The sequence below is a fragment of the Paracoccus sp. SCSIO 75233 genome (genome assembly GCF_027912675.1).
Taxonomy (GTDB): Bacteria; Pseudomonadota; Alphaproteobacteria; order Rhodobacterales; family Rhodobacteraceae; genus Paracoccus.
The window spans coordinates 2,862,221-2,919,891 of the sequence record NZ_CP115757.1 but is presented as its reverse complement, the minus strand read 5'-3'; the positions used below and the strand labels follow the sequence as shown (position 1 = coordinate 2,919,891).

General features: G+C 61.6%; 50 protein-coding genes (2 of these 50 running past the window's edge). 25 read left to right on the top strand and 25 right to left on the bottom strand.

Annotated elements, in window-relative coordinates; genetic code table 11:
* Both wecB and wecC read left to right on the top strand, forming a co-directional pair.
* Positions 1 to 554 carry the 3' end of a non-hydrolyzing UDP-N-acetylglucosamine 2-epimerase gene (wecB, locus tag PAF12_RS14180; protein WP_271107654.1) on the top strand. 583 nt of this gene lie to the left of the window's left edge, so 554 of the gene's 1,137 nt are visible here — the last part of the coding sequence; its start codon lies off the left edge, out of view; it ends in the stop codon at positions 552 to 554.
* Positions 551 to 1,801: a UDP-N-acetyl-D-mannosamine dehydrogenase gene (gene wecC / locus PAF12_RS14175; protein ID WP_271107653.1), complete on the top strand. Its 1,251-nt coding sequence runs from the start codon at positions 551 to 553 to the stop codon at positions 1,799 to 1,801. Before wecB ends, wecC begins: the two co-directional genes overlap by 4 nt.
* A gap of 231 nt (positions 1,802 to 2,032) precedes the next feature.
* On the opposite strand, the gene PAF12_RS14170 is transcribed toward wecC, so the two are convergent.
* From PAF12_RS14170 to PAF12_RS14145, 6 genes are all read right to left on the bottom strand, one after another.
* Positions 2,033 to 3,103 (bottom strand): flagellar basal body P-ring protein FlgI, encoded by a 1,071-nt coding sequence (locus PAF12_RS14170; protein WP_271107651.1) that lies wholly within the window; start codon positions 3,101 to 3,103, stop codon positions 2,033 to 2,035.
* 29 nt (positions 3,104 to 3,132) lie between these two features.
* Complete coding sequence (locus PAF12_RS14165) at positions 3,133 to 4,110, bottom strand: flagellin (protein WP_271107650.1); 978 nt, start codon at positions 4,108 to 4,110, stop codon at positions 3,133 to 3,135.
* A 38-nt stretch (positions 4,111 to 4,148) separates the two neighbouring features.
* Positions 4,149 to 5,609 carry a flagellar hook-associated protein FlgK gene (gene flgK / locus PAF12_RS14160; RefSeq protein WP_271107648.1) on the bottom strand — a complete coding sequence of 487 codons (1,461 nt, stop codon included), beginning with the start codon at positions 5,607 to 5,609 and terminating at the stop codon, positions 4,149 to 4,151.
* Between the two features lie 12 nt (positions 5,610 to 5,621).
* A complete protein-coding gene (locus PAF12_RS14155; protein WP_271107645.1) occupies positions 5,622 to 6,983 on the bottom strand; it encodes a flagellar hook protein FlgE in 1,362 nt (453 codons plus the stop codon).
* Positions 6,984 to 7,068: 85 nt separating this feature from the next.
* Positions 7,069 to 7,815 carry a flagellar motor protein MotB gene (locus tag PAF12_RS14150; RefSeq protein WP_271107643.1) on the bottom strand — a complete coding sequence of 249 codons (747 nt, stop codon included), beginning with the start codon at positions 7,813 to 7,815 and terminating at the stop codon, positions 7,069 to 7,071.
* Positions 7,769 to 8,029, bottom strand: coding sequence for a hypothetical protein (locus PAF12_RS14145; protein ID WP_271107642.1), 261 nt, complete (start codon positions 8,027 to 8,029; stop codon positions 7,769 to 7,771). Before PAF12_RS14145 ends, PAF12_RS14150 begins: the two co-directional genes overlap by 47 nt.
* A gap of 60 nt (positions 8,030 to 8,089) precedes the next feature.
* On the opposite strand from PAF12_RS14145, the gene PAF12_RS14140 reads away from it, so the two are divergent.
* From PAF12_RS14140 to PAF12_RS14125, 4 genes are read left to right on the top strand one after another with little or no spacing between them, the layout of a single operon-like run.
* Positions 8,090 to 8,764 (top strand): paraquat-inducible protein A, encoded by a 675-nt coding sequence (locus PAF12_RS14140; protein WP_271107641.1) that lies wholly within the window; start codon positions 8,090 to 8,092, stop codon positions 8,762 to 8,764.
* On the top strand, positions 8,761 to 9,450 hold the full coding sequence (locus tag PAF12_RS14135) for a paraquat-inducible protein A (protein ID WP_271107640.1): 690 nt from the start codon (positions 8,761 to 8,763) through the stop codon (positions 9,448 to 9,450). The genes PAF12_RS14140 and PAF12_RS14135 overlap by 4 nt, the downstream gene beginning before the upstream one ends.
* Positions 9,447 to 11,492: an MlaD family protein gene (locus PAF12_RS14130; RefSeq protein ID WP_271107639.1), complete on the top strand. Its 2,046-nt coding sequence runs from the start codon at positions 9,447 to 9,449 to the stop codon at positions 11,490 to 11,492. Before PAF12_RS14135 ends, PAF12_RS14130 begins: the two co-directional genes overlap by 4 nt.
* 5 nt (positions 11,493 to 11,497) lie before the next feature.
* Complete coding sequence (locus tag PAF12_RS14125; protein ID WP_271107637.1) at positions 11,498 to 12,139, top strand: membrane integrity-associated transporter subunit PqiC; 642 nt, start codon at positions 11,498 to 11,500, stop codon at positions 12,137 to 12,139.
* On the opposite strand, the gene PAF12_RS14120 is transcribed toward PAF12_RS14125, so the two are convergent.
* From PAF12_RS14120 to PAF12_RS14090, 7 genes are all read right to left on the bottom strand, one after another.
* A complete protein-coding gene (locus tag PAF12_RS14120; protein ID WP_271107636.1) occupies positions 12,140 to 12,931 on the bottom strand; it encodes a 3'(2'),5'-bisphosphate nucleotidase CysQ in 792 nt (263 codons plus the stop codon).
* Positions 12,918 to 14,231, bottom strand: a complete 1,314-nt coding sequence (locus PAF12_RS14115) for a TldD/PmbA family protein (protein ID WP_271107635.1) — start codon at positions 14,229 to 14,231, stop codon at positions 12,918 to 12,920. The genes PAF12_RS14120 and PAF12_RS14115 overlap by 14 nt, the downstream gene beginning before the upstream one ends.
* Before the next feature lie 151 nt (positions 14,232 to 14,382).
* A complete protein-coding gene (locus tag PAF12_RS14110; protein ID WP_271107634.1) occupies positions 14,383 to 16,029 on the bottom strand; it encodes a DUF2125 domain-containing protein in 1,647 nt (548 codons plus the stop codon).
* A 238-nt stretch (positions 16,030 to 16,267) separates the two neighbouring features.
* Entirely contained in the window at positions 16,268 to 16,609 is a 342-nt protein-coding gene (locus PAF12_RS14105) for a DUF2853 family protein (RefSeq protein WP_271107633.1), read from the bottom strand.
* A 103-nt stretch (positions 16,610 to 16,712) separates the two neighbouring features.
* Entirely contained in the window at positions 16,713 to 22,721 is a 6,009-nt protein-coding gene (locus PAF12_RS14100) for a translocation/assembly module TamB domain-containing protein (RefSeq protein ID WP_271107632.1), read from the bottom strand.
* Positions 22,721 to 24,640 carry an autotransporter assembly complex family protein gene (locus tag PAF12_RS14095; protein WP_271107630.1) on the bottom strand — a complete coding sequence of 640 codons (1,920 nt, stop codon included), beginning with the start codon at positions 24,638 to 24,640 and terminating at the stop codon, positions 22,721 to 22,723. The genes PAF12_RS14100 and PAF12_RS14095 overlap by 1 nt, the downstream gene beginning before the upstream one ends.
* Positions 24,641 to 24,725: 85 nt before the next feature.
* Positions 24,726 to 25,652, bottom strand: coding sequence for a glucokinase (locus tag PAF12_RS14090; RefSeq protein WP_271107628.1), 927 nt, complete (start codon positions 25,650 to 25,652; stop codon positions 24,726 to 24,728).
* 186 nt (positions 25,653 to 25,838) lie between these two features.
* Here PAF12_RS14090 and ahcY point away from each other — a divergent pair, with 186 nt between their 5' ends.
* Entirely contained in the window at positions 25,839 to 27,230 is a 1,392-nt protein-coding gene (ahcY, locus tag PAF12_RS14085; protein ID WP_271107627.1) for an adenosylhomocysteinase, read from the top strand.
* Positions 27,231 to 27,234: 4 nt separating this feature from the next.
* Positions 27,235 to 28,422: a methionine adenosyltransferase gene (gene metK, locus PAF12_RS14080; protein ID WP_271107626.1), complete on the top strand. Its 1,188-nt coding sequence runs from the start codon at positions 27,235 to 27,237 to the stop codon at positions 28,420 to 28,422.
* A gap of 137 nt (positions 28,423 to 28,559) precedes the next feature.
* Here metK and PAF12_RS14075 read toward each other — a convergent pair whose 3' ends face one another.
* The 3 genes from PAF12_RS14075 to hrcA are packed head-to-tail and all read right to left on the bottom strand — an operon-like array spanning position 28,560 to position 30,828.
* On the bottom strand, positions 28,560 to 29,183 hold the full coding sequence (locus PAF12_RS14075) for an ATP-dependent Clp protease proteolytic subunit (protein ID WP_271107624.1): 624 nt from the start codon (positions 29,181 to 29,183) through the stop codon (positions 28,560 to 28,562).
* Between the two features lie 30 nt (positions 29,184 to 29,213).
* On the bottom strand, positions 29,214 to 29,768 hold the full coding sequence (locus PAF12_RS14070; protein ID WP_271107623.1) for a nucleotide exchange factor GrpE: 555 nt from the start codon (positions 29,766 to 29,768) through the stop codon (positions 29,214 to 29,216).
* A 4-nt stretch (positions 29,769 to 29,772) separates the two neighbouring features.
* The gene (hrcA, locus tag PAF12_RS14065; RefSeq protein ID WP_271107622.1) at positions 29,773 to 30,828 is read right to left on the bottom strand and encodes a heat-inducible transcriptional repressor HrcA; all 1,056 of its coding nucleotides are present in this window, start codon (positions 30,826 to 30,828) and stop codon (positions 29,773 to 29,775) included.
* A 61-nt stretch (positions 30,829 to 30,889) separates the two neighbouring features.
* On the opposite strand from hrcA, the gene rph reads away from it, so the two are divergent.
* From rph to PAF12_RS14040, 5 genes are read left to right on the top strand one after another with little or no spacing between them, the layout of a single operon-like run.
* A complete protein-coding gene (gene rph / locus PAF12_RS14060; protein WP_271107621.1) occupies positions 30,890 to 31,600 on the top strand; it encodes a ribonuclease PH in 711 nt (236 codons plus the stop codon).
* A complete protein-coding gene (rdgB, locus tag PAF12_RS14055; protein ID WP_271107620.1) occupies positions 31,600 to 32,208 on the top strand; it encodes an RdgB/HAM1 family non-canonical purine NTP pyrophosphatase in 609 nt (202 codons plus the stop codon). The genes rph and rdgB overlap by 1 nt, the downstream gene beginning before the upstream one ends.
* Positions 32,201 to 32,575, top strand: coding sequence for a RidA family protein (locus tag PAF12_RS14050; protein ID WP_271107619.1), 375 nt, complete (start codon positions 32,201 to 32,203; stop codon positions 32,573 to 32,575). Before rdgB ends, PAF12_RS14050 begins: the two co-directional genes overlap by 8 nt.
* Positions 32,572 to 33,726, top strand: a complete 1,155-nt coding sequence (gene hemW / locus PAF12_RS14045) for a radical SAM family heme chaperone HemW (protein WP_271107618.1) — start codon at positions 32,572 to 32,574, stop codon at positions 33,724 to 33,726. The genes PAF12_RS14050 and hemW overlap by 4 nt, the downstream gene beginning before the upstream one ends.
* The gene (locus tag PAF12_RS14040) at positions 33,723 to 34,079 is read left to right on the top strand and encodes a YbaN family protein (protein WP_271107617.1); all 357 of its coding nucleotides are present in this window, start codon (positions 33,723 to 33,725) and stop codon (positions 34,077 to 34,079) included. The genes hemW and PAF12_RS14040 overlap by 4 nt, the downstream gene beginning before the upstream one ends.
* Here PAF12_RS14040 and PAF12_RS14035 read toward each other — a convergent pair.
* From PAF12_RS14035 to PAF12_RS14005, 7 genes are all read right to left on the bottom strand, one after another.
* Entirely contained in the window at positions 34,076 to 34,960 is an 885-nt protein-coding gene (locus PAF12_RS14035; protein ID WP_271107616.1) for a ParB/RepB/Spo0J family partition protein, read from the bottom strand. The genes PAF12_RS14040 and PAF12_RS14035 overlap by 4 nt on opposite strands.
* Positions 34,957 to 35,736, bottom strand: coding sequence for a ParA family protein (locus PAF12_RS14030; protein ID WP_271107615.1), 780 nt, complete (start codon positions 35,734 to 35,736; stop codon positions 34,957 to 34,959). The genes PAF12_RS14035 and PAF12_RS14030 overlap by 4 nt, the downstream gene beginning before the upstream one ends.
* Positions 35,729 to 36,322 carry a 16S rRNA (guanine(527)-N(7))-methyltransferase RsmG gene (rsmG, locus tag PAF12_RS14025; protein WP_271107614.1) on the bottom strand — a complete coding sequence of 198 codons (594 nt, stop codon included), beginning with the start codon at positions 36,320 to 36,322 and terminating at the stop codon, positions 35,729 to 35,731. Before rsmG ends, PAF12_RS14030 begins: the two co-directional genes overlap by 8 nt.
* Entirely contained in the window at positions 36,319 to 38,160 is a 1,842-nt protein-coding gene (mnmG, locus tag PAF12_RS14020; protein ID WP_271107613.1) for a tRNA uridine-5-carboxymethylaminomethyl(34) synthesis enzyme MnmG, read from the bottom strand. Before mnmG ends, rsmG begins: the two co-directional genes overlap by 4 nt.
* Before the next feature lie 11 nt (positions 38,161 to 38,171).
* On the bottom strand, positions 38,172 to 39,431 hold the full coding sequence (gene mnmE / locus PAF12_RS14015; protein WP_271107612.1) for a tRNA uridine-5-carboxymethylaminomethyl(34) synthesis GTPase MnmE: 1,260 nt from the start codon (positions 39,429 to 39,431) through the stop codon (positions 38,172 to 38,174).
* A gap of 6 nt (positions 39,432 to 39,437) precedes the next feature.
* Complete coding sequence (gene rho, locus PAF12_RS14010) at positions 39,438 to 40,709, bottom strand: transcription termination factor Rho (protein ID WP_271107611.1); 1,272 nt, start codon at positions 40,707 to 40,709, stop codon at positions 39,438 to 39,440.
* Between the two features lie 134 nt (positions 40,710 to 40,843).
* On the bottom strand, positions 40,844 to 41,290 hold the full coding sequence (locus tag PAF12_RS14005; protein ID WP_271107610.1) for a CopD family protein: 447 nt from the start codon (positions 41,288 to 41,290) through the stop codon (positions 40,844 to 40,846).
* A 368-nt stretch (positions 41,291 to 41,658) separates the two neighbouring features.
* Between PAF12_RS14005 and PAF12_RS14000 the strand changes: the two genes are divergently transcribed.
* The 4 genes from PAF12_RS14000 to PAF12_RS13985 are packed head-to-tail and all read left to right on the top strand — an operon-like array spanning position 41,659 to position 44,761.
* Complete coding sequence (locus tag PAF12_RS14000; protein ID WP_271107609.1) at positions 41,659 to 42,501, top strand: shikimate dehydrogenase; 843 nt, start codon at positions 41,659 to 41,661, stop codon at positions 42,499 to 42,501.
* Complete coding sequence (gene coaE, locus PAF12_RS13995) at positions 42,498 to 43,097, top strand: dephospho-CoA kinase (protein WP_271107608.1); 600 nt, start codon at positions 42,498 to 42,500, stop codon at positions 43,095 to 43,097. Before PAF12_RS14000 ends, coaE begins: the two co-directional genes overlap by 4 nt.
* Positions 43,090 to 43,806 (top strand): DNA polymerase III subunit epsilon, encoded by a 717-nt coding sequence (gene dnaQ, locus PAF12_RS13990; protein WP_271107607.1) that lies wholly within the window; start codon positions 43,090 to 43,092, stop codon positions 43,804 to 43,806. The genes coaE and dnaQ overlap by 8 nt, the downstream gene beginning before the upstream one ends.
* A 55-nt stretch (positions 43,807 to 43,861) precedes the next feature.
* Entirely contained in the window at positions 43,862 to 44,761 is a 900-nt protein-coding gene (locus tag PAF12_RS13985; RefSeq protein WP_271107606.1) for a YihY/virulence factor BrkB family protein, read from the top strand.
* Here PAF12_RS13985 and PAF12_RS13980 read toward each other — a convergent pair.
* Both PAF12_RS13980 and PAF12_RS13975 read right to left on the bottom strand, forming a co-directional pair.
* Positions 44,743 to 45,846, bottom strand: coding sequence for a class I SAM-dependent RNA methyltransferase (locus PAF12_RS13980; protein WP_271109716.1), 1,104 nt, complete (start codon positions 45,844 to 45,846; stop codon positions 44,743 to 44,745). The genes PAF12_RS13985 and PAF12_RS13980 overlap by 19 nt on opposite strands.
* Positions 45,843 to 46,646, bottom strand: a complete 804-nt coding sequence (locus PAF12_RS13975) for a response regulator (RefSeq protein ID WP_271107605.1) — start codon at positions 46,644 to 46,646, stop codon at positions 45,843 to 45,845. Before PAF12_RS13975 ends, PAF12_RS13980 begins: the two co-directional genes overlap by 4 nt.
* Between PAF12_RS13975 and PAF12_RS13970 the strand changes: the two genes are divergently transcribed.
* From PAF12_RS13970 to addA, 8 genes are all read left to right on the top strand, one after another.
* Positions 46,618 to 46,887 (top strand): NepR family anti-sigma factor, encoded by a 270-nt coding sequence (locus PAF12_RS13970; protein WP_271107604.1) that lies wholly within the window; start codon positions 46,618 to 46,620, stop codon positions 46,885 to 46,887. The genes PAF12_RS13975 and PAF12_RS13970 overlap by 29 nt on opposite strands.
* A gap of 4 nt (positions 46,888 to 46,891) precedes the next feature.
* On the top strand, positions 46,892 to 47,482 hold the full coding sequence (locus PAF12_RS13965; protein ID WP_271107603.1) for an RNA polymerase sigma factor: 591 nt from the start codon (positions 46,892 to 46,894) through the stop codon (positions 47,480 to 47,482).
* 6 nt (positions 47,483 to 47,488) lie between these two features.
* Positions 47,489 to 49,270, top strand: a complete 1,782-nt coding sequence (locus tag PAF12_RS13960; protein WP_271107602.1) for a histidine kinase dimerization/phosphoacceptor domain -containing protein — start codon at positions 47,489 to 47,491, stop codon at positions 49,268 to 49,270.
* Positions 49,271 to 49,335: 65 nt separating this feature from the next.
* On the top strand, positions 49,336 to 50,394 hold the full coding sequence (locus tag PAF12_RS13955; RefSeq protein ID WP_271107601.1) for an aldo/keto reductase: 1,059 nt from the start codon (positions 49,336 to 49,338) through the stop codon (positions 50,392 to 50,394).
* Positions 50,376 to 51,803, top strand: coding sequence for a tRNA (adenosine(37)-N6)-threonylcarbamoyltransferase complex ATPase subunit type 1 TsaE (gene tsaE, locus PAF12_RS13950; protein ID WP_271107600.1), 1,428 nt, complete (start codon positions 50,376 to 50,378; stop codon positions 51,801 to 51,803). Before PAF12_RS13955 ends, tsaE begins: the two co-directional genes overlap by 19 nt.
* Positions 51,791 to 52,471 carry a nucleotidyltransferase family protein gene (locus PAF12_RS13945; RefSeq protein WP_271107598.1) on the top strand — a complete coding sequence of 227 codons (681 nt, stop codon included), beginning with the start codon at positions 51,791 to 51,793 and terminating at the stop codon, positions 52,469 to 52,471. Before tsaE ends, PAF12_RS13945 begins: the two co-directional genes overlap by 13 nt.
* The gene (gene addB, locus PAF12_RS13940) at positions 52,461 to 55,415 is read left to right on the top strand and encodes a double-strand break repair protein AddB (protein WP_271107597.1); all 2,955 of its coding nucleotides are present in this window, start codon (positions 52,461 to 52,463) and stop codon (positions 55,413 to 55,415) included. The genes PAF12_RS13945 and addB overlap by 11 nt, the downstream gene beginning before the upstream one ends.
* Positions 55,405 to 57,671 carry the 5' portion of a double-strand break repair helicase AddA gene (addA, locus tag PAF12_RS13935; protein ID WP_271107596.1) on the top strand. It continues 1,126 nt past the right edge of the window, so 2,267 of the gene's 3,393 nt are visible here — the first part of the coding sequence; the start codon lies at positions 55,405 to 55,407; the stop codon falls past the right edge of the window. The genes addB and addA overlap by 11 nt, the downstream gene beginning before the upstream one ends.

Here is a 57,671-nt window from a genome sequence, read left to right as displayed (position 1 = left end):
AAACGCGGTTCGATTTCCTTCATTCCGACCGCCGCCTCGTACTGGTCACAGGCCATCGCCGAGAAAGCTTTGGCGGCGGGTTTGAGCGAATTTGCACAGCACTCGGTCAGATTGCGGAGCGGTTTGGGGATGTAGATATCGTATATCCCATGCATCTAAACCCCAATGTCCGCGAGCCGGTCACGCGGCTTCTGGGCAAGCACGGCAATATCCACCTGATCGAACCGCAAGATTATCTTCCCTTCGTCTGGCTGATGAACCGCGCCGACATAATCATCACCGATTCCGGCGGAATTCAGGAAGAAGCCCCGTCCCTCGGCAAGCCCGTGCTCGTCATGCGGGACACCACCGAAAGGCCAGAGGCTCTCGCCGCCGGCACTGTTCGTCTGGTCGGTACGGAGGTCGAAAAAATCACCGATTGGACGACACGCCTTCTGACTGACGAGGCCGCCTATCGGGAAATGAGCTTTGCCCACAATCCTTATGGCGACGGGCAGGCAACATCACGAATATTGGACGCACTTTCAGAATACGGAAAGAACAGCAGAATATGACATTTGATCGGATTTGCATTGTTGGACTTGGCTATATCGGTTTGCCGACCGCAGCACTTTTCGCGCTGCGTGGCATTGATGTCGTTGGCCTCGACATCAACACCGACGCGGTCGAACGGATCAATCGCGGCGAAACCCATATTGTAGAGCCGGGGCTGGACGACGCCGTCCGCCGCTCGGTTCGCAATGGAACGCTGCGCGCCACGACCGAGCCGGAACCGGCCGATGCATTTCTGATCGCGGTCCCGACACCGTTCTTGAGCAACCGCAACGCGAAGCTGCCCGATCTGAGCTATGTGGAGGCCGCGGCACGTAGCATCGCGCCGGTCCTGAAGGCGGGCGATCTGGTGATTTTGGAATCGACCAGCCCCGTCGGCGCAACGGAACAGATGGCGGAATGGCTCGCCTCGGAACGCCCCGATCTCAGCTTTCCCCAGACCCACGGCGAGGACTCCGATATTCGCGTCGTGCACTGCCCCGAACGGATCCTTCCCGGTCATGCGCTGCGCGAACTGGTCACAAATGATCGCGTCATCGGCGGCATGACCCGCGCCTGCGCCGCCGCCGCTCGCGATCTTTATCGCTGCGTGGTGGAAGGTGAGTGCATCGAAACCGATGCGCGCACCGCCGAAATGGCCAAGCTGACAGAAAACAGTTTCCGCGACGTGAATATCGCCTTTGCGAATGAGCTTTCCGTCATTTGCAGCAAGCTCGGCATCAATGTGTGGGAGCTTATCCGGCTGACCAACCGCCATCCGCGGGTGAACATTCTTCAACCCGGTCCCGGCGTTGGCGGTCACTGCATCGCCGTGGATCCGTGGTTCATCGTCGCCCAGGCACCCGAAGAGGCGAAACTCATCCGGGCCGCGCGCGAAACCAATGACAGCAAACCCGAGTGGGTGCTCGACAAGATCCGTGACGCCGTTGCGGAAAAACCGGACTCGGCCAAAATCTCCTGCTTCGGCCTCGCCTTCAAACCCGACATCGACGATCTGCGAGAAAGCCCCGCCCTCGAAATCGTATCAAGACTGGTGCAGGAATATCCGGGCCGCGTGTCAGTCGTCGAGCCGCATATCGAAGAACTGCCGCCCTGCCTGAATGGCAGCGCAGCGCTGGTTCCGATCCGGGAGGCAATCGACGCGGAGATATGCGTCATGCTGGTCGATCATAGCCACTTCCGGAACAGTCCGCCGCCGAACGGCCAAAATACAACCGTGATCGACACACGCGGCGTCTGGCTGAGATAGAGCGCCCACGTCCGCCGCCCACCTCCACCTGCGAATGCCGCTGCACCAGCGGCATTTGCGGAACTCGCTGCGCACTTTCGATATATTTACGCTCAGGTCTCATACCCCGACTATCCGTCGGCGCGTCGCTTGGCCCTGACTAATTTTGCGAAGGGCGGCAGCACCTTTCATCGGGCGATCATCGTTCACCAGTCATGACGGGTTATTTCAGCTACCACATCAACTGTTCCACTATCGCACGACAAGCTCGGCATGCAGCGCGCCAGCCGCATTGATGGCCTGAAGAATATCGATCAGGTCCCGCGGCGATACGCCAAGCGCATTCAGCCCCTGAACAAGGCCCGACAAGGACGAGCTTTCATCGAGCTCAGCAAAGCCAATCCCCTCCTCCTCGATAATCTCCGCCGTTCCGTCCGTTACAACAACGGTCTCCCCGTCGCTGAACGGGCTCGGCTGCGACACCAAGGGCGTATCCTTGACACGCAGGGTCAGGTTCCCCTGCGAAATCGCCACGCGCGACACGCGTACATCAGCGCCCATGACAATGGTCCCGGACCGATGATCAACAACGACGCGTGCCTTTTGTTCGGTCCGTATCATCAGGTTCTCGATCCGGCTCATCAGCTTCGCCGGATTCACATTTTCGATCGCGGAAAGATCCAGCACAACCGTCCCGGGATCCATCATTTCGGCCAGGCGACCCAGACCCGCATCGTTTACGGCACGCTCAATCCTTGATGCGGTCGTGAAATCCGGTTGCTTCAGCGCCAGACGAATATTCCGTAACGTCGAAAAATCAAATGCCACCTCCCGCTCGACACGCGCGCCGGCCGGAATCGAACCCGCGGTCGGAACACCCTGCACGACAGATGCACCAGCCGTCTCCGCCGCAGCGCCACCGGCTATGACGGCACCCTGAGCAACGGCGTAGACATCCCCGTCAGCGGCACTTAACGGCGTCATGATAAGCGTGCCGCCCATAAGACTGCTTGCGTCGCCTATCGCCGAAACCGTGACATCTATCTGGCCACCGGCGCGCGCAAAGGGTGGAAGTACGGCGGTAACCATGACGGCGGCGACGTTTCTCGGGCGGAACTGATCCGACCCGACATTCACGCCAAGCCGTTCGAGCAGCGTGACCATCATGTCTTCGGTATAGGGCGCGTTGCGAAGGCTGTCGCCGGTGCCGCCAAGCCCAACCACCAGCCCATAACCGACGAGGTCGTTCCCGCGCACACCGTCGAACAGCACAATATCCTTGAGCCTGATCGTGGACCCAAAACCGCCCGAAACGGCGGTCATCCATATAAGGAATGCAACAAGGACGCGTATCATAGATATCGCGCCAGGCTAAGCTGCGACAGGCGCGCCGTCATTGCATACACTGCGGCCAGTTGCGCCTCCGCCTGTACGAGCTGGCTTCCTGCCTCATAAGAATCTCTGCCGACAAGATCCGTCCTTTGGATTTTCAGCGTCGTCTGCATCGCTTTTAACCGGACCGACGCCTGCTCGATGGACTGTTGGGTTTCACCCAGATCGGCCCGAAGGCCACCCACCTTCGAATGCCCGGTCAGCAGCGCCTCACCACCCGCCTGAAGAAGGCGCGTCTGATCGCCGTGACTGCCCGAAAATGCGCCGCGAGAGACCAGGGCGCCGAGCGTCAAGCCAAACAGCACTTCCCGGACCGCCGGGTCTGCAGCCGTCTGGGCAAACCGAACCTCCGTAGCCGGGCCGACCCTGAAGGCCGCCTGCGCATCAACCGAACCCTGATAGGCGTGATCGACAAACCCGCCATCGCCTTGCGAGCGCGAGAACCATGACCGAAGCACCTGCACCGCTTCCTCCGCCGTTCCCGCCCCGGAAATGACCTGCTCCGCTTGCGAGAGCAGCTTCTCGGCACTCACAACAGGCGGAATATTGACTTTGGTTCCCGAAAACGGGAACTGACCGGCCACTTCCGCATTTAGTGCGCCGATAGCCGCGCGCAGACCACCGGATGCATTTCGCGCCAGAATATGCTGACCCTCCGCCGACAAAAGCGTATCTGCGGCAAGCATCTTTGTGCTCATCTCACCGGAGATATCCTGCAGACGGCCCAAAGAGCTTTGCATCGCACTGGCCCTGGTCCCGGCTTCGGTCGCGACCTGCTGGAATATCGTCGCCTCACGGATGCCCCGCTCAATCTCGGAGAGCGCAAACAGATTGCCGCCAAGATGCCTCGCCGTATCAGTCGCCCGGCCCGTCGCGACCTCGTTCGACAGCCGTTTAACCTCGCCCCGCAGCGATGCGTTCGCGCTGCGCATCGACATTGCCCGTGAAAGGTCACTTATTGAAGAAAGCCACATATCTAGATCCTGAGGATTGTTTCCAGCATTTCGTTTACGGTCTGGATGACCTTCGCATTTGCAGCATAAGCCTTCTCCAGTTGCAGCAGGATTTCCATTTCCCGGTCGCTATCGACCCCCGCCGCCGATTGCAGGGAATCGTAAAGCGTATCGCGGATGGCCGCGTCATGCGTCTGCCGGGTTTCAGACGACAAACGGGAAGATGAAATATCCGAGACGAGCGCCGCAGAGAGGCCGTGCAGACTACCGTGCGTTTCCGCAGCGGCCGCCGATATGGATGGCCTTATAGTGCTCATCGCCTTTGACAGTGCGGACAGAACCGTTGCATCGCCCACGTCGCCCGGCACCGATGCATATATTCCATCCCTCAGGCGCTCCAGATTTCCGCCGCTGGATGGCAGGACGGCGCTGTTCACGCGAATACGCGACGAAAGCCCCGTTATTTTCGCCGGATCGACGGCTGTGCCGGCATCGGTAAACAGGCCCGGATCTCCCCGGGCGATACTGGCATCGACGGATTTATCGGCGAAGCGCGCATAGACCTCATATGCCAGTTCATCAACCGAACGCTGCGCAGCGACGGCATCCTCATCGCGGAGCTTGAACAATTCCGTCAGCGAGCCGCCCGCCAGCAGCGAAGTGCCGGCATCCGCGACTGGTTCACCGTCGATGAACAGTCGTCCCGCGCCCTGTGCGCTTTCAACCATGTCCGCGGTGAATCGACCCGATGGCTGGAACTCCAGCTTGGCCGGGGTTTTCCCGTCCAGAAGAACAGCGCCTTCTTTCGAAAACAGTGCCAGCCTTCCGTTCGGCCGCTTCACCTCTCGCAACGGCACGATTTCGGAGATCTGGTTGATGACACCCTGCCGGGCGTCCTCCAGCGAGGAAGCATCCCGACCGTTGGCGTTTTCGACGATGATCTGGCGGTTAAGCTTTGCGACCTCATTCAACCCTTTTTGAAGTTGATCAACCTGTGTGCCGATCATCCGGTCGGCATCGGCCCTTTTCCGTTGAATTGTATCGCTGATCGACCTGAACTTCCCGGCGAGCTTGTCCGCAGCCTCGACGGCCTTGCCAAGCCGCAGATCGCTGTCGGGGCGGCTCGCAGCCGACGCCAGAGCGGTTTCCAGAGAAATCATCACATCTGACAGCGATCCCGCCTCGTGCGGAAGGCCAATTGTCTTTTCCAGTGAACCGTAAAACTCGCTCGAAACCATCGCTCGCGCGAGATCGGCGCTGGCAATGCGGTATTCCGAAAGCACGGCGCTGGACACGGCGCGACTGATGCCATCGACATGCACGCCGCCGCCATTCCCTGACATTATGCGTGGCGATAACTCCAGCGCTCGCCTCGAATAGCCCGGCGTCAGTGCGTTGGCGAGATTTGTCGAGACAACCTCGGTTCCGCGTGCGACGGCGGCGAGGCCGCTTGCGGCGTTGTTCAGTGCATTTGCAATGCTCATGGCGGATCAGCCTTAGCGTTTGATATTGGTGGTTTCCTGCAACATTTCGTCGACAGTCTGGATCACCTTGGCGTTCGACGAATAGGCACGCTGGGTCTGGATCAGATCGGTCAGTTCCGCCGCAACATCCGTGGTCGACCCCTCACGCGCATATCCGACAACCGCGCCCGTCGGCCCATCACCGGCATCCCACAGGAAGAACGATCCGGAATCCGGTGAGACCTGATAGGTCTGGTTGTTGAGCGAGATCAGCCCATTGGGATTGGGCACATCAACCAGCGGGATCTGGTAGATCGTCCGAATGAAGCCGGTATCGTAGGTGGCACGAATATAACCATGTTCATCAACCTCAATGGCTGTGAGGTTGCCGACCGGAGAGCCGTCCTTGGAAATATTCGTCGGCGCAAAATTGTCGCCAAGCTGGGTCAGTCCGTTGGGGTCTCCCAGTTTCCCGATCGTCACCGTCATCTTGTCGCCGGGGTAGTCCGCGGTTTTGCCGACGGTCAGGTCAAGCGTGCCGGTTTGCGGGTCGTAGGCCGAATGTGGCTGGCCGGATTCCTCCAGCACCTGCGCAAGCGTGCCGCCCCTGGTCTGATCGTTCGCAAAGATCAGCTTCAATGTGGCGATGACGCTTTCATCCTCCGCCGTGGCAGGATCGTCCGCGGTTGCAGAATCGCGCAGCGCCATCGTCCATGTATTCGACATGCCGCTTGCCTGCGAGGTCGTCGGCGTGAAGCTGACGCTCAGCGCCTCCGACGTGCCGAGATTGCCGTAATATTCCACCTTTGACGTCAGCGCATCGGTAATGCCCCCCGCCTCCGTCCGGGTGGCGGGCAGGTTGATGCCAAGCGCCATCTTCGTCGTCGGGTCGCCCGCCGTCTGGTTGGCATTGATGACGACCGGCTCCAGACCGCCCATCGTATCACGCGGCATCAACGGGATCGTACCGTCCGCATTGGCGGGCCAGCCCAGCAGGACGAGGCCGGATTCGGTGCGCAGAACGCCGTCATCGTCGGTCCTGAACGACCCGGTTCGCGTCATCATCATCGGCTGGTCACCAAACTGATTGCCGAGCGAGACGGACGGAATAACGGGCAACATGCCCCGACCGGAAATCGCGAGGTCCGTCGGGTTGGAGGAGGGGACCAACGTGCCGCGCTGGTCGATCAGCCGCGTGGTCGACGCGCGCACCCCGCCTGCGGAATACACCCCGGCATTTCGGGACTGATTGATCACCATTCCTTCGAAATCCGAGATCACCCGCTTATATCCGAATGTTCCGGAATTGGAGATATTGTCCGAAATGGAGGCGAGGCGCGTCGCGTTGGCGGCAAGCCCAGCGACACCGGCATTCAGCGATGACGAGATCGACATTTCTGTTTTCCTTTGCGTAAGTCGTTTCCGTGGAATCTGTCAAAGATGGTTTAAGATCGCGCTAACCCGCCGCGCAGGCGGTCCTTCATTTCAGTAAAATCACTTCCAGCAGGTCATTTTCGGCAGAGTCTGCATTGTCTGCATTGTTGCGACGATCCGCATAGCCGGTGACGCGCTGTATATGCCTCGGCGGGAAACCACCTTCTTGCAGCAATTGTCGCACAACATCCGCGCGCCCCGTCGACAGCGCCCATTCGGGGGATCCGGCCAGCGCGGCAGGATAGGATCGGACATGGCCCGCGATTGCGATCCCGTTTCCTGCGCGTGCGATCACCCTTGAGATTACCCTCAGCAGCGGCCTGAGAACCGGCGCCGGTTCTGTTGAATCGGCAAAGAACAGCGGTGCGTCGGACAGATCCCTCAGCTCCAGCACCACCCCTTCATCGGTCACCCGCGTGACGACATGGCGCATCAGGTTCTTCATTTGCATCGATTCTGCACCAATGCCTGCAAGATCCGCCTCAACCCGATCCCGCAGGTTTTCGAGGCCATCCGCCGATTGATCGACCTCAGCTGGATTTCCCTGACCATCACCGGCGGCTCCGCCATCCCCCCCGGACCCGGACACCACCCGCACCAGGGTCGGGCTGAAATACTCGGCCAGCCCCTCTCGCTGCTTTTCGGATGTGGCATTCAGCAGCCACATCAGCAGAAAGAAGGCCATCATCGCGGTCACGAAATCTGCATAGGCGACCTTCCACGCCCCGCCATGATGACCCCCTTCGTCAGAGATCACTACTCTTTTCAGAATGATAGGCTTGTCCTGCGGCATTCGACCCAACCCAGATCCGGTTCACTCGGTCCGAAAATGCGCCATTTTGCTGACAAACCAAGTTAATGGCTAAAATGCCGCGCATTCTTCTGATCGGGCGCAGCGTTTCCATCATTGGCGCGGGATTGTCAGGCGGCCTGTTTTGCAATGCATAAACCGGAGAACGCAGGACATGACGAAAATGTGACACAAACATATCGTGCGCAAATGCCATAGCTGCGGGGAAAATACCGCGCGGGCTTGAAGCGGCCCACGGCGACTGTATCTTCGGTTCATGATAAGGAACGTCGAATATGATATGGCCACCGGCGAAGGGCTGATTGCCTGCCCCCGCTGCGATGCGCTGCATATTGAGGAAGAGCTGACCGACGGCGAAACCGCGCGCTGCGTTCGCTGCGACGGAATTCTTGCGCGGCCCAAATCCGGCGCGTTTACCCAGATCATTGCACTGGCGATCACCACGATGGTGCTGATGGTCGGCGCGATCTTCTTTCCGTTTCTGGAAATTTCACGGCTGGGCCTCGGGCATGGCACGTCGCTGTTTGGCGTCGCGATGGCATTTTCGGAAGGGTTCATTGCACCGCTGACGGTCGGCCTGTTGGGGGTGATCGTCGCGCTGCCTGCGCTGAGGGCGGCGCTGCTGGTCTATACGCTCTGGCCCCTGGTGCGGGGACGACCGCCCTACGCCCATGCGGTCCGCGCCTTTCGGTTGTCCGAACAGCTTAAACCGTGGTCAATGGCCGAGATTTTCATCATCGGCACAGCCATCGCAATGGTGAAGGTCGGCGGGCTGGCAACGATCAGCTTCGGCCCCGCCTTCTGGGCGTTCTGCGCCCTGATCTTCGTCAGCCTCGCCAATCGCAGCTTCATGTGCTCCACAACGATCTGGGACGCAATCGAGGATGCCGGGATGCACACTGACGGGCGCGAAAGGGTCGAAGCCGCATGAATTCCGCGCGCCCCGCAACGGCACAAACGGAGACCCCGGAAGATGATGCCCCGGTTCTGACGGCGCATCGTGCCGGTCTGCTGGGATGCCGCAGCTGTGGCCGGGTCTGGCCCGAAGATCAGAAGACCTGCAACCGCTGTGAAGCCCCGCTGACGCCGCCCGACCGGCGCGGGCTGAGCGCGGTCTGGGCCTGGCTGCTAGCTGGCATGATCTGCTACATCCCCGCGAATATCATGCCGATGATGACCACAAGGTCGCTTGGCGGCTTCGGCGGCGGCGGTGACGCGACGATCATCGGTGGCGTGCTGCAACTTATTCACCACGGCGATCTTTTCATCGCGGCTGTGGTCTTTGTCGCCTCCGTCATGGTGCCGATCGGAAAATTCATCGCGATCATCTGGCTTGCCCTGATCGCGGGCAAGCCCGCCACGGAACAGAACGCCCATACGCGGCTGCATATCTACGAAATTGTCGAGTTCATCGGTCGCTGGTCCATGATCGACGTTTTCGTCGTCGCGATCCTCTCGGCACTGGTGCAGCTTGGCTTTGTCGTGTCGATCAAGCCCGGCCCCGCAGCCGCCTCCTTCGCACTATCGGTTGCATTTACCATGCTGGCAGCGCAAAGCTTCGATCCGCGCCTGATCTGGCGTGGCCTGCCGCTTCACCGTCGGAAAGTTGATGAATGAGTGACAATACCCCGCTTCGTCCCGCCCATCCGGCGCGTCGCACGGCTGCGCGCGCGGCGCGGGCCGGGTTTTCGCTGGTCTGGCTGGTGCCGATCCTGGCGCTGGCAGTGACGCTGGGCCTGGCATGGAACGCCTATACCGGGCGTGGCGAGGTCATTACGGTCACCTTCCGCGACGCCACCGGCATCACGCCGGGCGATACCACACTGAAATTCCGCGAAATCACCGTCGGCGAGGTCGAGGCGGTCGCCTTCACCCGCGACCTGCGCAATGTCGAAGTTCAGATACGGGTGGAGCCAGAGGTCGCGCCCTATCTGGATGCTGAGGCGGAGTTCTGGATTGTCCGGCCCATCGTGTCCGCACAGGGGATTTCCCGCCTCGATACGGTTCTGTCGGGTGTCTTTATCGAAGGTTTCTGGGACGCCGAGCAGGGACCGCCGCAAAAGGAATTTGTCGGCCTCGACCGCCCCACACTTGCGCGGCTGTCTGGCGAAGGGACATGGGTAACGCTGTCCTCCCCCGGCGCGAAAGGCCTGTCCGAGGGGGCGCCGGTCACCTTCCGCGGGCTGGAGGTCGGGCGGATGCAGAACCTGCACCTCTCCGACGAAGACGAATCGATCCTTGCCGATGTGTTTATCGAGGCGCCGCATGACCAGCGACTGACCACCTCGACCGTGTTCTGGGACACGTCTGGGTTTTCGGTTTCACTGGGGTCGCGCGGTCTCAGCCTCAATGTCGATTCGCTTTCGAAGCTGGTGCAGGGCGGCGTGGCGTTCTCCAATATGTCCTCCGGCGGCCAGCCGGTTCAATCGGGCCATGTCTACCGACTGCAACCGGATGAAGAAACGGCGAGAAACAGCCTCTTCGGCTCCGGCGACGACGATCTGCGCCTGACCATGCTGGCCGATAGCGGGGTCTCGGGCCTCTCTGCCGAGGCGGATGTGACCTATGAAGGGCTGACCATCGGCCGGGTCACCGAAATCGGGATCGACGTCGATGAAACTCGCCCGCCCGAAGAACAGGTGATGCAGCGGATCACCTTCGTCATCGCGCCTGACCAGCTTGGCGTCCCCGCCGATTCCACGGAAGAGGAAGCGCTGAATTTACTTGCCGAGCGGGTGAAGAACGGGCTTCGGGCGCGGATCACATCGGCGGGTTTCCTTGGCACCTCGATGGTCGTCGATCTGGTCAGCCAGCGCTCTGCCACGCCTGCCGAGCTTGATCTTGCCGCCGAACCTTATCCCATCATTCCCTCGCTTCCGCCCGAAATATCAGATCTTAGCGCATCGGCTGAGGGGATGATGACCCGCATCGGTGAGTTGAATATCGAAGAACTGCTGCAATCCGCGACGAATATGATGGATTCGATCACCCAGATTGCCGCCTCGCCCGATACCCGCGCCGTCCCGGAAGCACTTCGCCAGACCCTTGACGAGACGCGCGTCGCCGCCGCAGAGATCCGTGACATCGCCGAGCAATTCGCCGAGGCGGAGACCGCTGCCAGCATTTCCCGAATGCTGGATGAGGCGTCGGAAGCCTTCGACGCGGTTGAAGTTGCCGCCGCCGAAATGCCAGAGATGGTCGAGCAGATGGATGCCGCGGCAGAGGCGATCGAGGAATTCGGCTTCGCCGAAATTTCAGCGCAGGCAGAGGGGATCCTTGCGGATCTGCGTGTGATGCTGGGCAGCGAAGATGCCGAGCAATTGCCGCGCAACCTGTCCGACACGCTCGAAGCCGCCTCCGGCCTGCTGAACGATCTTCGCGATGGCGACGCGGCAGGCAGCCTGAACGCGACACTCGATTCCGCGCGCGTCGCGGCGGATGAGATTGCGCAGGCCGCGCAGGAACTGCCGGAACTGGCCGACCGCCTCGAACGGCTGGCCGCGCGGGCGGAGCTGGTCATCGCCTCCTACGGTGAAAACGGCGCGTTCAACAATGAGGCCCGCACAATGATCCGTGAACTGAGCCGCGCAGCCTCGGCTTTCGGATCGCTCGCGCGCACGATAGAACGCAATCCAAGAGCCTTTATTCTGGGACGGTAGATTATATGCAACGATTTCCACTCAGCCTTGCTGCGGTAACCCTGACCGGACTCGCCGCCTGCGGTGACGGCACGGATGTGCAGCGCTATATCATCGACCCGCCAACCTCGACGCAGCTTTCCGGCGACCAGCTTGGCGCGGCGGAGCTGAAGGAAGTGTCACTGCCCGATTACGCCGCCTCGGACGAGATCGCGTGGCAGACCGAAACCGGGGAGATCCTGCAAAGCAGCAAGATCCTCTGGGCCGATCAGCCGGTGCGCGCCTTCACCGTGACGCTGGCCCGCGCCGTGTCGGAAATCTCCGGCTCCTCCGTCATCCCCGAACCCTGGCCACTCGCCTCGCCGCCGCAGAACCGCATCGATGTTCGGGTTGAAAAAGCACTGGCCGCGAATGACGGTTATTTCCGGCTGGAGGGGCGGTATTTCGTATCGGCGGAAGGCGGGGCGGGCTCTCACCACACGCGCGCTTTCGACATCGCTGTCCCGATCGAGGATGACACGCCGGGCTCCATCGCCGATGCCGCATCCGTCGCGATCACGCTTCTGGCCGAACAGATCGCAACGCTTGGCGGGCCGGGAACGACCATTGTCGCAACCACACCCGGCACCGGCGGCGATCCGTTTGCCGATTTGCCGCCGCTGTTCTGATCAGCTCCGGGGCAGGCGGTTCAGACGTTCCATAATCTGCGGATGAAGCGCCTCTCCGGCGATGATAAGCCCGTCGATCCGTGGCACCGGATTGTTGAACCGCATCTCCGCCCCGTGCATATCGGTCACCGTCGCGCCAGCACGTTCAGCGATCAGGCTGCCAGCCGCGATATCCCATTCCCACGCCCCACGCAGCGAAATGGTCGCGTCGAAGCGGCCGTCGGCGATCAGACATAGACGCCACGCAAGCGATGGCCGGAAGCTGCGCTTGAAATTCGGCGGCTGTCGGCCCTTCCAGAAATGCGGCTCCAACGTGGCCTTGTTGGTCAGCACATCCGCGCGTGCGAGTAATCGGGCCTTGCTTGGCGAAATGGCGGCACCGTTCAGCGTCGCCGGACCATCCGCCGACGCGGCGTAGGTCAGGCCAAGTTCCGGCAGATGCACCACCCCGGCCACGATCCTGTCGCCGCGCGAAATCGCCAGCGAATGCGAAAAGCCCTGCTGTCCGTCGATAAAGGCACGGGTGCCGTCAATCGGGTCGATGATGAAACAATGCGCCGCGTCGAGCCGGGTGGAATCGTCGGCGCTTTCCTCCGACAACCAGCCATAATCCGGTCGCGCGGTCATGAGCCGCTGATGAAGGTGATCGTTCACGGCCAGATCGGCCTCTGTCACCGGGCCTTCATTGCTGCCCTTTTCCCAGACTTCCGGCTGCTGCCGCCAGTATTGGCGCGCAATCTCGCCCGCCTCCTGCGCGGCCTCCAGAAGAAGCTCAAGATCATGCGCCGGCAACAGTCATCCCCTCGACCAGAAGGCTGGGCACACGGACGGATCGCCAGTCACGCGCATCATTCGCCGGTATCAGCCGCAGCAGCATGTCACGCAGATTTCCCGCGATGGTGCATTCGTTGACCGGGTGGCTGATCTGTCCGTTCTCGATCCAGAAACCCGCCGCACCGCGCGAGTAATCGCCCGTCGTCGGATTGATCGTCGCCCCAAGAAGCGAGGTCACCAGCAATCCGCGCCCCATCTGCGAAATCAGGTCATCGCGACTGACCGATCCCTCCGTCATGACGATATTTGAACTGCCAGGCTGCGGCCCGCCGGTCAGCCCGCGCACCGCGCTCGCCGTGCTTTGCAGCCCCAGTTTCCGCGCCGTGGCAAGATCGAGGGTCCAGCCGCGCAGCGCCCCGTCAGCCACGATATCCCGCGCGGTCGTCGGCAACCCTTCCGCATCGAACATCCGCGACGCGGACATGCGCGGCAGATGCGGGTCCTCGCGCAGCGTGATCCCTGTCGGCAAGACCTGCATATCCATTGCATCGCGCAACCAGCTGGAGCCGCGAACAATATTGGTGCCGTTCACCGCCGACAGAAGATGACCGATCAGACCCGACGAAATCCGTTCGTCGTAGAGGATGGGGAATGATCCCGTCGGCGGCTTTCGCGCACCCGTGCGATCAACCGCGCGCTGACCGGCAAGCTGGCCGATGTCTTCCGGCGACGGCATATCCTCGGCCCAGATCCTGCCCTCGCCTGCATGATCCCGCTCCATCCCGGTGCCTGCGCCGCTGATCGCGGTACAACTGATCGCATTCTGGCTGCGCCGATGCCCGCCCTCGAAGCCGTTGCTGAGGGCAAGCCAGGTTTCGCGCTGCGAATAGCTGGCACTTGCGGATTCAACCGTGCTGACTCCGCTGACAGCAAGCGCCGCGGCCTCGGCCCGCAAGGCAAGGTCCTGCAGCGTCGCCGGGTCGGGCTCCGCACCCGGATCGAAAAGCGCAAGCCCGCTGGCATCGCGATGCGTCGCAAGCTGATCCAGATCGGCAAGCCCAAGGCTGTCATCCACAGGTGCAGCCTGCGCCATCGCAACCGCCCGGCGTGCCATCGTGTCGATGCTGTCCTGACTGTGATCCGCCGCCGAGACGCTTGCCTGACGCCCGCCGATCATCACACGCAGCCCGATTTCGATCCCTGCCGCCCGCTCTGCATGTTCCAGCTTTCCGGCGCGGACATCGATCCCGGTTGCGGTCGCGCTGACCACAAGCGCCTCCGCCTCGTCAGCGCCGGCGTCGCGCGCGGCTTTTAACATGGCATGAGTCAAATCCTGAAGCATGGCAGACCTGTAGTGACCATCACGGGGCGATGGAAGAGGAAACCCGCATTTCAGCGCGGAGACAACCCGATAATAGAACGGGCCGCCCGCTTTCGACGGACGGCCCGGACAAAAATCGAGGATCGGGTTATTTGACCCGCTGACCGTTGGCGAGGATCTCACCACTTTCGCGGAATTCGATCTCGGAAGTCATGACATTCGCATCCGACGGGTCCTGCTTGACGAACATCGCCATCATCATCCGCATGCCCATCATCTGATCCTGCGGCACCATCCCGGCAGAGACCAGCGTGTCGAGCAGCGCATTAAGGCCCTCAACACGGCCCGAGATGATACCGACCGGGGTTGGCATCGGGCCACCCTCGGGCAGTTCAATATCCCCGGTCAGGCCGAGATTCACACCAACCGCCGACAGGTCGACATTGTTGATTTTCAGCGAGTTCAGGCTCATCGGCGCTTCCATCGCCTGCATCATCGCTTCGTTGTCCATCAGGTTGATGGCGACCGTCATCTGACCGTCGAGGTCGATATTCAGTGCCGCCGCATCACGCGGAAGCGCGGCTTGCGGATCGAACATCGCCCAGACTTCGTCAGACAGTTCTAATCCATCAAGCGCAAAATCGAAGCTGAAATCCTGCGGCTCCGGGTCGGCAGCCATCGGGAACATGACATCGAATTCGCTGCTGGTCGCGCTGTACCCGACCGCCAGCATCTCGTCGGGAATGTTCAGCTCAGCCGTGATCATGCCCGACGTGCCGCCATAGCCCATGTTTCCGGCGTCCATGTTGAACTGAGCGTTCAGGTTTTCCGAACTGGCCGCAGCAGAGCCCTGCTGGGTTTCGCCGTCCGGTTCCGTGGAAGAAAAGTCGAGCGCGAAGTCCATCTTCTCGATGGTCGAATCGCCGCGAAGCTTCAGGCCCGCAATCATTGCCTCGGAAAAATCCGCGCCCAAGGTGGTTCCGGCGGGCAATTCGGTTTCCGACGTGAACTCCATCCCGGCCATCGTGAACTGGCCGATCGCGCTTCCCTCTTCCTCGTCAATATTGATATCGACAACCATTTCGGCGGCGCTGCCCGTCTGAGCAACCCGGGTCATATCGGCGGTTTCCACCCGGTCGGAGCCGCGCATGTCGGTGATGGTTACGCTGGCCGGGTTTTCGATGGTTCTGCCATCCGGATCAACAATGCTGTCCACGGTGACCGAAACTTCCGGCATGACATAGCCAAAGACGGTCGCCTCGCCCTCTTCGCTGATGACGAGTTCCTCACCCGGCGTCTTGACGGAGAAATTGACCGTGATCGTTTTCGTCTCGGGAGCGGCTTCCGCTGTATCCGGCGCCGCCATGTCCTCCGACGCGGCATCGTCACCGGCGGCGGTGTCCTCCTCCGTCATCGTGTCGATATCCTCGGCGGGCATGGGCATGTCATCTTCGCCCAAGGCATCGTAGTCCGGTGATGCGGGCACGATCATGGTCATGGTGCCTGCGGACTGATCCGGCAGATCGACGGTTACGGTGTTATCGCCATTCGCGGTCAGAACGACTTCACCGACATTCCAGTCCATCTCCGAATCCGGGGCTTCCATGCTGATGACCACATCGCGCACGGTCAGCGCATCGGCAGCCTCAACCATCTCGCCGCCTTCGACGACCAGACCCATACGCTCGTAATAATTGCTGATCTCTTCCCAAACCGACTGAGGGGTGACTTCCGCCATCAGGGGTGTCGTTGAGAAAATTACGCCAAGCGCAGTCGCAGCAGTCAGTCGGGTCATATCATTCACCTTGTCAGAGAATCCGAATTTTCAATTCCATAGCTAACGCATAGCGCGGCTGAGGGATGCAGCATGATCGTACAAAATTCTGTCAACAATGTAACGACACCAACAATTGATGAGCCCGCGAAGGCCAACGCGCTGAGCGACAGGTGCACAGCGCGCGTCGCCGTCAGCGACGATGTCAGCCGGTCCCGATCACCTGATGGCGATCAGGCCCATGATCCGCTGAAACCGATCAGGCGTAGACCGCTTCCTTGCCGAAATGCTTGGTCAGCACATAATAGACCACGGCGCGATATTTGTTGCGATTGCCGCTGCCGTAATCATCCATAACCTTCTTGATCGCCTCCATCAGCTCCGGCCCGTCGGCGCAGCCAAGTTTGTTGATAAGAAAGTTATTCTTCACCCGCTCCAGCTCTGCATTGTCGCTGGCCGCCACGGTCTCCGCGTCAGCGTTGTAGATCGACGGCCCGCAGCCAATCGTCACCTTGGTCAGAAGATCCATATCGGGCTGGATGCCGAGCTTTTCTTTCATATCCTCGGCGTATTTTGCGATAAGTTCGTCGCGCTTGCTCATGGTACATTCCCTCGTTAGCGGCGATTAATCATTATCAATCCCTGCCCGACCCTAGAGCGATGAATCCTATCGGTAAAGCTATCCTTTTCAAGAAGCCGTGGGATCAGTAATCGCGCTCGAAATAAATACCAAGCGTGCTTTCGCCGTCGCTGGCGACCGATCCGCGCGTGGTGACGGAGTCTGTGACGTCTAGGTTAAGGTTGATCTGCGTCTTGCCGTCGTCATCCAGTTCAACGTCGGTATAGACGTTCCGGGTCAGGTATTTCCCCGCCCGCACCGCGACACTGCCGTCGTCATCGACCGTCAGGTCAAGATCGTCCAGACCCGCAGCGTCGCGAATATTTCCGACCACGCCAATGCCGCCGCGCCCGGCCAGTACCGCCATTGCATTGGCAAGCTGGGCGGCCTGAAGCGGGGTGATCTGGTCGAGACCCTGCCCGAACAGCAGATAGGACAGCACCTCTTCTTCCGGCAATTCGGGGTCGGATTCGAAGGTAATATCCGGCTCCCGCAATTCGCCGTCAATGACGATGCGGGTGGTGATGTCGTCTTCCCGATGCGTCGCGACAAGACGCAGAACGGGGACAAGACTGCCCTGCAACTCGATCAGCCCTTCGCTGAGCTCGAACCGCTTCCCAAGCAGATCGACCCGGCCCCGGATCAACGAAAGATGCCCGACCGGCACCGGGGTGCGGGCGTTACCTGTCACCCGCAACTCGCCACCCATTTCCGCATCGACGCCGCGCCCGCGCACAAATACCTGATTTGGCGCCGAGATCGTCAGATCGAATCGCGCCGGGTTCGCGGGCGGGGTCGCTGCCGGTCCGGCCAGTTCAGCATCCTGCGCGGCAAGGCTGCCATAAGGTTCCAGCCCCGCCTTCGCGCGCGTGGCCGCCGCCTGCCAGCTATCGCCGATATGAACAATGTTGTCCGGGATCGCCTGCGTGCCCCCGAGCCCGGTCGAGGGAATCCGGAACTCCGCCTGGACGATATTGATCCGCCCGCTGACCAGCGGCCCATCCGCCGCCACCCCGCTGATGGAGACAGCGCCATTCGCCGTCAGCTCATACAGGTTGGGATCGCGGATAACGGCATCCATCAACTGCGCATTCAGATCCAGCACCGGCGCGCCGGAGCGCAAATCGACCGAGCCATCCACACCAAGCGCACCGCCCGCGTTCAGATTACCGTTGACGTTGAGATCGATCAGCCCGCGCGCCAGTGCCGCGTTCAGCCGCAGATCGTCCACGGTCAACCCGATGCGCGGCTCCGCCAGGCGGCCATTCTCCATGCTCAGATTGCCGGTGATCGCGTCCAGCCCCGGCTCCCCCTGCATGCGCAGATCGAAGCTGACCGGGCCCTCGACACTGCGCGTCCGCAGGAACCCGTTCGCCGCCGCCGCATTGCTGACGCCGGACACCCGCAGATCAGTCTCCGCCCCGGCGTAAACACCCGATACCTGCGCCCGTGTGCCCCCCGGCCCGGTCAGGGCGAGGTCCATTGCCGTACCACCCGGTTGCTGGCTGATCGTGCCGGTTGCCTGCGCCGACCCGGTGATCCCCGGCAGAAGCGGGGCGAGGTCGGCCAGCCGCGCATCCAGATTAAGCGCCTCCGCCGGGTTGCCATCCGCGATCACCTGAATCTGACCGTTCTGGACGTTCAGCCGCTCGACAAGGATGGTGCCATTGCTTTGCTGAAGGGCCAGTTCTGCGCGGGTCGGACCTTGCAAAAGCGCATCTGCCTGCGGATTGCCGATGCCCAGACCATTCGCCGTTGCCGCCGCCGTGATCCGACGACCCCCCGGCTGGTCGGTAATGCGGGCATTCGCCGCAACATTACCGCTGAGTTGCGGCATGACGAAGCCCAGATCGGGCGCGCTGAGCTGCGCATCAATATCGGTTTCACCCGGACCGTAAACACCGCTGGCCGTCGCTGAAATCTGCCCGTTGCGGGCGCTGACGCTGTCCAGCCGGATCAGCGACCCGTCCTGCGCGCCACTGGCGGCGAACCGCGTTTGCCCGGCCAGCGCCGCATCAAGCTGCGCGACGCCGGTTGCGATATTGGTGCCGGAGCCGCTGATGTCGAATTCACGCCGCCCGCCCTGATCCCGAAGCTGGCCTGACGCCTGAACCGACCCGCCGAATTGCGGGCCAAGGAAGCCGAGATTGCCGCTCCGCGCCTGCAGGTCAAAACGGCTGACACCGCCGCCGATAATCCCCTCGCCCTCGGCGGCGATCTGCGGGTTCTCGACCTGAAGCCGCTCGAAGGTGATGCGGCTGCCGCTTTGCACTGCCTCGACGGCAAGCCGGGTTTCCCCGGCAAGGGCGGCATTGCCTTGTGCGTTGCCCACCCTCAGATTGCGCGCCGTCCCGTCAAGCGTGATTGCCCGCCCCCGTGCCGTATCGCGGACGGTTGCATCGGCATTCACGGCACCGCCAAGACCACGTCCAAGGAAGGACAGATCATCCGCGCGAAGCTGCGCCGTCAGATCGGTCTGGTCCTGCCCGAACCTGCCAGAGGCATCCGCCGACAGATCGGGGTTTTCGATCTGCGCGCTTTCCAGCTCGATCAGCCCGCCATTCTGGGTGCCGGTCGCCGTGAACCGCGTCTCCCCCGTCAGGGCACCGCCGACACCCAGCGACAGATCCGTGCCGGTGCCGGTCAGCGTAAAGCCGCGCCCGCCATTTTCGGCATCGGTCAATGTCGCATCAGCCTCGACCGCGCCGGACCAGCCGAGGCCGAGCGCGGACAGATCGCTCATGCTCAGATCGGCGCTGGCATCGGTGCCATCGGGACCGATCACCCCTTGGGCGCTGACTTCGGTCTGGTTATTGGCCAGCTCTGCCCGCTCTATGGTGAAATTGCCGCCCTGCTCAACGGCGGAGACATCTATCGTCGTCGTTCCGCTCAGCGCGGCATCGGCCTGCGCCTGACCAAGCGCCAGATCGTCGCCGGTGCCGGTCACCGTCAGGCGGCGCTTTCCGTCCTCAATATCGGTGAAGCGCGCATCCACATCCAGCCCGCCCTGAAGCCCGAGACCGAGGGAGGCGAGGTCGCGCACGTCAATCGCCGCCAGTGCATCAGTCTGCGACTGGCCGACGACACCCTGCGCGGCGATATTCATCTGATCGTTGGAAATATCGGCGCGATCTATCCGGATTGCGCCGGTCCCGGTTTGCGCCGCCGCGATGGCGATATTGGTCAGACCCGTCGCCGGCGCATCCGGCTGCGCCTGCCCCAGCCGAATATCCTGCCCCGAGCCGTCGACGCGGATCTGCCGTGTGCCGTCATCATCCGTGGTTACCGTCGCATCGGCGTTCAGCGTCCCGGACCATCCCTGACCGAGCGCGCGCAGATCGCCAATCGCGAAGCGCGCCTGCGCATCTATCGCGCCCTCATCAAGCTGGCCGGAGGCGTTCATGTTCAGATGCTCATTATCCACCTCCAGCGAGGTGACCTCCAGCGCGCCGCCGGGTCGCTGCTGCCCGACCAGCGTCACATCGGTTTGCCCGCCAAGCGCGCTGTCAACGCTCTGCTGACCCAATGCGAGATCCTGCCCGACCGCATCGACCCGGAAATTCCGCGTCCCCTCCGGCCCCTGGGTAAAGACCGCATCCGCGCCGAGCGCCCCAAGCCACCCGTCACCAAGAGCCGCAATCGACTCCATATCCAGACGTGCGCGCGCATTGACGCCGGAATCCGACATGGTGGCATTCGCCGTCGCGGTCATCTGGTCGTTGTTCAGCCGGATGTCGGAGATATTGACCAGATCGTCCTTCTGCTCCGCCTCGACCGAAAACCGGGTCTGACCCAGAAACGCCCCGTCCAGATTGTTCTGACCAAGCGTGATGTCATCCGCCGTCCCGGTCAGTGTCACACGCCGCCCGTCGGCATCCGCGTCAATCTGCGCCTGCGCGACAAGCGCCCCGGCGAAGCGTTCGCCCAAAGCAGCAAGATCGCTGACGTTCAGGTCGAACCGGGCATCGATGTCGCGCCCGGCAACAAGCCCGCTGCCATCCAGCGAAAGCTGCTCATTGCTCAGCCGAAGCGCGTTCAGCATGAAGCCGTTTTCCTGCTGCGCGATTGTGGCGGTCAGGTCGGACTGACCCGCAAAGGCATTATCAACCGCCTCGATCCCGGTTTGCAGCCCGGTTGCCTGCCCATCCAACTGAAGTTGCAGCGCCCCGTTCGGACCCGAAATCCGGGCATTCGCTGCCAAAGCACCCTCCAACGCCGGATCGAGATCAGACAGCGTCGGCATGTCGAAATCTGCCGTCAGGTCCATGCTGTCGCCCGTGACCAGACCGTTTGCCGTCAGGCTGATCCGCTGGGCGTTGATCTCCAACGAACGCAGCTCGGTACCCTGCTCCGTCCGGGCGGCGGACACATCGATGGTGGAATCGCCGCGCAGCAGATTGTCGAGCTGATCGTTGTCGACGGTGATGTCGGTGCCGACGATATTGCCCTCAACATCGAATGCACGGGTCAGGACGCCGTAGCTGGCAGAAATATCCGCCTCCGCCCGGCCCGACATGTTTCGGCCCGCAAGCCCGGACAGGTTGCTCAGGTCATCATAGCGCGCAATCAGGCCGTCCGTTGAAAGCGTGATACCGCTGCTCAGCCCGTCAACGGTCAGCGCGCCGCCCAGCGAATACGCATCGCCAGCGAGTTCCATCTCGCTCAGCCGCAGCACATCGCCCGGCGTGAAGTCAAACCCCGTGCTGCCACCGATCCTGTCGCCAAGCGCCTGCTGAAGATTGGCGCTGACCAGCGAAATCCCCGCTGCATCGAAACCGATCTGACCGCCGATATTCTCCAGCGACTCGCCATCGGCCAGCACCACCTGCCCCGAGCCATCCAGATCGAGCCGGGCAATCCGGGCCTGATCGCGGTCGATCTGGGTCAGCCAGCCCTGCAGGCTCCAGCCCGACCCTTCGGCAGCATTATAGCCCAGCGAAAGATCGCCCGACAAAACCGTCACGGGCGGTTCGGTAAACGGTATCTTGACCGGCAGGGTCTGCGCCCCAGCCTCCTCCCCGAAATCGATATTCAGATCGAGCATCTGCGGCGCGTTCTGATCGTTCAGCGACAGCGCCCCGTCGATCTTGAGCGCATCGGTATCGAGATCCAGCGCCTCGACCTCAAGCCGCCCGCTTTCGCCGCGCCAGCCGGTCGCCGTCAGGCTGGTCCGGTCACCGAAGAATTCACGGTTATCCGGCGGCAGCAGCGTGGCGATGTCGCCGCCGATATTGATATCGAAACGATTGCCCGGCGCACCGTCCGGCCCCTCGGCGGACTGGCTGCGCAACGTGCCCGTGATCCGGTCGACCCCGTCTGTCGCCAGCCTGATATCACCCGCAAAATCGGTCAGCGGACCGCTGCCCTTGATATCCGCGTTGACCGCTGGCTGGCCGTCGATGTCCGCGATGCGCGAGAATATACCGCCCGGATCTTCATCCAGCGACAGGTCGATATTCAGCACCCGGCTTTCATTGTCGAACCCGCCTTTGAAGGTGAATTCGCCCTTCTTGCCGTCAACCCGGCTGATCTCAACATCGGCGGTGCCTTCGCCACCCGCCAGCGTCATGGAGCCGCTGAGCGTGATTTCCGCGTCCTCACCCAGGATCGGGCTGCCGATCACCACGCGCTCGGCATCGATCTGGTCGATATAGATGCCGACCGGCAATTCGGGCAGGGAGAAGCTGCGTGCCTCTGCCCGCGTCTCCTCCTGCTCCTCGGTGATGGGTCCGCGCGGCACCTCGATCAACGCGGCGCTCATCTCGCCGATCTGGACCTGACCGCGCAAAAGGGCGGAGCGGTTCCACTGTATCGCGCCGTCATGCAGGGTCAGCCAAGCGCCTTCGCCATCGGAAATGACAATGCGCGCGAAGGTGGCGCGCGATGACAAAGCCCCCTCGAACCCGTCGATAACAACCGACCTGCCGGCGCTCGACAAACGGTTTTGCAAGAAGCGGGTCAGGAAACCCTTGTCATCGGTCTCCTCCGCCGCGATTTCGGCAACTGTCGCGTCATCCTCCGACGCATCCTGCGCCAGCGCAGCGAGTGGCAGCAGCAGCAGAAACGCCAGCCTGATCGAGAATTTCCGCAACATCAGAACGCCTGCCCAAGACCGAGATAGAGCTGAACCGAGCTTACATCGTCGTCGTCATCTTCGTTGATCGGCGTCGCCACGTCAAAGCGCAGCGGACCGATCGGCGTGTCGTAGCGCACCCCGACACCCGCACCCGCATGCCATTTCCGATCACCCTGCCAGACACCGTCATCCCAGATCTGGGCCGCATCAACGAACGCCACGGCACCGATCTTTTCCCGGACCTGATAACGCGCCTCGAAATTGATGTTCAGCAGGCTGAGCCCGCCGACATAGGCGTCCTCCTCCTGATCGGGCAGCGGGATGTCGAAGCCGAGGGATTCATATTTTTGCCCGCGCACACTGCCGCCGCCGCCGGAGAAGAACAGGTAATCCGGCGGGGTTTCGAGAATATCGGGACCCACAACCGTTCCCAGCCTGGCACGGCCCGCGAAGGTCAGCCGGTCCTCTTCCAGAAAGCTGCGATAGTAGCGGCCCTCACCGATAAGCTGCGCGCCTGATCCCGTGTCCTCCAGCCCGACAAACGGCGTCACCTCGCCGGACAGCCAGAAACCGCTCTTGGCGTTGTTCTGTTGGTCCCGCATATCCCATGTGACCTTCGTCGGCAGGGAGATTGTCGAAAATTCGTAATAGCCATCGCCGTAATTGATCTTCGACAGGGTGTATTTCAGCGCAAAATCCCCGGTCAGGCGCTCGCTTTCGATGTGGTTGAAGCCGATCCCGAACTCCACCTTGCGTTCGTAGTAATCCGGTTCGTTATCTTCGGACAGGTTCAGGTCGATATATCCGGTCGTATCCGCCGACAGCGTCGCGGGCCGGTCTATCCTGACGCCGAAGGAATAATCCTGCTCATCCGTGTCGGCGCTGACATCGCTGATCTGCGCCTCCACCCGGAAACGCTCGCCACCCCGCAGCAGGTTGCGGTGCAGCCAATAGGCGGAGAACATGGCGCCATCGACGCTGGAAATCTCGAACGCCGCGCCCAGACGGCGGGGTTTCTGTTCCACCACGGTCAGCGCGACATCCATCGAATTATCGGGGTTCAGCGTTTCCGCCTCGACCAGCGTGATCGCGGAAAACACGCCGGAGCGGCGCAGGCGCTTGCGCATGGTGTCGAGCTTTTCGGGATCGAACAGCTCACCCTCCGGATAGCCTGCGATCTTGAGCATGCGACGCGTGCTCAGTCGCTCATTCCCGGTCGCCTGCAGCCGCCCGAAGGTCACGGCCGGGCCGGGGTTCAGATCAACCCGCGATTCAAGCTGTGAGACATTGTGATCCGCGATGATCTCATCCGCCGCGACACGGGCCTTGGCGTGGCTGGCGTCACGCCAGTCGCTGATCGCGCGGGAGGTCGCCCGTTTAATGATCCCGGTCCCGGCGGGTTTGCCGACCGCATAGCCGTCAATCGGTTGCGTGCCGGGCGCAAGCGGCCCCAGATCGGCGCGCCCGAATTCAAATCGCGGGCCGGGATCGACCGAGACCACCACCTGACCGACATAGTCCGGCGCGTCGAGCGGCGCGATATTCGCCGCCTCCACCCCGTCCAGCGTGATATTGATGATGGCCGAAAAATAGCCCTCGTCGTAAAGAACCCCAAGAACGCGGGCATAATCGCCACGCGCCGCCGCAAGAATATCCTGCCCGGTCGCCCGTTGTTCATCCAGCGCACCGGCCACCAGCGATGCGCCCCGCAAGGGCCGCCGGAGGTCTTCATCGCCATTGACGATGACGAATTGCAGATCGACGGGCGGACCCAGAACCTCGCCCTGATCATTGGTGACAGGCTGTTCTTCGCGGCTGAAAAGCCCGGAGAAGCGGGAAAACGGGTTCGAGGATGACGCAGACTGCGCAAACGCATCGGCCCCGACCATTGCCACCGATGCAAGCGCCGATAAGGCAATCGTTAAACTGCGATGCATCCCTGACGGCCCCTCCTGCGCTTCGCCTCGTTTTTACAGCTTTACCTTGGGAAATCTACCTGAGTTGAGTGTGATTTATGCTACTTCACGAAATTGCCGCCAGACAGCCGTGAAGTGCGGCCATATCGTCACGGATCAGCAACAGCGGCGTGTTTTCCGGGATGTGCCGCATATAAGGCTCGGCAAGGAATGCACTCTCCAACTGCTCCGTCCGGTGTGCGAAGCTGCGGGCCACGGAACCGGCAAGATACATGCCTTCGACCGGCATGAAGCGCAAAGCAAGCTCGCGCAGCAGCAGGCCGAAAAGCTCGGTAAACAGACGGTAGGTCTCTTCCGAAGCCGCATCGCCCTGCATGGCCGCATTGGAGATGGCCTCGGCCCGCTCCACCTTCACGTCATGCAGCGCCTCGTGCAGCCGCGCGAGACCGCGCCCGGCAAAAAGCTCCTCGGTCGAGAAGAAGCCCGGCATCGCGCTCGCCCCGACCTGATCCAGCAGGCGCGCATAGATATTCGCGGGCAGGCTGGTATGCCCCTCCTCCGCCTCCTGACAGGAAATCGCGCCGCCCGGCAGATGCCGGACACCACAGACATTGAACCCGGTCCCGGCACCGACCACGAGGGCCTGCCCGTTCCGCGACCGATGCGCCGGTGCCGCCCGCAGCAGCGAGACACCGTCTTCGTCCAGACGATTGGTGGCATAGCCCAGTGCCGTCAGATCGTTGATCAGCCGCACATGATCGGCATCGGTCAGCTTCGCAAGGCGCTCTTCGGAGAAATCCCAGTCGCGGTTGGTCAGCTCCGCCCGCCCGCCCGAGACGGGACCGGCGACCGCGACACAGACCGCCGTCAGCCGGGGATCGTCCTGTTCGGCCAGATAGGTCTGCACCACGCGGTCAAAGCTGTCATAATCCTCGCCACGGTATCGCGTAATGCTGTCGGTATCGATTATCCCATTGCGCGCCAACGCCACCCGCGCATTGGTTCCGCCGACATCAGCAAGTAAAACTGCCATATTGCCCCCCGATTTGTCTGATTTATTGCGATACGCGAGCCGCTTATGCACTGCAACCTACCATAGCCCGGCTGGCAAAACAGAGGTCTTACCGATAAGGAATGGTCGATTCGTCGCAGGGCGGCTAACATGGGCCGCTCTCCAACCATTTTCCGCCAGTCGCGGACCACAGGCTGAAGGCCATACATGACCGATTACATCATCAAAGATATCGCACTTTCCGACTTCGGGCGGAAAGAACTCGACATCGCTGAAACCGAAATGCCGGGGCTGATGGCGCTTCGGGCAGAATATCGCGACGCAAAACCCCTTAAAGGCGCACGCATCGCCGGCAGTCTGCATATGACCGTGCAGACCGCCGTGCTGATCGAAACGCTGGTTGCTCTGGGCGCGGATGTCCGCTGGGCCTCGTGCAATATCTACTCGACACAGGACCACGCCGCCGCAGCGATTGCCGCATCCGGTGTGCCGGTCTTCGCCATCAAGGGCGAAACGCTGGAAGAATACTGGTCCTATACCGACCAGATTTTCCGCTTCGGCGAAGGGACCGCGAATATGATCCTCGACGATGGCGGCGACGCCACGCTTTATATCCTGCTGGGTGCCCGGGTCGAAAACGGCGAAGATGACCTGATCGCCACCCCGACCAGCGAAGAGGAAGAGGCGCTGTTCGCCCAGATCCGCAAGCGGCTGGAAGAGAGCCCCGGCTGGTTCACGCAGCAGCGCGATGCCATTCAGGGCGTCAGCGAGGAAACCACGACCGGCGTGCATCGCCTCTACGATCTGCACAAGAAGGGCCTGCTGCCCTTCCCGGCGATCAACGTCAACGACTCCGTCACCAAGTCGAAATTCGACAATAAATATGGCTGCAAGGAATCGCTCGTCGACGGTATCCGCCGCGCCACCGATGTGATGATGGCCGGCAAGGTCGCCGTCGTCTGCGGTTACGGCGATGTCGGCAAAGGCTCTGCCGCCTCGCTGCAAGGTGCCGGTGCCCGCGTGAAGGTGACCGAGGTCGATCCGATCTGCGCGCTGCAAGCCGCAATGGACGGTTTCGAGGTGGTCACGCTGGAGGAGGTCGTCGCCTCCGCCGATATCTTCGTCACCACGACCGGCAACAAGGACGTCATCCGCGTCGAGCATATGCGCGAGATGAAGGACATGGCCATCGTCGGCAATATCGGCCATTTCGACAATGAGATTCAGGTCGCCAGCCTGAAGAACCACAAATGGACCAATATCAAGGATCAGGTGGACATGATCGAGATGCCCTCGGGCAATCGTATCATCCTGCTGAGCCAGGGCCGTCTGCTGAATCTCGGCAATGCCACCGGCCACCCGTCCTTCGTGATGTCGGCCAGCTTCACCAACCAGGTGCTGGCCCAGATCGAGCTGTTCACCAAGGGCGACGAATACGCCCCTGGCGTCTATATCCTGCCCAAGCATCTGGACGAGAAAGTCGCGATGCTGCATCTCGACAAGGTCGGCGCAAAGCTGACGAAGCTCTCTGCCGAGCAGGCCGACTATATCGGCGTGCCGCAGGATGGCCCTTTCAAATCAGATCATTACCGGTATTGAAACCATGAGCGAATATAACCTCTTCACCTCGGAATCCGTGTCCGAGGGTCACCCCGACAAGATCGCGGACCAGATCAGCGACGCCGTGCTCGACGCCATCATCGCCGAGGATCCGCGCGCCCGCGTTGCCTGCGAAACAATGGTCAAAACCGGGGTGGCGATTATCTCCGGCGAGATCACGACAAGCGCATGGGTCGATCTGGAATCAATCGTGCGCGATGTCATCAGCGATATCGGCTATACCTCGTCCGAGGTCGGCTTCGACGGTGCCACCTGCTCGGTCATCAATATCATCGGCAAGCAGTCGCCGGAGATCAATCAGGGTGTCGACCGCGAAGCTCTGGAAGAACAGGGTGCCGGCGATCAGGGCCTGATGTTCGGCTATGCCTCGGACGAAACCGATGTGCTGATGCCCGCCCCGATCACCTATGCGCACCGGCTGGTTCAGCGCCAGTCGCTGGTCCGCCGCAATGGCACGCTGGACTGGCTGCGCCCGGACGCGAAATCGCAGGTCACGTTCCGCTACGGCGAGGATGGTCGGCCGGAGGCCGTCGATGCCGTCGTCCTGTCGACGCAGCACAACCCGGAGATCGGGCTGGACGATCTGCGCGAAGCGGTCATTGAGGAGATCATCAAGCCGGTTCTGCCCGCCGAGTGGCTGTCTGCGGAGACGAAATACTTCATCAACCCAACCGGCAAATTCGTCATCGGCGGCCCGGTTGGCGATTGCGGCCTGACCGGGCGCAAGATTATCGTCGACACCTATGGCGGCATGGCCCGCCACGGCGGCGGTGCGTTCTCGGGCAAGGATCCGTCCAAGGTGGACCGTTCCGCCGCCTATGCGGGCCGCTGGGTTGCGAAGAACATCGTCGCAGCCGGGCTTGCCAAGCGCTGCGAGATTCAGGTCAGCTACGCCATCGGCGTGGCCGAACCGACCTCGATCTCGCTCAACTGCTTCGGAACCGAAACCGTCCCGGTGGAGAAAATCGTCGCCGCCGTGCGCGAGGTCTTCGACCTGCGCCCCTTCGCCATTATTGGCGAGCTTGACCTGCTGCACCCGATTTATCGCAGCACGTCGACCTATGGCCACTTCGGCAAGGCGCCAGAGCAGATCACCTATGCCGGCAAAACCCACACCGGCTACACATGGGAAGCGACCGACAAGGCAGAGGCACTGAAAGCCGCCGTCTGACCCCGGGCGGGGCGAAGCGAACACTTTCGCCCCTCTTCATCCTGGCCCAAATATCCATGCGACGGCGCAGCCCAGGCGGCGCTTAGAAATAAAAAGGGGCGGCCCTGACAGCCGCCCCTTTCGTCATTTCGGTTCTCTTACTTCAGCTCATCGACCGAGCTGATGACCTTGCCGAGCAGCCCGTATTCAAGCGCCTCCTCGGTGTTCAGCCAGAAATCGCGCTGCGTGTCCTGCTCGATCCGTTCGACACTCTGACCGGTGGCGTCTGCGAAAATCTGGTTCAGACGCTCGCGCATCAGCCGGACCTGCTCGGCCTGGATCATCATATCCGTCGACGTCCCGCGAATCCCGCCCGAGGGTTGGTGCAGCAGGAAGCGCGTGTTCGGCAGGCAGAAACGGTTCTTTTTCTGCGCGCCCATGAAGATCAGCGCCCCGGCAGAGGCCACCCAGCCCGAGCCAATGCAGCGCACGGTCGGGCGGATAAAGCGGATCATGTCGTGGATCATGTCACCGGATTCGACATGCCCGCCGGGGGAGGAGATCAGCATATTGATCGGATCGTCGCTCTCCTCCGCCAGTGCCAGCAGATGCGCGACAGTGCGCTGCGCCAGCTTATCGTTGATCTCTCCCGCGACGATCACGTTGCGGGATTTGAAATAGAGCTTGCCGATATTGCTGCTCTCGGGCAGGCCCAGCCCTTGCTCTTTCGGGGCGTCGTCTTCCTGATCGTCGTCTTCGTCGTCCAGCCGGATCTGGGGCATGGTGTCCTCTCGGTTCTGAAAATCTGTGGCTTAGCTGGCCGGGGTCGAGCTGACGCCGACCTTGGCGGGACGCAGCAGGCGGTCATGGATCATGAAGCCCGGCTCCATCAGCTGAATGACGTCACCAGCCCTGGTGCCGGGCAGCGGCGCCTCGAACATGGCCTCGTGAAGCTGCGGATCGAATTTCTCGCCAATCTCGGGGCGCAGCACGGTGATGCCGTGCTTGGCGAACACGTTGCCCAGCTCACGCAGGGTCAGTTCCACCCCCTCAAGAAGCGCGGCATTGGTTTCCCGCTGATCCTCGGGAACGGCGTCAATCGCGCGGTGCAGGTGGTCATAGACCGGCAGCAGATCGCGGGCGAGGCGGGAGCCGCCATATTGCTCGGCATTGCGGCGCTCTTTATCCGCGCGTTTGCGGGCGTTTTCGGCATCCGCAAGCGCCCGCATGAAACGGTCGCGCAATTCGTCCCGTTCGGCGGTCAGCTTCTGGACCTGATCCTCTTCCTCGGCAAACGGGTCCATGAAATCTTCATCGAGGGGAAGTTCCTCAAGCGGCTGCTGGTCATCAGGGTTCTGGTCGCTCATCTTCTCATCCTTTCGGGCCGGACAATATGCGCCCGACCAACTGGGCCGTGTAATCGACAATCGGCACGATGCGACCGTAATTGAGCCGCGTCGGACCGATCACGCCAACGGCGCCAATAATCTTCCGGTCGGAGTTCATATATGGAGAAACCACCAGAGAGGAACCCGAAAGTGAAAAAAGCTTGTTCTCGGAACCAATAAAAATGCGCACCCCGTCCCCGCCTTCGGTCAGTTCGAGGAATTCGGCGATGTCCCGCTTGCGTTCGAGGTCGTCGAACAGCTCCCGTATCCGGTCGAGATCGGCGGATTCCGTGCCGATCAGATTGGCACGGCCGCGCACGATCAGCCGGGCGTTGTTATCCTCGCTCTCCCATGTCGCAAGGCCCTTCTCGATCAGGGCGGCGGCGAGCGTGTCGAGCTCCTGACGCCGGGTCGAAATGTCGCGGCTGACCTGATTGCGCAGTTCGGTCAGGGTGCGGCCCTCTGCCAGAGCGTTGAGGAAGTTCCCCGCCTCACGCATTGACGACGGTGTCTGACCCGGCGGCGGCGTGAACAGACGGTTTTCGACATGCCCGTCCGAAAACACCAGCACCACCAGGGCGCGGTCCTGGGCGAGGCTGACAAACTCGATATGCCGGATCGGCGCTTCGTGCTTGGGCGTCAGGACCAGGCTGGCACCAAGCGTCAGCGAGGACAGCGCCCCCCCGACCCGGTCCATCAGCGTCGCGACATCGGCGGAATCCCCACCAAGGGTTTGCTCGATCCGGGCGCGGTCGGTCGGGGCGACCGGATCGACCTCCATCAGCCCGTCGACGAACATCCTCAGCCCCTGCTCCGTCGGGCGGCGACCGGCAGAGATATGCGGCGCATCCAGCAGTCCCATATATTCCAGATCCTGCATGACGTTGCGGATCGTCGCGGCACTGACCTTCTCCGACATATCCCGCGTCAAGGTGCGCGAGCCGACCGGCTCACCCGTGATGAGATAGGTTTCGACCACCCGGCGGAACACTTCGCGCGAGCGGTCGTTGAGTTCATCGAGTATCGGGCGGTTGGTCATGCGGGGTTGCGTCCGTCCTTGGCGGGCCTGTATCTGACGCGCAAACAGGAAAGGGAATCCTATGCGTCCTTCTGGCCGAAATCTAAGCGAAATGCGGGCAATTTCAATCGAGACCGGCGTGATGCGTCATGCAGAAGGGTCCTGCCTGATAAAAGTCGGCGGGACTCACGTGCTGTGCAGCGCCTCTATCGACGAGAAAGCCCCGCCTTTCCTGCGTGGTACGGGTCAGGGCTGGGTGACAGCGGAATATGGCATGCTGCCCCGTGCAACGAACACCCGCAACCGGCGCGAGGCCGCATCGGGCAAGCAAGGAGGCCGCACGGTCGAGATTCAGCGGCTGATCGGGCGCTCGCTTCGTGCCGGGGTGGACCGGCGCGCGCTCGGTGAGCGGCAGATCGTGGTCGATTGCGACGTGATACAGGCCGATGGCGGCACCCGCTGCGCCTCCATCACCGGGGGCTGGGTGGCGCTGCGGCTGGCTGTCAACAAGCTGCTGGAAGCCGGAATGGTGACCTCCGACCCGATCATGGATCATGTCGCCGCCGTCTCCTGCGGGATCTATGCGGGCCAGTCGGTGCTGGATCTGGACTACGCCGAGGACAGCGAGGCCGGAACCGACGGCAATTTCGTCATGACCGGCGGCGGCAAGCTGATCGAGGTGCAGATGTCCGCAGAGGGCGCGACCTTCAGCCGGGATCAGATGAACGGGTTGCTCGATCTGGCAGAGGCTGGCGTTGCAGGGCTGGTTGCCGCGCAGAAAGCCGCGATCTGATGCGCCGGTTCGAGGGCAAGAAACTGCTGGTCGCCACCCATAACCGGGGCAAGCTGGACGAAATGCGCGCGCTGCTCGCCCCTTACGGGGTCGAGGTCGTCGGTGCGGCCGATCTGAACCTGCCCGAGCCGGAGGAGACCGAGGATAATTTCATCGGCAATGCGCGCATCAAGGCGCAGGCTGCCGTGAAGGCGACCGGGATGCCGGCGCTTGCCGATGACAGCGGGATCTCTGTCGACGCGCTTGACGGCGCACCGGGGGTTTATACCGCCGATTGGGCGGAAACAGGTCAGGGCCGGGATTTTGTCATGGCGATGACCCGCACCTGGACGGAGCTGGAGGAACGCAACGCCCCCTTCCCCCGCTTGGCGCAGTTCCGCTGTACGCTGGTGTTGGCTTGGCCGGATGGGCATGACGAGGTGTTCGAGGGCGTTCTGCCCGGTCAGGTGGTCTGGCCGCCACGCGGTGCAGAAGGCCACGGATATGACCCGATCTTCATGCCGGAGGGCCATCATGTCACGCTGGGCGAGATGAGCGCCGAGGAAAAGAACGGCGTCAGCCACCGGGCCGTGGCCGTCGCGAAGCTGCTGGAGGGGTGTTTTGCGTAGGATCTCCACCGGGTCGCCCTTCGAGGCAACGATGGGTTACAGCCGAGCCGTGGTGAAAGGCCCGTGGTGCTTCGTCTCAGGCGTGACGGGGTATGACTACGCGACGATGGAAATCCCGTCCGGTGCAGCGGATCAGGCGCGGAATTGTTTTGAGACAATCACTGCGGCGCTGCGGGAGGCCGGTTTCGAGCTGAGCGACGTGGTGCGGGTGCAGTACACGGTCACGGACGCAGCCCATATCGATGAAATCACCCCGGTTCTCGGGACTTTTTTCGGTGAAATCCGCCCTGCCGCGACCATGGTGATCGCGGGGCTGATCAAACCGGAAATGAAGGTCGAGATCGAAGTGACGGCGCTTCGGGAATGAACGAGGACTGGCGCAACGGGGGTTTCGGCCTTTATGTCCACTGGCCCTTTTGCGCCTCCAAATGCCCCTATTGTGACTTTAACAGCCATGTCGTCGGCGAGGTTGATCATGCTCGTTGGGCGAAGGCCCTGTGTTCAGAGGTTGGGCGTGTCGGGGCGCTGACCCGTGGCCGGGTGCTGAGCAGCATCTTCTTCGGTGGCGGAACGCCGTCGCTGATGGCCCCGGAGACAGTGTCGGCGGTTATCGAAGCCGCGCGCGGATATTGGCATTTCGCGAATGACATCGAGATCACCATGGAGGCCAACCCCGGCAGTGTGGAGGCCGGGCGCTTCGCGGCCTATGCCCAGGCGGGTGTTAACCGTGTGTCACTGGGTGTTCAGGCTCTGAACGACACCGATCTGCGCCGATTGGGGCGGCTTCACAGCGTCAATGACGCTCGCCGTGCCTTTGATCTGGCCAAGACCCATTTCGACCGGGTGAGTTTTGACCTTATCTATGCGCGGCAGGACCAGTCGCTTTCAGCATGGCGCGCGGAGTTGCGGGAGGCGGTCGCTATGGCCGTCGATCATCTTTCGCTGTACCAATTGACCATCGAGGAGGGCACGATGTTCGGGGCCCGCCACGCGCGCGGGCTTTTGCGGGGCCTGCCGGAAGATGATCTTGCGGCGGATATGTATTTGGAAACAAACGATTTTCTTTCCGGTATAGGGATGCCGGCCTATGAGGTGTCCAACCACGCCCGCCCGGGCTGCGAATCCCGGCATAACCTGATTTACTGGCGGCAAGGCGATTGGGCCGCCGTCGGTCCGGGCGCGCATGGTCGGCTTACGCTGAACGAAAGCAGAACATCGACGGTTGCGGAAAGCCTTCCCGCAAGGTGGCTGTCGCGCGTGGAGACGGAGGGCTGCGGCGATATCGAAAACGACAGGCTGGCCCCCGGCGAGATCGCGACGGAGTATCTGCTGATGGCGATGCGCTTGTCCGAGGGGATGGATGTAGCACGCTACGCGGCCTTGGGCGGCAAGTTCGACGAAAAGCGCCTGGCGCGGCTGATCGACGATGGACTTGTGATCGCCAAGGCTGGCAGGCTTTCGGCCAGCAGCACCGGGCGGCCGGTGTTGAACTATGTTCTGCGGGAGATGGCGGGATGAGCCGGATCGTTTATTTGGCAATCGGCTGGGTTGCGGTCGGGCTTGGCGCAATCGGCGCGTTTCTTCCGATTATACCAACCGTGCCGTTTCTGCTGGTCGCCGCCTGGGCCTTCAGCCGGTCATCGGAAAGATTGCGGCAGAAGCTGCTGAACCATCCGGTCTATGGTCCCGATATTCGTCGCTGGCAGGAGCGTGGTGCGATCCGGCGGCCGGCGAAATATCTGTCTGTCGGTGCGATGGCCGCAAGCCTGATATTGGCAGCCGCACTGGGCGTTCCCGGCCCTACCCTGTTGATACAGGCACTGATCCTGTCAGCCGTCGCCGTCTACATCATCCTGCGCCCGGAAGCTTAGGCGCTTCCGGCGAGGATTTGGCAAAGCCGATCAAGCTGCTCCAGATCGCGATAAGTGATCGTCAGCTGCCCGCCATCCTGCCCGGCATGTTTGATCTGTACCCGCATTTTCAGCGTTGCGCTGAGATCACCCTCCAGGGCGCGGGTATCTGCATCCTTCTCTTCCTTATGGCGAGGCTTGGTGGGGGCGTCGGATTTCTTTCTGAGAAGCGCTTCGACCTCGCGAACCGACATTCCCTTTTCGATGATCCGGCGCGCGATGCCGACCGGATCGTCCACGGTGACCAGTGCGCGCGCGTGTCCTGCTGACAGTTTTTCTTCGCGTACCCATTCCTGAACCTGCTCCGGCAGATTCAGCAGCCGCATCAGGTTTGCAATATGGCTGCGACTTTTGCCGAGGGCCTCGGCAACCTTCTCCTGCGTGTGGCCGAAGCGTGACATGAGCTGGCGGTATGACGCGGCCTCGTCGATCGCGTTCAGGTCCGCACGCTGAATATTTTCGATGATGGCGACTTCCAGCATTTCGGAGTCGCTGAACTCGCGGATCAGGACCGGAAGCTCATGAAGCTGCGCAATCTGGGCCGCCCGCCAACGCCGTTCGCCGGCGACGATCTGGTATATGTTCTGATCGTCCGGATGGCGGCGCACGATAAGCGGCTGGATCACCCCGCGGTGACGAATGGAATCGGCCAGCTCAGCCAGCGCATCCTGATCGAAGACGCGACGCGGCTGATCGGGGTTGGGCGTTATCTGCTCCGTCGGGACTGTCACCGGCGCACCACGGGGCGCATCGTTGGTGTCATTGGTGTCCGCGTCGGGCTGCAAGTCGGCCATCAGGGCAGAGAGACCGCGACCAAGGCTGCTACGTTTATTCTGGCTCAATTGCGCATCTCCTTCTGACGGCTCAGGAACTCTTTGGTCAGCGCCTGATAAGCGCGGCTGCCTGCGGAGTTCGGATCGTATAGCGTGACAGGGAGACCGTGCGACGGCGCCTCCGATATGCGGACATTTCGTGGGATGATCGTGTCATACACCAGTTCACCCAGGGTTGAGCGCGCATCCGCCTCCACCTGTTGGGACAGGTTGTTCCGCCCGTCATACATGGTCAGCACAACGCCATTCACCCGCAGGGATTGGTTGGCACCCTGCCGCACCTCTCGCACAGTCATCAGAAGTTGGGACAAGCCTTCGAGCGCATAAAACTCCGTCTGCAGCGGGACCAGCACGGAATCCGCGGCGACGAGCGCGTTGACCGTGAGCAGTCCGAGAGCGGGCGGGCAATCGACGAGGATATAATCATATCCTTCCGCGCCCTGAAGAACTGCTTTCAACAGCTTGATGCGATCCGCCCTGGAAGAGAAATCCATATCGGCGGAACTGAGATCGGAGGTCGACGGCACCAGGAAAAGCCCATCCGTGCTGGTCGGCACCGTCGTTTCTGTCAGCGAGTTCCGCCCGGAGAGCAGATCGTAAGAGGTGGATTTCCGGCCTTTTACCGGATTTCCGACCCCAGTCGAGGCGTTCCCTTGCGGATCCAGGTCGATAATCAGCACCCTATGTCCTTGGGCCGCCAGCCCCGCGCCGAGATTAACCGCCGTGGTGGTCTTTCCGACGCCGCCCTTTTGGTTCGCGACGGCGATAATATTCGGATCAGCCATGTTTTTGGATGCCCCTGAGCTTCATTATAACGGAATCTGCCTCGATCCGGCTTGGTATTGTCTCAAAATCGAAGTGCCAATCTTTGCTGGCAACATCGATTTCATCTCGCCAATTTCGTCCCTTTAATAGCCAAGCTGTCCCGTCTTTCGCAAGCACGCGTTGGAGCCAAGGCAGCAGTTTTTCGAGCGGCGCGAGGGCCCTTGCGCTGGCGTAGTTGTGGTTGCCGTCCGGCAGGGCTTCAATTCTGTCGGTGAGCACCGTGAGGTTTGCCAGTTCCAATTCCCGGCGTACCGTTTGCAGAAATGCCGCCTTTCGCTTGTCGCTTTCGACCAGCGTTACTTTCAGGTCCCGGCTCTGGGTCAGGATCGACACGACGATGCCGGGGAGCCCGCCCCCGGAGCCGAGGTCGACCCAACTGCCCGTTTCTGGCTTTGCGGCTTCGATAAGTTGGAGGGAGTCCTCGATATGCCGATCATGTATATCTTGCAGCGTACCACGGGCGACCAGATTAATGGCTGGGTTCCACTTCTTTATCAGCTTCGCGTATGCGTCCAGCAGTTGCGCTGTTTCACGTGAAACACTCATCCGGCTCGGCCGAGCTTCCGCGCCGTGGCAACAAGCAACGAAAGCGCCGCAGGGGTCATACCCTCGATGCGCGCGGCGGCGGCGACCGTTGCAGGTTTCGCCAGCGCCAGCTTGCTGCGAAGTTCATTCGACAGACCCGGGATAGATTGATAGTCAATCTCTCGCGATAGCTCGACAGTCTCGTCCCGTTTCATCGCCTCGGCTTCCCGCTTCTGCCGCTCGACATACTGCGCATAGATCGCCTGAATCTTGACCTGCCGCTCAGTTGACGCGTCCCACTCTGGAATCTCCGCACATAAATCACGGAGGTTGGAGAGTTCGACATCCTTGTTTGACAGCAGTTCGAACGCAGTGCGCCGGCGGCTATCACGGCCGGTTTCAAAATCTGCCGTCGCGAGATCTCTGCCGCCGAAACTGATTTCGTTCAACACATCCATTGCCGAGTCCAGACGCGACATCTTCTCTTCGAAAGATCGGCGCCTGTCCTCCCCCACACATCCAAGCGCAATTGCCAGCGGAGTCAGGCGTTGATCAGCATTGTCCGCGCGCAAGGACAGTCGGTATTCTGCGCGCGACGTGAACATCCTGTACGGCTCAGTCGCACCACGGGTTGTGAGGTCGTCGATCATCACCCCAATATATGAGGTCGTCCGCGAAAATACCGCCGCATCACCCGTTGCGGCATTCAGCCCCGCAACGAGGCCCTGCGCCGCCGCCTCCTCATAACCCGTCGTGCCATTGATCTGGCCCGCAAAATACAGCCCCTCTACCCCGCGAACCCTAAGCGTTGGCTCAAGCGATCGCGGATCTACATAATCATACTCGACCGCGTAACCGGGCTGGACGATCTCTGCATGTTCGAGCCCACTGATGGAGTTTACATATTCTCGCTGAATGTCCGCCGGCAACGATGTGGAAATCCCGTTCGGATAGACAAGGTCGGTTTGCAGGCCCTCCGGCTCCAAGAAGATCTGATGCGATTCCTTATCGGCGAAGCGATGTATCTTATCCTCGATCGAGGGGCAGTATCGCGGGCCGACGCCCTCGATGCGACCGCCATACATAGCCGACTTCGAAAGGTTTTCCCGGATAATATCATGCGTCCGCGCGTTCGTGTGCGTGACCCCGCAGCTGACCTGCTGCAACGCGGTGCTATGTGTCAGGAACGAGAGGAATTCGGGTTCATCGTCACCGGGCTGCGTCCCAACACTATCCCAGTCTATCGTCTTTCCATTTAATCGCGGCGGCGTTCCTGTTTTCAACCGCCCAAACTGGACGCCCAAATCCTTAATCGCAGACGCGAGCGACGAAGCTGATGCATCACCCCACCTGCCAGCTTGACGCTGTTCTTCGCCAATATGGATAATACCGTTGAGAAACGTCCCCGTCGTGATGATCACCCGGTCGGCTTTCAGCGACGCATTTCCCATGAAGACGCCGCCGATCCGCCCGCTACCGATGACCAGTCCCGTCACCTCGCCATAAACCAGATCAATATTCGGCGACACCTGAACTGCCGCGAGCGCCGCGGCGCGATAGGCATTACGATCTGCCTGGGTGCGCGGCCCCTGCACGGCGGGCCCCTTTCGCCGATTCAACAAACGATACTGAATACCCGCAGCATCCGCGAGCCGACCCATAAGCCCGTCCATCGCGTCAATTTCGCGGACAAGGTGGCCCTTACCCAATCCGCCGATCGCCGGATTGCAGGACATCGTGCCAATATCCCGCTCAGACATCGTAACAAGCGCGACCGACTTCCCAAGCCGCGCCGCAACGCTGGCCGCTTCTGTCCCGGCGTGCCCCCCGCCCACAACGATGACATCATATTGTTTCACGTGAAACGGTCCTATTTTCCGACACAGAACGAACTGAAGACCTGATCAAAATAGTCCTCTGCGTCGATTTTTCCAACCAAGCGCTGCAAATATTGTCCGGCCTCGCGCAGCGCTTCGACCAGAAATTCCGGCTCCGCATCCGGATCGATCTTCAGAGCAGCGGCTGCACGCGCCAAGGCTTCCGCCTGACGCTCATGACTGGCCAGCCCTGCACCCGCCACCCGCTCCTGAAGAACATCGAAAATCCGATCCAATAGTTCTTCAATCCCTATACCAGTGACGCTGGACACAGCACCAGCCTCACCCGTCAGATCCGCCTTTGACCGCACGAACATATCCCCGTCCCGAATCAAATCCGACGCATCCTCCGGAATTTCGCCGACAAAAAGCCGAAGATCAGCCTCTTCGGCCCTCTTCCGCGCGCGTTCCACCCCTATTTTCTCAATATCATCAGATGTTTGCCGCATTCCCGCCGTATCAAGGAACCGCACCGGCAGACCCCGTAAATCCGCCGAAAATTCCACGACATCGCGAGTCGTCCCCGGCTGAGCCGTCACAATCGCAATATCCCGACGCGCAAAAGCATTCAGCAAGGATGACTTCCCCGCATTCGGCGCTCCAACCAAGGCAACCTCAAAACCTTCCCGCAACCGCGCGCTTGCAGGAAAACCCGCCAACTGAGTCGCGATGGACTCGCGCACCGATGAGATCAGTTGCCCCACATCTCTCGCCACGTCATCGGGAATTTCTTCGTCCGCAAAGTCAATAGACGCCGTAAGCAACGCCCCGGCATTCAGCAAATCCGACCGCCACGATTCCGCCAGCTTGCCAAGCGCCCCTGAACTCGTTTCAGCCGCCAGCTTCCGTTGCGCTTCGGTTTCGGCTGCCAGCAAATCCGACAAACCCTCGACTTCGGCCAGATCCATGCGCCCAGACATGAACGCCCGCATGGTGAACTCACCCGGCTCTGCCCTTCGCAAGCCGCGGGATATCAGCGCCGCCTCAAGCCGACGTGCCACCACCGGCGCACCGTGTAGCTGGAATTCAAAACTCTCTTCGCCGGTAAAGCTCGATCCGGCATCAAACCGAAACACCAGCGCCTGATCGATCAGATCATCGCCATCCCTGATCAAGCGAAAATAACAGTGCCGCGCCTCAGGAAGATTTCCGCATAGCGATTCACCGACCTGCCGCGCTTCAGCGCCGCTTAGCCGGATAATCGACACACCGCCCCGCCCGGGCGGCGTCGCTTCTGCGAAAATCGTGCCCAAAACCCATCACGCGTTCATCGAGTCGAAGAATTCCCCGTTATTCTTCGTCTGTTTCAGTTTTGAGATCAGGAATTCAATCGCATCGGTCGTTCCCATCGGATTGAGGATACGCCGCAGCAGATAAGTCTTCTGAAGATCCTTCGCATCGACCAGAAGCTCTTCCTTCCGCGTACCCGATTTAAGGATATCCATCGCCGGGAAGACGCGCTTATCGGCAACCTTGCGATCCAGAACAATCTCACTGTTGCCCGTGCCCTTGAATTCTTCAAAGATCACTTCGTCCATCCGCGAGCCGGTATCGATCAGCGCCGTCGCGATAATCGTCAGTGAGCCACCTTCCTCGATATTCCGCGCCGCACCGAAGAACCGCTTCGGGCGCTGCAATGCGTTCGCGTCAACACCACCAGTCAGCACCTTGCCTGAGGACGGCACCACAGTGTTAAACGCCCGACCAAGCCGGGTAATCGAGTCGAGCAGAATCACCACATCGCGCTTATGTTCGACCAGACGTTTCGCCTTTTCGATCACCATTTCCGACACGGCGACGTGACGGCTCGCCGGTTCGTCGAAGGTCGAGCTGACAACCTCGCCCTTCACCGAACGCTGCATATCAGTCACCTCTTCCGGGCGTTCGTCGATCAGAAGAACGATCAGATAGCATTCCGGATGATTACGCTCGATAGAATGCGCGATATTCTGCAACAGGACGGTCTTACCTGTCCGCGGCGGTGCCACGATCAGCGAACGCTGACCCTTCCCGATCGGCGCGACAAGGTCGATGATCCGGGCTGAGCGATCCTTTATCGTCGGGTCTTCGATCTCCATATTCAGCCGCTCATTCGGATAAAGCGGCGTCAGGTTGTCGAATGCAACCTTGTGACGCGCTTTTTCCGGATCGCCGAAATTGATCATTTCGACCTTTGTCAGGGCGAAATAACGCTCGTTCTCACCCGGCGCACGAATCACGCCCTCGACAGTATCACCAGTCCGCAGCGAGTGCTGCCGGATCATCTCGGGGCTGACATAGATATCGTCCGGGCCGGGCAGATAATTCGCTTCCGTGGACCGCAGGAACCCAAAACCGTCCTGCACCACCTCAAGAACACCATCGCCGCCGATCTCGAAACCATCATCCGCGTGCTCTTTAAGGATCGAGAACATCATCTCGCCCTTGCGCATGGTCGAGGCATTCTCGATTTCCCACTCCTCCGCCATCGCGAGGAGATCTTTCGGGCTCTTCGCCTTCAGATCGGACAGGTTCAGACGTTCATCGCTCATGGCATCACCAATAATCGCGAACACCAGGCCGCGACATCTTCATATAATAAGGAGGACACCCCTGCCGGACGGCGGGGCAATTACCAGCCAGATAGGTTATCCACCACCACGAGTCAACCACACAGGCCGAAACGTCAGAATTTGACAACCACCGAGACGACAATGATGGCCATCAGCAATGTCGGCACTTCGTTCATCATCCGATATTGCCGCCCGGTCAGACCCTCCGACAGAAGCAGCTTCTTTCGCTGACCCGCCAGCCACATGTGAAACCACGTCATTGCAATCACAGCAATAGCCTTCGTCCACGGCCAGATCATCGACCAGACAACGATTCCCGGCGTCATCACCAGCAGCACACCGCAAGCCCAGCTCACCAGCATGGCCGGGTTCATGATCATCCTCAAAAGCTTCTCTTCCATGATCACGAAAGACGCTGTCGGTTCGTTGCCCTCTCTGCGACGCTCAACGTGATAGACGAACAGTCTTGGCAGATAAAACAGCCCAGCCATCCAGCTCATCACAGCCATGATGTGCAGAGACTTGATCCAGGGATAGGCCAGGGTGAGGAAATCGATCATGTCTTCCTATAAGCATATAAAAGAAGAGAATAAAGATGATGATGATTGTAGGGGCTGTGGGTAATCGGATACTCCCGATCCGACAGATTGTTCCACAGTGGTCGCCCCAAATCACACCTATAAAATCATTATAAATCAGTATTTTACATATATCGTGAGTCATTTTCCACAGCCTATGGACAGCTTCCTTCCGCCGATCAACATGTGGAAAGGACCCGGCATTCCGGTTTCGTTCGCCCGAGTTGTCCCACGCATAAATTCTGCACTTTACCATCAACAAGATTGTCCACAGAGTTACCCGGCGGTACCATGATGACAGGCGATCTTTTGTTCTTTTCAGCCTGCCCGACAGGAGCTATCCACGCGCCATGACTGATCATGATCGGATACCTCACGCACCGCTCGCCGGCGTCCTTGGCTGGCCGGTCGCGCATTCCAGATCGCCGCGCCTGCATCGGCACTGGCTGCACCGTTATCAGATCGATGGCGACTATGTCCCGCTGCCCGTTGCGCCGGAGAATCTCGAACAGGTTCTTCGCGCTTTGCCGCGCATGGGCTTTGCGGGCGCGAATGTGACGATACCACATAAGGAAGCGGTCCTGAAAATTGCCGATATCGTGACCGACAGGGCGTCGCTTATCGGCGCGGCAAACACATTGATCTTCCGTGACGACGGCAAAATCCACGCCGATAACACCGATGGCTACGGGTTCGTCACCAACCTGACCCAAAGCGCCCCGCATTGGCATCCGGAATCCGGCGCCGCCGCCGTGATCGGCGCTGGTGGTGCCGCGCGTGCTGTTGTTGCCTCCCTGCTGGAGGCGGGCGTGCCGGAATTGCGGATCAGCAACCGCACCAAGCTGCGGGCCGAGCAGATCAAGGCAGAATTCGGCGCGAAAATCGTTGTTTATGACTGGGCGCAGGCGGGCAATATGCTTGAAGGCGCGACCACTGTCGTCAATGCGACTTCGATGGGCATGACCGGAAAGCCACCGCTGCGCGTCCCGCTGGATGCGTTGAACCGGGACGCTTTGGTAACCGATCTGGTCTACACCCCCCTGATCACCGACTTCCTGAAGGAGGCAGAGCAACGCGGCTGCGAAATCGTCGATGGTCTCGGCATGCTTCTCCATCAGGCAGCGCCGGGATTCGAGCGTTGGTTCGGCCAGCGGCCAGAGGTCGATGACGCGCTTCGGGACGCCGTGTTGTGAGCTTTCTGCTTGGCCTCACCGGCTCCATCGGTATGGGAAAATCCACGACCGCAAAAATGTTTGGCGATCTCGGCCACCCGGTCTGGGATGCCGACGCTGCCGTCCATCGCCTTTATGCGAGGGACGGTGCGGCGGTTGAGCCGGTTGGTGCCGAATTTCCCGGCGCTGTCCGGGATGGGGCGGTCGACAGGGAGGCGCTGAAAGCAATCCTCGCAAAAGATCCCGCCGCGCTTTCGCGGCTTGAGGCCATTGTCCACCCGCTGGTCGCCGACGACCGCAGGCGCTTCATTTCGCAAGCAAATGAGGACAACGCCCGGATCATCGTTCTTGATATCCCGCTGCTTTTCGAAACCGGCGCGCAGGACAGCGTCGACGGTGTCGCTGTCGTTTCAACGGACGCCGAAACCCAGCGAAGCCGCGTATTGGCGCGACCGGGAATGACGTCGGACGCGCTCGACATGATCCTGAGCCGTCAAATGCCCGACGCCGAAAAACGCGCAAGGGCCAACTGGGTTATCCCGACCGACGACATGGAAGGCGCGCGGCGCGCCGTCCGTAACATATGCACCGCTATTCTGGGCCGTCTGAATGCGTGAAATCGTCATGGATACGGAAACAACCGGCTTCGATCCCGATCAGGGCGATCGTCTGGTGGAAATCGGCGCGGTCGAGCTACTGAACCACCTGCCAACCGGAAACACGTTCCACAAATACATCAACCCTGAACGTGACGTGCCCGACGATGCCGTTGCAGTTCACGGTCTGACGAGCGAATTCCTGCAGGACAAACCGCTTTTCTCGCAGGTCGCGGATGAGTTTATCGATTTCATCGGCAGCGATGCCAAGCTGGTCATTCACAATGCCAGCTTCGATATGAAGTTCCTCAATGCCGAGCTGAAGATGATCGGTCGCAAGACCCTGCCCTGGTCGCGGGCGCTCGATACGCTGGCGCTCGCGCGGGAAAAGTTTCCCGGCGCACAGAACTCGCTCGACGCGCTGTGCCGGCGTTTCGGCATCGACAATTCCGCCCGGACGCTTCACGGGGCGCTGCTGGACAGCGAAATTCTGGCTGAGGTTTATCTGGAACTGATCGGCGGCCGTCAGCCCGACCTTGTGCTTGATGCGCCAAGCAAGGCCAAACCTCAGAACAGCAGCAGCACGCAAAGCCAGACGCCGGCCGCGAAGATGGCCCGCCCGACGCCTCTGCCGTCCCGCCTGAGCCCGGAGGAGGTTGAGGCGCATGAGAAATTCATTACGACTCTGGGCGATAATCCGATCTGGCTTCGCTACGTCACAAAACACTGACGGTTGAAACCAGACCCCGTTCCGCTGAAACTACGCGTATCAACGGGCGGGGCGCATGATCGGGCTATTTCTGGAAATATGGCGGTTCATCATGGCTCTGGGGGAGCGGATGGACAAGATCCATATGGGTCTGATCGCGGCTGGCGTGGCCTTCTATGCCATGTTCGCCGTGTTTCCCGGTCTTGCTGCGATCATTGCGCTTTGGGGTCTGTGGTACGACCCAATGGTGATCGAGGATTACGTCCATGTCGCGGAGGAATTCGTCCCCGGCGAGGCAATGGCGATCCTCAGGGCGCAGGTCGATTCGCTGGTATCTGGCGGGCGAACCCAGCTTGGCTGGACCACCTTCGTTTCCTTCCTGATCGCCACCGTGGCGGCGCGGGCCGGGGTGAATGCGCTCGTTCGCGGACTGAATGCCGCTTACGGCGTCAGGGCGCATTCCACGCTGTTCGGCTTCGTGCTGGCCTATATCCTTACACTCGCGATTGTCGGGGTGGTGTTCATGGGGCTGGCCACGATTGTGGTGGTGCCGATTATCCTCAGCATGTTCTCGCTTGGTCCGCTGCGGGCATGGCTGATCACCGGGCTTCCCTGGGCGGGGATGTTGCTGATCGTGATGATCGGGATTGGTATTCTTTACCGTTACGGCCCGAATGTCCGCACCCCCAGAACGGCCATATTTACCTGGGGGTCCATCGTCGCGACCATTGCATGGGGCCTCGCCTCGCTGGCGTTCTCGGCCTATCTCGGCAGCTTCAACAGCTATAACCGCATCTATGGCTCAATCGGTGCGGTTGTGGCCCTTCTGATGTGGTTCTATCTCGCGGCTTTTTCGGTCATGCTCGGCGCAGTCTTCAATGTCGAACTTCGCCGCCGCCGCCGGGTCATCGCGGCAAGGGAGGCGCGAAGATCGCTGCGCGAAGAGGCAAAACAACCTCAGAGCGGTCCGGTCTGATACAACCGCACCTTCAGCCCGCCATGAGCGACAATCGGGCCGGGCTCGCGAAACTTCAGTCCGGTCGCCTTTGCCAGAGCCGGTTCGCTGGTCACAATGCCAACCCGCCAGCCGCCAAAGCTTTCGCGCAGAACCTCACCCATCTTGGCATGAAGGCCGAAAAGCGGTCCCTTGTTTCCAATCCGCGCACCATATGGCGGATTTATCATCACCAGACCGGCCGGCCCTTCCGGTGCTATCGCTTCAGCGATCTGACCCGGAGCGAACTCGCAGAAAGCCCCGACCCCGGCCCGTTCGGCATTCGCGATGCTCATCCGAACCGCCCCGGCATCCCGATCCCGCCCATAGAAGCGCGGCGACGGGGTTTTGGTCTCGGCATCTGCTTTCATCCTGGCCCAAATATCCGGATCGAAGCTCGCAAACTGCTCAAACGCGAATTCCCTGCTCCGACCGGGAAACAGGCCCGCAGCAATTTCCGCCGCTTCAATGGGAAAGGTCCCTGATCCACACATCGGATCGAAAACCGGCTCATCACCAGAATAGCCGCATTCGCGCAGGAACGCAGCTGCCATCGTTTCGCGCATCGGTGCCTTTGCGACGGCTTCCTTGTGGCCGCGCTTGTGGAGGCTCTCGCCTGAACTGTCGAGGCTGACGACTGCCAGATCATCCTCGATCCGCAGCTTCACCACGGTTCCGGCCTCTTTCGATATCGGCGCACCAAGCTCTTTCGTGATGGCGCGTTCGATCCGCTGTGCTGCGGCCCCGGCGTGGTAGATCCGCGATTTGCGGCAACTCGCCTCCACGCGCACAGGCTGATCCGGGGGCAGGACAGACCGCCAGTCGACCTTGCGCGACCGCTTGTCCAACTGCGCCAGATGCATGGCCCGGAATTCTGCAATCCGCACCAGAACCCGCGTCGCGCATCTGAGGACAAGATTGGCCCGCCAGACCTCTGCCCAGCCTCCGCGGGTTTCCACGCCGCCCGGCACGATGACCGGATCGGTGAAGCCTGCCGCCTGTGCCTCATCCGCCAGCGGCTGCTCCAGTCCCGGCGTTGCGACAAGAAAAATTCCGAGATCGCTCAGCTTGCTTCCAGCCCTTCGGTCGAGGCGAAGAACATGGCCTGACTGACGGCAGAGCTGACCTGATCCTCGGTATAAGGTTTCGAGATCAGGAAGGCCGGTTCAGGCCGGTCGCCGGTCAGCAACCGTTCCGGGAAGGCGGTCACGAAGATCACCGGCACATCAAGCGATGACCGTAGCAGCTCGTTCACGGCGTCGATCCCGGACGATCCGTCGGCAAGCTGAATATCCGCCAGGATCAGGTCGGGGCGGCTTTCCCCTGCAAGCTGGATCGCGGCCGTGTGGGTCCGGGCGATGCCGGTGACCTCATGGCCAAGCGCCTGAACGATCCCCTTCAGGTCCATCGCGATGATGGTTTCATCCTCGATGATCATCACGTTGCCGCGGATCGTGTTCGCCATCTCCTCAAGGGCGACGCTGACAAGATTTGCGGCCTCGTCCGGGGTGACCTGCATGACCTGCGCGATTTCGTCGCTGCGCAGCCCCTCGATCGACGAAAGCAGTAAGGCTTCGCGTGAATTCGGTGTCAGGCGCGACAGATGTGCCTGCGCCCGCTGCGCCCGCAAGCCGCCATCTGCGTCCACGACCGGCTGGCCGCTGGAGTTCCAGATTGCGTGAAAGGCGCGAAACAGAGCGACCCGTGTTTCCAGCCCATCCATGACACTGCGGTCGGCAAGGACAGCCTCCAGCGTCGCGGCGGCATAATTGTCGCCGGCGGTCTGACTGCCGGTCAGCGCGCGCGCATAGCGGCGCAAAAAAGGAAGTTCGCGCCCGATGGAATTTGCAAGATCGGAAACTGACATACAAACCTCAAAAACATCGCAGTCCCGGATGGAACCTGTTATTGATCTATCGGTTGAACGGCGTGCGCACAAGATTTTCAGGATTAATAAAAACATGACCAGTAAGCGGGATGAGCGCAAAAAGGCAGAGATGCACAAGCAGATTGATGAAAATCTGAAGCGTGTCTATGAGCAGGACAGCGAACAAGACATCCCCGACAAGTTTTTAGAGCTGCTGCAAAAGCTGCGCGAGCAGGAGTGATCTGATGGCCGATTCCGATAAGCAAAAACCGGGCGATATGTCCGGCCCTTCGCCGCGTGACGAGCTGGTCGACCATCTGCCCGCGTTGCGTGCCTTCGCCTTGTCATTGACTCGGGAAGGTGCTTCCGCCGATGATCTTGTTCAGGACACGATCGTCAAGGCATGGACAAATATGGACAAATTCCAGGCCGGCACCAATCTTCGCGCATGGCTGTTCACGATTTTGCGCAATACGTTCTATTCCGCGCGGCGCAAGACCAAGCGCGAGGTGTCCGATGCCGATGGTGTTCATGCGGCGCGGCTGGCGACGCGGCCTGAACATGACGGGCGGCTTGCACTCAACGATTTCCGCACGGCATTTCAACAGCTTCCGGACGAACAGCGCGAGGCACTTATCCTTGTCGGAGCGTCTGGTTTCTCTTATGAAGAAGCTGCGGAGATGACCGGTGTCGCTGTCGGCACGGTAAAGTCGCGCGCCAATCGCGGGCGCAGGCGTCTGGCCGAGCTGCTGCATCTGGATGAGGGGGAAGAAGTGGAAATGACCGACCGTACAACCTTGGCTGCGATGGCGTCGAATTCCCCCGTCATGCGCTGACACGAGATGTTTTCCAAGCTGGACGAGACATTTCTGTTTGCAAAAGGTCTCGGCTTTCGGCTTGCCGCTCTGCTTTCGGTTGCAATTCTTCCTATTGGTCTGATGTCGCTGATCCAGACCATGTATGTGTCGGGCGAGGCGGCCCGGTCCGCACAAACAGCCATCGTGGGCCGAACCGCTGCGGCGGCGGCAGGCGAGCGGGCGCTTCTGCAAAGCGCGCTCGGGACGGCAGATGCGCTTGGCCCGGCGGTGTTGCCGACGCTTGACGATCCTGCCGCCTGTTCGCGCATGCTGCGCTCATTCGTGGAGCGGGGTGCGACTTACCAGACCTCGGCCTATGTGCCGCTCAGTGGCGTTTCGACCTGCAATTCGGGCGAATCGACGACCGATCTGCGCAGATCCTCGGCCTTTGAATCTTTCATTGCCAACCCGACAACGATGGTTGTCCCGCTTGTGCGCGGGAAAATCTCCGGCCTGCCCGTGGTTCTGGTCGCGCAGCCGCTTTATCGTGACAGGGAGTTGCTGGGCTATGTCTCGGTCTCGCTGTCACAGGAATTGCTGCGCTCGACACATAGCACCATCTATGGCTCGGAGGGCGCGCGGACGATTACCTTCAATTCCGAAGGCGACATCATTTCAGCGGATGAAGATGCGCTTTCGGATATTGGTGCCGCATTGCCGCGAAACGAAACCCTCCGCAGCTTGATTTCGCGCGCCGAGACGACATTCTCCGACCGGACCCTGACCGGGGAAGATCGTGTGTTCGCCGTCGTCTCCGTGATTCCCGGCCTTGTCTATGCGCTCGGCAGTTTCAGCCCGCAGGAGGCTGGCGTTCAGGGCTATCAGGTGACCAAGCTGACCGCAGTGATGTTTGCCGTGGTGCTATGGGCGGTATCGCTGGGTGTGGCCTATTATGCGGTTTATCGTCTGGTGCTGCGCCATGTCCGCGAATTGCGCGGCCAGATGCGCCGTTTTGCCGTGGGCGACCGTGCCGCCGCGCCGCGCATCATGGAAGACGCGCCGACGGAGATCGCCGATGTTTCGCGCACATTCTACAATATGGTTCGCATTCTGAACCGCGATGAAGCCGCGCTTGAGGCGGCGATTGACGAAAAGACGGTGCTGCTGAAAGAGGTGCATCACCGGGTGAAGAACAATCTGCAACTCATCGCCTCGATCATCTCGATGCAGGGAAGGGTGATCGAGGACGACGATGCCAAACGGGTGCTGCGCTCGGTTCAGGACCGGGTCGCCTCGCTGGCTTCGATCTACAAGAACCTCTATCAGGCGGAGCATCTGGAATCCGTGTCCGCCAACCGTCTGGTGTCGGAGATCATCAGCCAGATGACCCGTGCCTCCAGCAGTCCGGACCACAAGCTGAAGGTCGACACCCATCTGGAGCCGCTCGTCCTGCAACCCGATCAGGCGGTGCCGCTGACCCTGCTGACCAATGAGGCGTTTACGAATGCGCTCAAATATGCGGGCACCCCGCCCGGTCACGATCACGCCTGGGTGCGGGTCCGGCTGACGCGCGAGGATGACGAGCATGCACGGCTGGAGGTGACGAACTCCATCGGTGAGCTGCATCGTGACCCGGAAGGCACCGGGCTTGGCAGCCAGTTGATCGAAGCGTTCGCCGAACAGCTGGAGGGCAAGGCCGTGGTACACTCGACAGATACCGAATATACCTTGTCGCTGGTCTTCCACACCGACGAAATCAGGCCCCTGCCCATCGAGGACAGAAAAGTCGTCCTGACCTCTGCCGCGCGCGAGGGATCGCGCCACTGACGCGGGCCGGTCTTTTCTTCCGCTGCGTCGCAGGATAGCGTCCGCGCAACGCGACAGGAGCCAGCATGAAACGGGAAAAACTCGGGAACAGCGATATCGAGGTCAGTGGCTTTTGCCTGGGCACGATGACCTTCGGAAACCAGACCGGCGAGGATGATGCCCACGCCCAGATCGATCACGCTCTGGGGGCAGGGATCACGTTTCTTGATTGTGCAGAGATGTATCCCGTCAACCCCGTGCGCGCCGAAACCGCTGGCCGGTCGGAGGAATATATCGGCACATGGCTGGCCCGGACGGGGCGTCGTTCGGAGGTCGAGATTGCGACCAAGATCACCGGCAAGGGCAGCGTCGTCCGCGATGGCGAGGGTTTCAGCGGCGAGATCGTGAAGCGCTGCGTCGATGCCTCGCTGAAGCGGCTGCAAACCGATGTCATCGACCTTTATCAACTGCACTGGCCACAGCGTGGCAGCTATAGTTTCCGGCAGAACTGGACATATAACCCCTCCGGCCAGAACCGCGCGGAGACTATCGACCATTTCGAAGACGTCCTGCGCGGCATGGAAGAGGTCGTCCGCGCAGGCAAGGTCCGCGCTTTCGGGCTGTCGAATGAAACCTGCTGGGGCACTGCCCGCTGGATTGACACGGCGGCGCGGACCGGCGGGCCGCGTGTGGTCTCGGTTCAGAACGAATATTCGCTGCTCCAGCGTCTCTATGACACCGATATGGCCGAGCTTTCGGTGAATGAGGGCGTGACGCTTCTGTCCTATTCGCCGCTCGCAGCGGGGCTGCTGACCGGGAAATATCAGAACGGGGCAATTCCGGCGGGCAGCCGCATGGCGGTCGATATCGCATCCGGCGGCAAGGGCAATCTGGGCGGGCGCAAGACGGAACGGGCGTTCGGTGCCATTGACGCCTATCATAAACTCGCCAGCGAACACGGTGTTGACCCGATCCACATGGCGCTTCTGTGGCAGCGCACCCGGCCCTTCCATGTGATCCCGATCCTTGGCGCGACCAGCCTGCCGCAGCTTGAGCATCAGCTTGCCGGCCTGGATGCGTTGCTGCCGGATGATCTGATTGCTGCCATTGACGATGTGCATCGCGCATGGCCGATGCCCTGTTGACGATAACGGGCGATGCGTCGCTGACGGCGGCCTTCGCCCGTGCGCTTGCCCCGGAGCTTGGGGCCGGTGATGCCATCCTGCTGGATGGGCCGGTCGGTGCGGGCAAGTCGCATTTCGCCCGCGCCCTGATCCGCGCCCGGCTTGGCAACCCGCATGAGGATGTGCCCAGCCCCACCTTTACGCTGGTGCAGACCTATGAAGCCGATCCGCCGATATGGCATGCCGATCTCTACCGCCTGACGGATACGGCGGAGGTCGATGAGCTGGGCCTGACCGACGCGCTGGATGAGGCCATTGCCCTGATCGAGTGGCCCGACCGGATGGCGGAGGTCTCCAGCGCGCTTCGGCTGCGCCTGTCGTCGCTACCTGATCCGGACCAACGAAAGATTGAGGTGATCGGAGACCCGTCCCGCTGGTCACGGGCTGTCAGGGCTGCGCAGCGCGCCGCCTTTGTAGCGGAGGCGGGCTGGGCCGATGCGGCGGTTGCGTTCCTTGCCGGGGATGCTTCGGCCCGCCGGTATTTCCGGCTGACGAAAGGCGACGAGACCGCTGCCCTGATGGATGCGGACCGGGAGACGCTGGCACCCTATCTGCGCATGACCGCATGGCTGCGGGAGCGCGGTTTTGACGCGCCGCGCATTCTTGCGGCGGATGAAGAAAACGGCCTCGCATTGATCGAGGACTTCGGGGATGCCCAGATCGCACGGGTGATCGGGGATGATCCCGCATCGGCAGAACCGCTTTATACCCGGATCGCGGAGATGCTGGCGCGGCTGGCATCCTATCCTGCGGCCCCCGGCATTCTCGCACTGGATGGCCCGGAGCTGGCGCGGCAGGTGGGTCTGTTTGCCGAGTGGTATCCGCGTGCGGCAGGTGCCGACGACCAGACGCAAGCCGCCGCCGGGATCGCCCCGCTGATCGAGGCGCTTTATGCGAAGCTTTGCGCCGATGTGCAGCCGGTGACCAGCATGCGGGATTTTCATGCCGAGAATATCATTCTGACGCCGGATAACCGCCTTGGCCTGCTCGATTTTCAGGACGCGGTTGCCACGCATCCGGCCTATGATCTGGTTTCGGCCTTGCATGACGCGCGGCGCGCCCTTCCGGCCGGGGTCGAGGATGCAGCGATTGCCCGCTTTCTGGAACAGACCGGCCTCGACCCGGATCGCTTCCATGCCGCCTTTGCGCTTTTATCGGTGCAGCGTAATCTGCGGATCATGGGTATCTTCACAAGGCTTTGCGTCCGCGACGGCAAACCGCGCTATCTTCGGTTCATGCCCCACACATGGGCGCTGATCGAACGGGCGGTATCTCACCCGGCGCTGTCCGATCTGGCCGCAATCGTGAAACAGATGCCGCCGCCGACGGATGACATTATCGAAAGGATCCGCAGCCAATGCCGCCCCTGATGATCTTTGCCGCCGGAAAGGGGACGCGCATGGCCCCGCTGACCGATACGCGCCCGAAACCGCTGATCGAGGTCGCCGGGCAAACCCTGCTCGACCGGGCCATGCAGATGGCGCGGGATGCGGGGGCGGAGAGGCTCGTCGTCAACACGCATTATCTTGGCCACATGATTCAGGATCATCTGGCGGCCACGGATGTCGCAATCTCGGACGAGGCCGATCTGTTGCTGGAAACCGGCGGCGGATTGCGCAAGGCGCTGCCACTTCTTGGCAGTGGCACGGTGATGACACTGAACCCCGACGTGATCTGGACCGGGCCGAACCCGCTCGGCGCGCTTGCCGCGGCGTGGGAGCCGTCGCGGATGGACGCGCTGCTGATGCTGATCCCGTATGACACAGCGCGCGGTCGCGTCGGGCCGGGGGATTTTGCGGCCGATGCGTCGGGCAGGCTGACCCGCAAGGGCGATCTGGTCTATGCGGGTTGCCAGATCGTCAAGACGGAGCGGCTGGCGGAGATTGATGAGGAGATTTTCTCGCTCAACAAGCTTTGGGATCTGATGGCCGCGGATGGTCGCCTTTGCGGGATCAGCCATCCGGGCGGTTGGTGCGATCTGGGTCGGCCCGAGACCATACCGCTCGCCGAAGCGATGCTGGCCGAATATGTGGACTGACTGGAATAGCGGCACATTCGCCCTGCCCTGCGGCGCCGATTTCTGCCGCAGCTTTGTCGATGGGCTGATGCAGCGCGTGGCGGGCAAACCGCCCGAGGCGCTTGCAGAGGTGACGATCTATCTGAACGCGCTGACGACACTCAAAACGCTGCGGCGGGTTTTTGACGATTATGCCGTGCGGAACGGGCCGCTGCTGTTGCCGAAGCTGCGCCTGATCCCCGATATCGGGGCGTCGCTTCCGGGAGAGCGCGCGGCACCGTTGGCGCGCGAACTGGATTTGGGCAATCTGGTTTCACGTCTGCTCGCCACCGATCCGGGGCTGGGAACCGGGCAATCGGTGCCGGAACTCGCCGAGTCGCTGGCCGCCTTGATGCGGGACATGCAGTCTGAAGGATGCGATGCCGAGAGCCTGAACCGGATCGACGCACGCGAACATGCTGCGCATTGGCAACGCTCGCTGGCGTTCCTGAAAATCGCGGCGGAGTTTTATCTGGTCGATCCGCCGGTCGATCCCACGGCACGGCAGCGCCAGATGGCGGAGGCGCTGTCTGCGGCCTGGGCAGCGGGTGAGGCAATGCCGGATGCCCCGGTGCTCGCGGTTGGCTCCACCGGGTCGCACGGGGCAACACGGGTGTTTCTGCGCGCGGTCGCGGCGCTGCCCTTGGGTGCTGTCGTGCTGCCGGGCTATGACTTCGACCAGCCGGAAGCGGTATGGGAGACGCTTCTGTCCGGCGGTGACGATCATCCGCAGGCACGTCTTGCGGCGCTGCGTGGCAATGGGGTGCGCCCGTGGCTGGCACTGCCAAAGAATGACCGCAACAAGCTGACATCGCTGGCATTGCGTCCCGCGCCGGTGACGGATCAATGGATTGCAGACGGACCGACCCTGCCCGACCTGTCTGCGCCGACGCAGCGCATGACCCTGATCGAGGCCGATCAGCCACAGGAAGAAGCGGACGCGATTGCCCTTCTGATCCGCGATGCCGTGGCGCAGGAGCGCGCGATACGGATTTTCGCGGCGGATCGCGGTCTGGTCCGGCGCATTGCGGCCTCGCTCGACCGCTGGGGGTTGGTGATCGATGACAGTGCCGGTGAGCCGCTGCAATTGACGGCGCATGGGCTTTTCCTTCGTCATGTCGCCGGTCTGTTCGAGCGCAAGATGACCGTCGATCAGCTTCTGATCATCCTGAAGGATCCGATCACTGCGACCGGGTCGGACAAGGGGAACTCGCTTCGTCACGCCAGAGAGCTGGAGCTGCATCTGCGCCGCCACGGCCCTGCCTTTCCCGATGGCGAAAGCCTCAGGGGCTGGGGCGATAAAGGCGACGACTCCCGCAAGATATGGGTTGAGTGGCTGTCCGAAGCCCTGAACTTGGTGTCGCAGGCGGAGCGTGAGGTGGCGCCGCGACCGCTCGCCGACCGGATTGAACGGCATCTGTCGCTTGCCGGGCTTCTGGCGGGCGGTGCCGGGGGTGAGGTTGGAAAATCCAGGCTTTGGTCGGGCACGGCCGGAAAGCTGACGCTTGCTGCGATGAACCTTCTTGCTGAACATGCCGACCGGGCGCAGCCGCTTGGCCCGCGCGATTACGCCGACCTGATCGACAACCATCTGAGATCGCATCAGGCGCGGCGGAGCCGGGAGAATGTTCACCCGCTGATCCGCGCCTGCGGGACGGGTGAGGCGCGGACGGAGGTCAATCTGTCGGACAACGCCATCGTCATCCTTGCCGGGCTGAACGAAGGCGGATGGCCGCAGCCTTTGCCGCCCGACCCGTGGTTGTCGCGCAATATGCGCAAGGAGGCGGGCCTGCCCCTTCCCGAACGTCGGATCGGGTTATCGGCGCATGATTTCCAGCAGGCCATCGCCGCGCCGGAGGTGGTGCTCAGCCGCGCCCGACGCGATGCGGAGGCTGAGACGATCCCGTCCCGCTGGCTGAACCGGCTCATCAACCTGATGTCCGGTCTGCCGGACCAGAGCGGGCCGCAGGCGCTGGCCGATATGCGCCGCCGTGGGGACCGCTGGCTGGGGCTGGCCCATCAGCTTGCCCGCCCGCGCTTCACCACCGATCCCGCGCCGCGCCCTGCCCCGGTTCCGCCAGCGCCGGCCTTCGATACGATCTCCGTCACACAGGTCAGCAAGCTGATCCGCGATCCCTATGCGGTCTATGCGCAGAAGGTGCTGAACCTGCGCCCGCTGGATCCGCTGCGGCCTGAACCCGGCGCGGCGCTGCGTGGTCAGGTGCTGCATCTGGTGGCCGAACGACTGCTGACCCCGCCACCCGAACCGGGGATTTCATTCGAAGAACTGCGGGCGCGCTTTCTCGATATCACCGATCAGGTATTGGCGGAGGAGGTGCCCTGGCCTGCCGCCCGCGCCTTTTGGCAGGCCCGTATGGTGCGGATCGCCGATCAGATCACCCGTGATGAGCTGACCCGCATCCAGCGTGGCCGCCCTGTCGTGGTGGAGGCGACGCGGCGGCTTCCGGTGCCGGGGTTGAACCTTTCGCTGACTGCGAAACCCGACCGGATCGACCTGCTCGATGGCGGTGCGCTGGCGCATGTCTACGACTATAAATCCGGCACGCCGCCGACGAATAAGCAGATGGCGAAATTCGACAAGCAGCTTCTGCTTGAGGCCGCAATGGTCCGTGAGGGAGCCTTTCCCGATCTTGGCCCGGTGCCGGTCGAGGGGGTCAGCTATATCCAGCTTGGTGGCGAGGGGCTGACGCATGATCGCGATTTCTCCAACGAGGCGGCGCAGGAGACATGGGCGAAATTCGTCATTCTCGCGCAGCGCTATCTGACGCAGGGACAGGGCTTTGCTGCCCGCCGGGCAATGGAAAAGGCTGGCGATACAAGCGACTATGACCATCTCTCGCGCTACGGGGAATGGGGTGAGGGCGACGCGCCGGTGACGATAAAGGTGGGCGATCATGACGCATGATGATGCCGGGACGCGCCAAAAGCCCGACGACGCCACGCAGCGCCAGATTGACGCCGCCCATCCCGACCGCCCGACATGGCTGAAGGCGAATGCCGGTTCCGGCAAGACGCGGGTTCTGACCGACCGGGTGGCGCGCCTGCTGCTTGGCGGGACACCCCCGGAGCGCATCCTCTGCCTGACCTATACCAAGGCGGCGGCGACGGAGATGCAGAACCGGCTGCTGCAACGGCTTGGTGAATGGGCGATGCTGCCGGATGAAGACCTTTACCGGACCTTGCGCGAACTGGGCGGCGAGGATGCACCGGACCTGCCTGTCGCGCGGCGGCTGTTTGCGCTGGCGATTGAAACCCCCGGCGGTTTGAAGGTGCAGACGATCCACAGCTTCTGCGCCGCTATTCTGCGCCGCTTTCCGCTGGAAGCAGGCGTGCCGCATGGATTCACCGAACTGGACGAACGCTCCGCCGCGCTTCTGCGGGACGAGGTGCTGGAGGAGCTTGCCGCCGAGAATGCGCCGGTTATGGCGGATATCACGGCGATCGACACCGGCGACCGGGTCGATACGCTTCTGGAGAAGCTATCCCGAGGGTTCGACGCCGAGGGTGGCGAGAGCGATCTCTGGCGGCTGGCGGGCCTGCCCGAGGGTCTGACCGAAGCCGATCTGCTGTCGCAGGTTTTCTCTGGCGGAGAGGCCGCCTGGATGGACGAACTGATCCCGTTGATCGCGACGGGCGGTCCGAACGATCAGAAACTGGCGGACAAGCTGCGGCGCATCAACTGGCGGGAACCGGGGATGGAGGCGCTTCCGTTGCTGGAAAGCGCGCTGCTCACCGGGGCTGGTGCGAAAACACCCTTCGCCCCCAAGATCGACAATCTGCCCACCAAGAAGCTGCGTGAAGGCGTCTGTGCCCCCTATATCGACCAGCTCAACGATCTGATGGAGCGTGTGGCGGAAACACGTCCGCAACGCATCGCACTCAGCTTCACGAAGCGGAGCGAGGCGCTGCTGCGGTTCGGGCGGGAGTTCTCGCGCCGGTATAACGCGCGCAAGACCGCTGCGGGCTGGCTCGATTTCGATGACCTGATCACGCGGACCGCCACGCTGCTGTCGGATGCGACGATGGCGCAATGGGTGCTGTTCCGGCTGGATGGCGGCATGGATCATATTCTGGTGGACGAGGCGCAGGATACCTCGCCCGAGCAATGGCAGGTGATCGAGCGGCTGACGGATGAATTCACCGCAGGCGACACTGACCGATTGCGCACGCTGTTCGTGGTCGGTGATCCGAAACAGTCGATCTACTCCTTCCAGGGTGCGAATATCGCCGTGTTCGACGCAATGGAAAACCAATTTGCGAAGGCATTCCACGCAGTTGACCGCCCGATGCAGCAGCTTGATCTGGAATACTCCTTCCGGTCCTCGCCCGCGATCCTCTCTGCCGTCGATGCGACATTTGCTGGCGAGGCCGGTCAGGGGCTGGGACAGGCCAGCCTGCATCGGGCGTTTCTGTCGGATCGTCCGGGGCGTGTCGACATATGGCCCGCCGTGGAAGCGCCTGAATCGCCCGAGGAAACGCCGTGGGAAGAACCCGTCGATCAGCTTGCCCCGGATTCCGCCCCGACCCGTCTGGCGGAGGAAATCGCCCGCCAGATCAGCGCGATGCTGGACCCGGTCAGCGGCGCGTCGATCATGACCCGAAAGGAGCCGCGACGGGTCGAGGCTGGCGATATCCTCATTCTGGTACAGGGTCGGCAATCGGCATTGTTCGGTGAGATTATCCGGGCGCTGAAGGTCGCCGATCTTCCCGTGGCCGGTGCGGACCGGCTGAAGCTTGCCGCTGAACTGGCGGTCAAGGATATTCGCGCGATGCTGAATTTCCTCGCCACGCCGGAGGATGATCTGTCGCTTGCGGCCCTGCTCCGCAGCCCGCTGATCGGGCTGGACGAAGACGCGCTTTATCGTCTTGCACATGGTCGCGGAAAAAGCTCGCTCTGGTCGCGCTTGCTGGCGTCGGACCATGACGGGGCGCGGTCATTGCTCAGCGATATGATGACGGCCTCTGCGCTCAGGCCCTTTGACCTGATGTCGCGGCTGCTGAACCGGCATGGCGGGCGCGAGCGGCTGATCGCGCGGCTTGGGCCGGAGGCGGAGGATGGCATTGATGAGCTGCTGACACAGGCACTTGCCTATGAGCGAACGGAAATCCCATCGCTGACCGGCTTCCTCGTCTGGCTGTCGGCAGATGATGTGGAGGTACG

What these genes read in the sequence shown, in the direction of transcription:
- wecC (WP_271107653.1), top strand. Translation starts at nt 551, where the DNA reads ATGACATTTGATCGGATTTGCATTGTTGGACTTGGCTATATCGGTTTG.
- PAF12_RS14170 (WP_271107651.1), bottom strand. Translation starts at nt 3,103, where the DNA reads ATGACCGCCGTTTCGGGCGGTTTTGGGTCCACGATCAGGCTCAAGGAT.
- PAF12_RS14165 (WP_271107650.1), bottom strand. Translation starts at nt 4,110, where the DNA reads ATGTCGATGCGCAGCGCGAACGCATCGCTGCGGGGCGAGGTTAAACGG.
- flgK (WP_271107648.1), bottom strand. Translation starts at nt 5,609, where the DNA reads ATGAGCATTGCAAATGCACTGAACAACGCCGCAAGCGGCCTCGCCGCC.
- PAF12_RS14155 (WP_271107645.1), bottom strand. Translation starts at nt 6,983, where the DNA reads ATGTCGATCTCGTCATCGCTGAATGCCGGTGTCGCTGGGCTTGCCGCC.
- PAF12_RS14150 (WP_271107643.1), bottom strand. Translation starts at nt 7,815, where the DNA reads ATGCCGCAGGACAAGCCTATCATTCTGAAAAGAGTAGTGATCTCTGAC.
- PAF12_RS14145 (WP_271107642.1), bottom strand. Translation starts at nt 8,029, where the DNA reads ATGGCATTTGCGCACGATATGTTTGTGTCACATTTTCGTCATGTCCTG.
- PAF12_RS14140 (WP_271107641.1), top strand. Translation starts at nt 8,090, where the DNA reads ATGATAAGGAACGTCGAATATGATATGGCCACCGGCGAAGGGCTGATT.
- PAF12_RS14135 (WP_271107640.1), top strand. Translation starts at nt 8,761, where the DNA reads ATGAATTCCGCGCGCCCCGCAACGGCACAAACGGAGACCCCGGAAGAT.
- PAF12_RS14130 (WP_271107639.1), top strand. Translation starts at nt 9,447, where the DNA reads ATGAGTGACAATACCCCGCTTCGTCCCGCCCATCCGGCGCGTCGCACG.
- PAF12_RS14125 (WP_271107637.1), top strand. Translation starts at nt 11,498, where the DNA reads ATGCAACGATTTCCACTCAGCCTTGCTGCGGTAACCCTGACCGGACTC.
- PAF12_RS14115 (WP_271107635.1), bottom strand. Translation starts at nt 14,231, where the DNA reads ATGTTAAAAGCCGCGCGCGACGCCGGCGCTGACGAGGCGGAGGCGCTT.
- PAF12_RS14110 (WP_271107634.1), bottom strand. Translation starts at nt 16,029, where the DNA reads ATGACCCGACTGACTGCTGCGACTGCGCTTGGCGTAATTTTCTCAACG.
- PAF12_RS14105 (WP_271107633.1), bottom strand. Translation starts at nt 16,609, where the DNA reads ATGAGCAAGCGCGACGAACTTATCGCAAAATACGCCGAGGATATGAAA.
- PAF12_RS14100 (WP_271107632.1), bottom strand. Translation starts at nt 22,721, where the DNA reads ATGTTGCGGAAATTCTCGATCAGGCTGGCGTTTCTGCTGCTGCTGCCA.
- PAF12_RS14095 (WP_271107630.1), bottom strand. Translation starts at nt 24,640, where the DNA reads ATGCATCGCAGTTTAACGATTGCCTTATCGGCGCTTGCATCGGTGGCA.
- PAF12_RS14090 (WP_271107628.1), bottom strand. Translation starts at nt 25,652, where the DNA reads ATGGCAGTTTTACTTGCTGATGTCGGCGGAACCAATGCGCGGGTGGCG.
- ahcY (WP_271107627.1), top strand. Translation starts at nt 25,839, where the DNA reads ATGACCGATTACATCATCAAAGATATCGCACTTTCCGACTTCGGGCGG.
- metK (WP_271107626.1), top strand. Translation starts at nt 27,235, where the DNA reads ATGAGCGAATATAACCTCTTCACCTCGGAATCCGTGTCCGAGGGTCAC.
- PAF12_RS14075 (WP_271107624.1), bottom strand. Translation starts at nt 29,183, where the DNA reads ATGCCCCAGATCCGGCTGGACGACGAAGACGACGATCAGGAAGACGAC.
- PAF12_RS14070 (WP_271107623.1), bottom strand. Translation starts at nt 29,768, where the DNA reads ATGAGCGACCAGAACCCTGATGACCAGCAGCCGCTTGAGGAACTTCCC.
- hrcA (WP_271107622.1), bottom strand. Translation starts at nt 30,828, where the DNA reads ATGACCAACCGCCCGATACTCGATGAACTCAACGACCGCTCGCGCGAA.
- rph (WP_271107621.1), top strand. Translation starts at nt 30,890, where the DNA reads ATGCGTCCTTCTGGCCGAAATCTAAGCGAAATGCGGGCAATTTCAATC.
- rdgB (WP_271107620.1), top strand. Translation starts at nt 31,600, where the DNA reads ATGCGCCGGTTCGAGGGCAAGAAACTGCTGGTCGCCACCCATAACCGG.
- hemW (WP_271107618.1), top strand. Translation starts at nt 32,572, where the DNA reads ATGAACGAGGACTGGCGCAACGGGGGTTTCGGCCTTTATGTCCACTGG.
- PAF12_RS14040 (WP_271107617.1), top strand. Translation starts at nt 33,723, where the DNA reads ATGAGCCGGATCGTTTATTTGGCAATCGGCTGGGTTGCGGTCGGGCTT.
- PAF12_RS14030 (WP_271107615.1), bottom strand. Translation starts at nt 35,736, where the DNA reads ATGGCTGATCCGAATATTATCGCCGTCGCGAACCAAAAGGGCGGCGTC.
- rsmG (WP_271107614.1), bottom strand. Translation starts at nt 36,322, where the DNA reads ATGAGTGTTTCACGTGAAACAGCGCAACTGCTGGACGCATACGCGAAG.
- rho (WP_271107611.1), bottom strand. Translation starts at nt 40,709, where the DNA reads ATGAGCGATGAACGTCTGAACCTGTCCGATCTGAAGGCGAAGAGCCCG.
- PAF12_RS14005 (WP_271107610.1), bottom strand. Translation starts at nt 41,290, where the DNA reads ATGATCGATTTCCTCACCCTGGCCTATCCCTGGATCAAGTCTCTGCAC.
- PAF12_RS14000 (WP_271107609.1), top strand. Translation starts at nt 41,659, where the DNA reads ATGACTGATCATGATCGGATACCTCACGCACCGCTCGCCGGCGTCCTT.
- dnaQ (WP_271107607.1), top strand. Translation starts at nt 43,090, where the DNA reads ATGCGTGAAATCGTCATGGATACGGAAACAACCGGCTTCGATCCCGAT.
- PAF12_RS13985 (WP_271107606.1), top strand. Translation starts at nt 43,862, where the DNA reads ATGATCGGGCTATTTCTGGAAATATGGCGGTTCATCATGGCTCTGGGG.
- PAF12_RS13970 (WP_271107604.1), top strand. Translation starts at nt 46,618, where the DNA reads ATGGAATTTGCAAGATCGGAAACTGACATACAAACCTCAAAAACATCG.
- PAF12_RS13975 (WP_271107605.1), bottom strand. Translation starts at nt 46,646, where the DNA reads ATGTCAGTTTCCGATCTTGCAAATTCCATCGGGCGCGAACTTCCTTTT.
- PAF12_RS13965 (WP_271107603.1), top strand. Translation starts at nt 46,892, where the DNA reads ATGGCCGATTCCGATAAGCAAAAACCGGGCGATATGTCCGGCCCTTCG.
- PAF12_RS13960 (WP_271107602.1), top strand. Translation starts at nt 47,489, where the DNA reads ATGTTTTCCAAGCTGGACGAGACATTTCTGTTTGCAAAAGGTCTCGGC.
- PAF12_RS13955 (WP_271107601.1), top strand. Translation starts at nt 49,336, where the DNA reads ATGAAACGGGAAAAACTCGGGAACAGCGATATCGAGGTCAGTGGCTTT.
- tsaE (WP_271107600.1), top strand. Translation starts at nt 50,376, where the DNA reads ATGGCCGATGCCCTGTTGACGATAACGGGCGATGCGTCGCTGACGGCG.
- PAF12_RS13945 (WP_271107598.1), top strand. Translation starts at nt 51,791, where the DNA reads ATGCCGCCCCTGATGATCTTTGCCGCCGGAAAGGGGACGCGCATGGCC.
- addB (WP_271107597.1), top strand. Translation starts at nt 52,461, where the DNA reads ATGTGGACTGACTGGAATAGCGGCACATTCGCCCTGCCCTGCGGCGCC.